The sequence below is a fragment of the Pseudomonas sp. Irchel 3F6 genome (assembly GCF_900187595.1).
In the GTDB taxonomy this organism is placed as follows: domain Bacteria; phylum Pseudomonadota; class Gammaproteobacteria; order Pseudomonadales; family Pseudomonadaceae; genus Aquipseudomonas; species Aquipseudomonas siliginis.
In genome coordinates, this window is the sequence record NZ_FYDP01000001.1 from 531,465 (window position 1) to 589,135 (window position 57,671).

Genomic DNA, 57,671 nt, shown 5'->3' on the forward strand with positions numbered 1-57,671 from the left:
CGAGCGCTGGCCCGATCAGCTCTCCGGGGGCATGCAGCAACGGGTAGAAATCGCCCGGGTGCTGGTCAATCGCCCGCGACTGTTGCTGATGGACGAACCGTTCGGCGCGCTGGATGCGCTGACCCGTCTGAACATGCAGGAACTGCTGCTGGACATCTGGACGCGCATCCTCACCACGGTGGTTTTCGTCACTCACGACATCGACGAGGCGCTGTTTCTCGCCGACCGCTTGCTGGTGATGAGCGCGCGACCGGGGCGAATCATCGAAGACTTGCCTCTGGACTTTCCACGCCCGCGTACCAGTGAACTGGTCACCAGCCCGGCATTCGTTCGCCTCAAGCGCCACTGCCTCGACCTGCTGCGCCACGACAACGACCGACCGCTGCCGCGCCTCAATCCGCTCGGCCTGCCTCCTGAAAACCCTTTGCCGCGATTTGCCTTATGACCTCTATTTTTGCTGTGACCGACAACGATGACATCCGCGCCCTGCAACCGCGCTTGACGGCGGAAGACCCCGGCGTGCGGCGCATTGCCCTGATCGATCTGGCCGATCTCGAAGAACCGGATGGCTTGCTCTGGCTGGTTGATCGACTTCGTCAGGATCCTGCCGAGGATGTTCGCGCTGAAGCTGCGCGATTGCTTGAAGCGTGGGAGGACGATGCGGTCGTGCAAGCCTTGTGCGAAGCGCTGACGGATCCGTCGCCCGCTGTGCAATCGGCAGCGGCGCAAAGCCTGAGCCTGCTCAAGACTGCAGCGGCGGGGCGCGTGATTCTGCCGTGGACCGAACATGCCGATGTCAGTGTGCGCATCGCCGCATTTCGGGCGTTGCGAGAATTGCGCTTTGCCGAGGCCGCGCCGGCTGCTGTCGCGGCATTGGAAGATGCCGATGCTCATGTTCGGCGCGAAGCGGTTGGCGTGCTCGGCTGGCTCAAACAGCTCGACGCGCTGCCAGCTCTGGCGCAACTGGCCAGCGACGACCCGGACACCGAAGTGCGCCGCGCCGCGACCGGTGCGCTGGGTCTGGCCAGTGGCGCCGAAGTATTGCCGGCGTTGCGCCAGGCTTTGCACGACCCCGCCTGGCAAGTGCGCGAAGAAGCCGCGACGACACTGGGCAAGGTTGGCCACAGCGACGCCGGCCCGACCTTGGTCGAAGCGCTGAGCGATGATTACTGGCAAGTGCGCCTGCGCGCCGCTCGCAGCCTCGGTCGTCTGCGTTTCGTCCCGGCGCTGGACGCGCTGATCGACACCCTCGGCCACCGCATCAGCAACCTGCGCAAGGAGGCCGCGCTGGCGCTTGGAGAGTTGAACGATCGCGGCGCCGTGGCCGCGTTGCAGGCAGCGCAGGACGACGGCGACCCGGAAGTGCGCAAAGCCGTGCGCATCGCGTTGAGTCAGCTGCAATGAATCCGCTGTCGGTGGGCAACTCGCAGAGTGAGCGCACGTTACACCTGAGCTGGCCGGACGGGCGCGAATCGCTGCTCAAGCATGCCGATCTGCGCCGGCAATGCCCTTGCTCGCAATGCCGCGCATTTCGCCTGCGCGGTGTCACGCCGCTGGTTGATGATCGCGTGCGCCTGATCGAACTCAACCCGCAGGGTTATGGTGTGCAACTGGTGTTCAGCGACGGGCATCAACGCGGGATTTATCCGTGGGAGTACCTGGCGCAACTGGCTTCCTGACCTTATCCGATGATCGTTCCCATGCTCCGCGTGGGAATGCAGCCCGTGACGCTCCGCGTCACTGGACGCGGAGCGTCCCTTGAGGCATTCCCACGCAGAGCGTGGGAACGATCAGATCGCAGCCTTCGGCAGCTCCCTGCGTCGGCATGCGCCGACTGGCGGTTCTTGTCAGGAAATTCCCACAGGAGTACAAATGTACTCCATGACTAATCTGACTCCCCGCCGTACCGCCATTCTGACCTTTATCCGCGATCGCATCGCTGAGCACGGTCAGCCCCCAAGCCTCGCTGAAATCAGCGAGGCTTTTGGTTTTGCCTCGCGCAGCGTGGCGCGCAAGCATGTGCTGGCGCTCACCGAAGCCGGTTTCATCGAGGTCAATCCGCATCAGGCCCGGGGCATTCGTTTGCTCGGCCAGCCATCGCGTCCGGAGCTGCTGGAGATCCCCGTACTCGGTCGTGTGGCCGCCGGCGCGCCGATTGGCGCCGATGCCGATATCCATAACCGTTTGCTGCTCGACCCGGCGCTGTTCTCCCGCACCCCGGATTACATGCTGCGGGTGCAGGGCGACTCGATGATCGAAGACGGCATTCTCGATGGCGATCTGGTCGGTGTGCGGCGCAATCCCGAGGCGCTGAACGGCCAGATCGTCGTTGCGCGTCTGGACGGTGAAGTCACCATCAAACGCTTCGAACGGGTCGGGGATGAAGTGCGCCTGCTGCCGCGCAACCCGGCGTACAAGCCGATTGTCGTGCGTGATGATCAGGATCTGGCCATTGAAGGCGTGTTCTGTGGTCTGGTGAGGCAAGGCTGATGGGCGCCGTCGTTGCGTTGGATACGCTGTTCAATGGCGGCCAGGTCTGGCGCGGCAGGCCTGCGCCACCGGCGGCGAGTCCGCAGCCGACCGGGCATGCGGGACTGGACGCAGCTCTGCCCAGCGGCGGCTGGCCGGAAGCGGCGCTGAGCGAAATCCTTCTCGCCGGCCCTGGTGTCGGCGAGCTGCAACTGGTCTGGCCAACCCTGGCGCGATTGTCCGCGGCCGGTGAGCGCATCGTGCTGGTGGCGCCGCCGTTCGTGCCGTACCCGCAGGCCTGGGCCAATGCCGGGGTCGATTTGCGCCAGTTGTCGGTGATTCAGGCCAGCGAACGCGATGCCTTGTGGGCGGCGGAGCAGTGTCTGCGCTCGGGCAGTTGCGGCGCGGTGCTGTGCTGGCCGAACAAGGCCGACGACCGGGCTTTGCGGCGTTTGCAGGTAGCGGCGGAAACCGGCCAGACCCTGGCCTTTGCCTGGCGCCCGTTGAGTGAGGCGGTTAACCCGTCACCGGCAGCGTTGCGCATAGCCATCGATGCCAAACCGGCGCAACTCCGCGTACTCAAATGCCGTGGCGGGCTGGCGCGTGCGGCGCCGATTGCCTTTGCCGTGGGGCACTGATCGTCATGCGCTGGGTATGTATTCTCTTTCCGCAACTGGCCCTCGACGCTGTGCTGCGTCAGCGGCCCGACCCTGAAGAGCCGCTGGTGCTGCTCAGCGGTCCGGCCCAACGCCGAGTGCTGCAAGCGGTAAATCCGGCGGCGCGCAAACTCGGCCTGCGCCCCGGCATGTCGATGACCGCCGCGCAAGCCATGAGCAAAGGCTTTGCCACCGCCGATTACGAGGTGGCCGAGGTCGAGCACTGGCAGCAGTTTCTCGCCGCGTGGGCCTATCGCTTCAGCGCGCAGGTCAGCGTGCATTACCCGCGTACCGTGGTGTTCGAGATCGAATCCAGCCTCGGACTGTTCGGTACCTGGCCGCAATTTGAAGCTCGCCTGCGCCAGGAATTGAAAGATCTGGGCTTTCGCCATCGCATCGTCGCCGCGCCGAACCCGGTGGCGGCGCGAGTGCTGGCCAATGCCTACGATGGCCTGGTGGTGCCGGACAGCGAAGCCTTGCAGCATCATCTCGGGCAATTGCCGGTTGATCGTGTGGGGCTGGAGCCGAATGTCGCCACGGCGTTGTCGCGCATGGGCCTGCGCAATCTCAGTCAGGTGCAAAGCCTGCCACGCCAGGCACTGGCCCGGCGTTTCGAAGCGCAGATGCTCAAGCACCTCGACACGCTGTTCGGCGCACGCCCGCTGGCGCTGGCGTTCTATCTGCCGCCAGACCGTTTCGATATCCGCATCGAACTGAATTTCGACGTGCAATCCCATCAAGCCTTGCTGTTCCCGTTACGGCGCTTGACCGGCGACCTGTCGGCGTTCCTCTGTGGGCGCGACAGTGGCGTGCAGCGTTTTGACCTGCATCTGGAACACGCAGGGCTGCCGGACACGGTGATCAAGGTCGGCCTGCTCAGTGCCGAGCGTGACGCGGCGATGCTGTTTGAACTGGCCCGTGGCCGGCTGGAGCAAGTCCAGGTCGAGGCGCCGGTGCGTGGTTTTCGCTTGCGCGCCGAAGACCTGCCGAGTTTCGTTCCGCAGTATCAGGAACTGTTCGACGACCGCCCGCAGCAGACCTTGCCCTGGGAGCAATTGCGCGAACGTCTGCGCGCACGGCTGGGTGATGACGCGGTGCAGGGCTTGCGCTTTCAGGCCGATCATCGCCCCGAGTGCGCGTGGCAGAATGGCGTCGACAAACAGCCTTGCACAGGTTTGCCCAGCGTGCAGCGCCCGGGCTGGCTGCTCAACGAACCGCAGAGCGTGCCGGAAGGTTCGGCGCGGATTCTCATGGGGCCGGAGCGCATCGAATCCGGTTGGTGGGACGGTGGCGACGTGCGGCGTGATTACTACCTGATCCAGAACCGCGCCGGTCAGCAGGGCTGGGCCTGGCGCGCTGTGGGTGAGGGCGGCCCGCTGTGGCTGCAAGGCTGGTTCGCATGAGTGCCGATTACGCCGAACTGCATTGCCTGTCGAATTTCAGTTTCCAGCGCGGTGCCTCCAGCGCGCTGGAGCTGTTTCAGCGGGCGAAAAAGCACGGCTATCAGGCGCTGGCGATCACCGACGAATGTACCCTGGCCGGCATCGTTCGTGCGTGGCAAGCGGCAAAGTCCGTCGAGTTGCCGCTGATCATCGGCAGCGAGGTGCGCATCGACAACGGCCCGAAACTGGTACTGCTGGTGGAAAACCTTGCTGGTTATCATGCCCTGTGCGGCTTGATCACCCAGGCCCGGCGGCGTACGCAGAAAGGGCAGTATCAGGTGCTGCGCGAAGACTTCGCCGAAGCGCTGCCGGGTTTGCTGGTGTTGTGGGTGCCGGATTCAGTGGATGACCGGGAAGAAGGGCGCTGGCTGAAACAAACCTTCGGCGACCGCCTGTGGCTCACGGTGCAACTGCATCGCGGGCAGAACGATCAGCAGCGGCTCGCGGCATTGTTGGCTCTGGCGGCTGAGCTGCAGACTCCAGCCGTGGCCAGCGGCGATGTGCACATGCATGCCCGGGGGCGCCGTGCTTTGCAGGACACCATGACCGCGATCCGTCATCACGTCCCCGTGGCCGAAGCGGGTCTGCGCCTGCATCCCAATGGCGAGCGGCATTTGCGTTGCCTTGATGTGCTGCGCGAATTGTATCCGCCGGCCTTGCTCGAGGAATCGGTCAACCTGGCCCAGCGCTGCACCTTCGATCTGAGCGAGCTGCGCTATCAATATCCGAAAGAGCTGGTGCCCAAGGGCCACAATGCCAGTTCCTGGTTGCGTCATCTGACCGAGGAGGGCATTGCCTGGCGCTGGCCGAAAGGGCCTCAGGCCAAGGTGCTCAAGCAGATCGATGACGAGCTGCAATTGATCGCTGAACTCGGCTACGAAAGCTACTTCCTCACCGTGCACGACGTGGTGCGCTTTGCCCGCACGCAGAACATCCTCTGTCAGGGCCGTGGTTCGGCCGCCAACTCGGCGGTGTGTTTTGCCCTGGGCATCACCGAGATCGATCCGGATCGTACTACGCTGCTGTTCGAACGCTTCATGTCCAAAGAGCGCAACGAGCCGCCGGACATCGATGTCGATTTCGAGCACGAGCGCCGCGAGGAAGTCCTGCAATACGTGTTCAACCGTTATGGCCGGCGGCGTGCGGCGCTGACCGCGGTGGTCAGCACCTATCACGCCACCGGTGCCGTGCGCGATGTGGCCAAGGCCCTCGGCCTGCCACCGGATCAGATCAACGCGCTGGCCGATTGCTGCGGGCGCTGGAGCGATGAAACGCCGCCGCTGGAACGTTTGCGCGAAGGTGGCTTCGACCCGGACAGTCCGGTGCTGCGTCGGGTACTGAGCCTGACCGGGCAACTGATCGGCTTCCCCCGGCACCTGTCGCAACATCCCGGTGGTTTCGTGATTTCCGAGCAACCGCTGGATACCCTGGTGCCAGTGGAAAACGCAGCCATGGCCGACCGCACCATCATCCAATGGGACAAGGACGACCTCGATGCGGTCGGCCTGCTCAAGGTGGATATTCTCGCCTTGGGTATGCTCAGTGCGATTCGCCGCTGCTTCGACCTGCTGCGCCGGCATCGTGATCTGAACCTGACACTCGCGACGATTCCACCTGAAGACAAACCGACCTACGAAATGATCAGTCGCGCCGATACCGTCGGCGTGTTCCAGATCGAGTCGCGGGCGCAGATGTCGATGCTGCCGCGCCTGAAGCCAAAGACTTTCTACGATCTGGTCATCGAAGTGGCGATTGTCCGTCCCGGGCCGATTCAGGGCGGGATGGTTCATCCGTATCTGCGCCGACGTAATAACGAAGAGGCGGAAACCTATCCGTCGCCGGCGCTCGAAGTCGTACTCAAAAGAACCCTGGGCGTGCCGCTGTTTCAGGAACAGGTCATGCAGATCGCCATCGTCGCTGCCGACTACAGCCCCGGTGAGGCCGATCAGTTGCGCCGCTCGATGGCGGCGTGGAAGCGCCATGGCGGACTGGAGCCGCACAAGGAGCGCCTCGCCGCCGGCATGAAAAAGAACGGCTACACACCGGAATTCGCTGCGCAGATCTTCGAGCAGATCAAAGGCTTCGGCAGTTATGGCTTCCCCGAATCCCACGCCGCCAGTTTCGCCTTGCTGACCTACGCCAGTTGCTGGCTGAAATGCCACGAGCCGGCGGCGTTCGCCTGTGCATTGATCAACAGTTGGCCGATGGGCTTTTACAGCCCGGACCAGATTCTGCAGGACGCGCGGCGGCACCAATTGCAGATCCGTCCGGTGGACGTGCGCGCCAGCGACTGGGATTGCAGCCTCGAACCGCTGAGTGCCGGGCAACCGGCGATTCGCATGGGCCTGCGCATGATCAAGGGATTTCGCGAAGAGGACGCACGGCGCATCGAAGCCGCGCGCCGACACGGGGCGTTTGCCGATGTCGCTGACCTGGGTGAGCGCGCCGCCCTCGACAGTCGTGCGCAGGCCTTGCTGGCAGACTCCGGCGCCTTGCGCGGTCTGGCCGGGCATCGTCATCGTGCGCGTTGGGAAGTAGCCGGGGTGCAGAAACAACTCGGCCTGTTCGCCGGCCTGCCCAACGAAGAAGAAGTCAAAATCGTCCTGCCCAAACCCAGCGTTGGCGAAGACCTGCATGCTGATTACGCCACGGTGGGGACGACGCTGGGGCCGCACCCGTTGGCATTGCTGCGTGGCGAGTTGCAGGCCCGGCGTTGCCGCAGCTCGCGGGAGTTGATGGATATCGAACATGGCCGGCCGGTCAGCGTGGCCGGTCTGGTCACCGGCCGACAGCGCCCCGGTACGGCCAGCGGCGTGACGTTCGTGACCCTGGAAGATGAGTTCGGCAACGTCAACGTGGTGGTCTGGCGTGACCTGGCCGAGCGGCAGCGCCAAGTGCTGGTGGGGTCGCAATTGCTCAAGGTCGACGGCCGCTGGGAACGCGAAGGCGATGTGCGCCACCTGATCGCCGGGCGCATGAGCGACCTTAGCCCGCTGCTCAACGGCATTCACGTGCAGAGCCGGGATTTCCACTGACCTTTGTGGGAACGAGCCTGCTCGCGAAAGCGCAGTCTGAGGCAATGACGATGTTGACTGTGCCGCCGCCTTCGCGAGCAGGCTCGCTCCCACAGGGAATTTGGTTGCGATGAAGATGGTGGATTTACCCCGTATGAGTGTGGGAACGAGCCTGCTCGCGAAAGCGCAGTCTGAGGCAATGACGATGTTGACTGTGCCGCCGCCTTCGCGAGCAAGCTCACTCCCACAGGGAATTTGGTTGCGATGAAGATGGTGGATTTACCCCGTATCAGTGTGGGAGCGAGCCTGCTCGCGAAAGCGGACTGTCAGGCAATGACGATATTGAATGTGCCGCCGCCTTCGCGAGCAGGCTCGCTCCCACAGGTTTTGGCTGTTTATCCAAAATCGAGATAAATCAAAAGGCTGCACCTTTGGGCCGAAGGCAGATATTCTGCGCTTCACACCGGTACGGGAACCCGATCAACTCCATGGCCAGCCACTGCCAGGATGAATTGCCCGACGCCAAAGGAGTGTTCGAATGAGCGAAAAGAAACTGGAAACCACGGTCGATCGCGTCTACCAAGGGGTTTACGCGGCGATCAGCAAGCGTTCGTTGCGCCCGGGCATGAAGCTGGGTGAGGCCTCGCTGGCCGAGTTGTTCAATGTCAGCCGCACGTCGGTGCGTGCTGCGCTCAAGCAATTGGAAGCCGATGGTCTGGTCACCACTGAGCCCAACAAAGGTGCATCGGTGTCGCTGCCCAGTGACGCAGAGCTGCGTTCGCTGTTCGAAACCCGGCGGTTGATCGAGATCGGCATCGTCACCGAACTGTGCCGGCGCAAAGACACCGTTGCCATGCAGGATCTGCGTGAGCACTTGTTACTGGAAGATGCCGCCCATGCGGCCGGCGACCATGAACGGCTGATCCATCTGCTCGGCGAATTCCACCTCAAACTGGCGCGCAGCCTGAACAATCCGGTGCTGCTCGACTGGTTCCAGAAGCTGATCTCGCGCGCTTCGCTGTATGCCGCCGCGCTCGATGACGACAGTCATCAAGCCTGCCGCGACGATGAACACCTGCGTTTGCTCGAGTACATCGAGGCCGGTAATCAGAGCGCCGCGATCGAGCTGACCTGCACGCACCTCAACGGAATCGAGAAGGCGATTCTCGACGTTGCTGCAAAAATGAAAACCGGCTATCACCCACTCAAACACTTGATTGGCGTCTGAATGGCTCTGTGTCGCAAATCGGCTATACCTCCAATGAAACCAATGCGTTTTCAGGGCCTCGAAACACACGGGCGTCGCGTCGTTGTAGGGTTGCGATAGATCGGAAAACCGCAAAAAAGGACACTGAGTCAGGCGATGCAGTTTTTATCCGAAAGCCATGGCTGTGAGGGCTGGAAAGGCGAAATGGCCGGACGCATCCGTGCGTTCGACTGGAGCCTCACCGAACTGGGTCCGCTCGCCGACTGGCCGGCCAGCCTGTGTAACACCGTGCAGCTGATGCTGGCTTCGCCGCTGCCGATGGTGATGCTCTGGGGCCATGCCGGCTACATGATCTACAACGACGCCTACTCCGAATTCGCCGGTGGCCGCCATCCCTATCTGCTTGGCGTGCCGGTAGAGCTGGGCTGGCCGGAAGTCGCCGAATTCAACCGCCACGTCGTTGACACTTGCCTGGCCGGCGGCACCTTGTCCTATCGCAACAAAGAGCTGGTATTGCTGCGCGACGGCGTGCCCGAAGACGTCTGGATGGACTTGTATTACAGCCCGGTGGCCAACGACGAAGGCGTGCCCGGCGGCGTCATGGCGATGGTGGTCGAAACCACCGAACTGGTGCATTCCGAGCGCCTGCGTCAGGCGGCCGAAGATGCCTATCGCGCCGACAACGAGCGCGTGCGTCTGGCGCTGAATGCCGGCGCACTGCTGGGCTCGTTTGTCTGGGACATCAAGAACAATCGCTTCTCTGCTGACGAACGTTTCGCCCGCACCTTTTCCTACCCGCCGGATCAGGACCTGAGCGATCTGCAACAAGACATCGCCGAATCGCGCATCCATCCCGAAGATCATCGGTGGGTGCAGGAGCGAGTTGCCCATAGCGTGCGCACTGGCGAGCCGTACAACGCTGAATACCGCGTGCAGCGGGCCGACGGCCAGTACCTGTGGGTGTTGGCCAGTGGTGCCTGCGAGTTCGATGAGCAAGGCAAGCCGTTTCGCTTTCCCGGTGTGCTGATCGACATCCATGAGCGCAAAAACGCCGAAGAATCACTGCTCAAATTCACCCGTAATCTCGAACAGCGCGTGGCCGCCGAAGTGAATGCGCGGCTGGCAGCCGAGGAACAACTTCGCCAATCGCAGAAGCTCGAAGCCATCGGCGGCCTGACCGGTGGCGTTGCCCACGACTTCAACAATCTGCTGCAAGTCATCGCTGGCAACCTGCATCTGCTCGCCCGGCATGAGCCCAACAATGCCAACGTACAACGCCGGGTCGTGGCTTCGCTGGCGGCGGTCGAACGCGGTGCCAAACTGTCTTCGCAACTGCTGGCCTTTGCCCGGCGGCAACCGCTGTCACCGGCCGTGTGCAATCCAGAACAAATTTTCGAAGGCGTGGGCGAATTACTCCAACGTGCATTGGGCGAAACCATTCAGATCGACGTGCAACTGCCGCCGCAGCCCTGGCACATCAACGTCGACCGCAACCAACTGGAAAACGCGATTCTCAACCTGGCCATCAACGCCCGCGACGCGATGAAGGGCGAGGGCGTTATCGGCCTCAGTGCCGCCAATGTCTGTCTGGACAGCGAATACTGCGTCGGCAAGGGCATCGCGTCCGGTGAGTATGTGCGCGTGGCGGTCACCGACACCGGCGTGGGCATTGCCCCACAAATGCTGGAACAGGTTTTCGAACCGTTTTTCACCACCAAGGCCGACGGCCAGGGCACCGGGCTCGGTTTGAGCATGGTCTTTGGCTTCGTCAAACAGAGTGGCGGCCACGTCGAGATCGACAGCAAGCTCGGCGAAGGCACGCGGGTGCAGTTGTATTTCCCGCGCAGTCTGCGTCCGGTTCGCGAAGAGACCGCCAGTGTCGGCGAACGCAAGAGCGGCGGCCACGAAACCATTCTGGTGGTGGAAGACAATGACGCGGTGCGCGCTTCGGCGGTGGAGTTGCTGCGCGAAGAAGGCTATCGGGTGATGACCGCCGGCAATGGCGACGTGGCCATGCAGATGTTGCTGGAAGGCATCGAGATCGATCTGATCTTCACCGACGTGGTCATGCCCGGCCTGATCAAGAGTTCCGATCTTGCTGCCTGGGCCAAGGTGCAGACACCGCCGGTGCCGGTGCTGTTCACTTCCGGGCATACCCGCGACATCATTTCCCGCGACCACCAGCTCAGCCCCGATACGCATCTGCTCGGCAAACCCTACAGCCCGCAAGCCTTACTGCAGATGATTTGCGAGGTGCTCGGCACCTGATGCCGAGCGCTGCCCAGTTTTTCAATCAAGGCAGGCCGATGATTTCCAAGCGCAATTCCAAAGCACCCGCCGGCATGGTTCGTGTGCGCGGCGCCCGCGAACATAACCTGAAGAACGTTGATGTCGATATTCCGCGCGATGCGCTGGTGGTGTTCACCGGTGTCTCCGGTTCGGGCAAGTCGTCGCTGGCGTTTTCCACTCTGTATGCCGAGGCCCAGCGGCGGTATTTCGAATCGGTGGCGCCGTACGCGCGGCGGCTGATCGATCAGGTCGGCGTGCCGGATGTCGATTCCATCGAAGGACTGCCGCCTGCCGTCGCTCTGCAACAACAGCGCGGCACGCCAAGCGCGCGTTCTTCGGTGGGCAGTGTGACGACGCTGTCGAGCCTGATCCGCATGCTCTATTCCCGGGCCGGGAGTTACCCGCCGGGGCAGCCAATGCTGTATGCCGAGGATTTTTCACCGAACACGCCGCAGGGCGCCTGTCCGGAGTGTCATGGACTTGGTCGCGTCTATGAAGTCACCGAAGCGCTGATGGTGCCGGACCCGAACCTGACCATCCGCCAGCGTGCAGTGGCGTCCTGGCCCTTGGCCTGGCAAGGGCAGAACCTGCGCGACATCCTCGTGACCATGGGCATTGATGTCGATATTCCCTGGAAGAAACTGCCGAAAAAGCAGCGCGACTGGATTCTCTTCACTGAAGAAACGCCGACGGTGCCGGTGTACGCCGGGTTGACCCCGGAGGAAACCCGCGTAGCCCTCAAACGCAAGATGGAACCGAGTTATCAGGGCACCTTCACCGGCGCCCGGCGCTACATCCTGCACACCTTCACTCACTCGCAAAGTGCGCTGATGAAGAAGCGTGTTTCACAGTTCATGCGCGGTAGCCCGTGCCCATTGTGCGAGGGCAAACGGCTCAAGCGCGAGGCGTTGTCGGTGACCTTTGCCGGCTACGACATTGGCGAGTTGTCGCAGATGCCGTTGCTGCAAGTGGCCGAAGTGCTGCGGCCTGTAGCAGCGGCAAATTATCTGGAACAGGCCGAGGAGAGCGGCGACACCCTCAGCCATGCGCAAACCCGCGAGGCGCGTCAGCAGCGGGTCGCCCATGGGGCCAGCGGGCATGCCAGCGCACCGGACGTGCGCCACACGCCGAATCTGTCGCTGGAGAAACGCTTGGCGGCGCAGCGCATCGCTGAGGATTTGCTGGAGCGGGTCAGCACCCTGACCGATCTCGGCCTGGGTTATCTGGCGCTGGAACGCAGTACGCCGACCTTGTCGTCTGGCGAGTTGCAGCGTTTGCGCCTGGCCACGCAATTGGGTTCGCAGCTGTTCGGAGTGATTTATGTTCTGGACGAACCGTCTGCCGGTCTGCATCCGGCGGATGGCGAGTCGTTGTTCGAGGCGTTGCAGCGGCTGAAGGCGGACGGCAACACATTGTTTGTGGTCGAACACGATGTCGAAACCATGCGCCGCGCCGACTGGCTGATTGACGTCGGTCCGGCGGCGGGCGAGAAGGGCGGGCGCGTGCTGTACAGCGGTCCGCCTGCGGGACTCGCTGATGTTGCAGATTCGCAGACCCGCGCCTATCTGTTTGCCGAAAACCAACGCCCTGAGCGCGCCGCGCGCAAGCCGAGCGGCTGGCTGAAGCTCGACGGCGTGACGCGCAATAACCTGAATAATCTTAGCGCCGAATTCCCTTTGGGCTGTTTCACCTCGGTGACCGGCGTATCGGGATCTGGCAAATCGAGTCTGGTCAGTCAGGCCTTGCTCGAACTGGTCGGCGCGCAGTTGGGCCGTCCGGTGGCCGAGGCCGAGTCAGAAGAGCCGAGCCTGGAAGATGACACTCCGCCGCCCAGCACCGGGCAGATCAGCGCCGGCCTGGAGTCGATCAAACGGCTGGTGCAGGTTGATCAGAAACCCATCGGACGCACGCCGCGCTCCAATCTGGCGACTTACACCGGGTTGTTCGACAACGTGCGCAAGCTGTTTGCCGCGACACCTGAGGCACAAGCGGCGGGCTATGATGCCGGGCAGTTTTCTTTCAACGTCGCCAAGGGCCGTTGCGCCACGTGTGAGGGCGAAGGTTTTGTCAGTGTGGAATTGCTGTTCATGCCCAGCGTGTATGCGCCGTGCCCAACTTGCCACGGAGCGCGGTATAACCCGCAGACATTGGCGATTCTCTGGCAGGGCTTGAGCATCGCCCAAGTCCTGCAACTGACAGTCGATGAAGCGGTAGCGGTGTTTGCCGAACAGGCGGGGATTCGTCGTTCGCTGGAAGTGCTGCGCGATATCGGCCTGGGTTATCTGCGCCTGGGGCAACCGGCCACGGAACTGTCCGGTGGTGAAGCGCAGCGGATCAAACTGGCGACCGAGTTGCAGCGCAGCCAGCGTGGCGCGACCTTGTATGTACTGGATGAACCGACCACGGGATTGCACCCGAGAGATGTCGATCGCTTGCTGGAACAACTCGATACGCTGGTAACGGCGGGGCACACGGTGATTGTGGTCGAACACGAAATGCGCGTGGTCGCGCAGAGTGACTGGGTGATCGACATCGGCCCCGGGGCCGGCGATCAGGGCGGCAGGATCGTCGCCGCCGGCACACCGCAGAAAGTCGCGGCGAGCAAGAAGAGCAAGACTGCGCCGTTTCTGGCTCGGGCTTTGAGCCGATAACTGCAGCGCCTTGCTGGCCGCCATCGCTGGCAAGCCAGCTCCCACAGAAATTCAAGTTGTTGCCGAAAATCTGCGCACACTGATGCCCCCTGTGGGAGCTGGCTTGCCAGCGATGGCGCCAGTTCAGGCGCCATCCAGCGTACGGCGGACCTTGTCGAGCAGTTCGCTGATCTGGAACGGTTTGACCAGCATGTCCATGCCGGTGCCGAGGAAGACCTGGCGGTTGAGCGCGGTTTCGGCGTAGCCGGTCATGAACAGGATCGGCAGCCCTTCGTGCCAGCCACGGGCAACATCCGCCAGTTCACGGCCGCTCATGCGCGGCAAGCCTACGTCGGTCAGCAGCAGGTCGATCGACGGGTCATTCTGCAAGCGCTCCAGCGCTGATTCGATATCCGCCGCTTGCGTGCAGCGATAGCCGGCGTCTTCCAGCACTTCGGTAACGAACAAGCGCACCGTGGCCATGTCCTCGACGATCAGCACATGCTCACCACTGCCTTTCGCGTCAGGCACGGGCACAGGCGCATCGGCCCCGGTCGGGTCGTTGGTGCCGGGCAGCATGATGGTCACTTCGGTGCCACGTCGGGCGACGCTGCGGATGTGCGCGTCACCGCCCGACTGACGGGCAAAACCGTAGATCGTCGACAGACCGAGCCCGGTGCCCTGGCCCAAAGGCTTGGTGGTGAAAAACGGTTCGAACACCTTGTCGATCACGTTGTGTTCGATGCCGGTGCCGTCGTCGCGTACCGACAGCGCCACGTACGCGCCATCGGCCAGATTCGGATCGCCATGGGAATAAGCGGCGTAAGTATTGACCCAGATATTGCCGCCCGAGGGCAGGGCATCACGGGCGTTGATCACCAGGTTGAGCACCGCGCTTTCCAGCTGCACCGGGTCGACCAGCGCAATCGCCGGTTTGTTGGTCAGTTCCAGCTTGAGGGTGATGCGCTCACCGATGGTACGCACCAGCAATTCTTCCAGCGAGCGGACGTGATCGTTGATGTCCACCGGCCGTGTATCGAGCGGCTGCTGACGGGCAAATGCCAGCAGACGATGGGTCAATGAGGCCGCGCTCATGGCTGAGTTCAGCGCTGCTTCGGTATAGAACTGCACCTTGTCCAGACGCTCATCGGCCACGCGTTTCTGGATCAGTTCCAGGCTGGTGATGATCCCGGTCAGCAGGTTGTTGAAGTCGTGGGCGATACCGCCGGTGAGCTTGCCCAGCGCATCCATTTTCTGCACTTGCAGCAATTGCGCTTCGGCATGCACGCGTTCGGCGACTTCCTTGGCCAGCTGCGTGGTGGTGTCATCCAGCCGCGCCAGATGCGAGCGCTCGCGATGGCGATGTTCGGTGACGTCCTCGACGAACACCAGACTCAGTTCCGGGGTGCGATACGGCGAAATCTGCCATTGCGTCTCGCGAATCTCGCCCTGCACACGCATGTTCAGCGTGCCTTTCCAGCGCTCGCCGTCGACCAGACGCAGACGCAGTTCGTCGAGGATCGAGCATTGATCTTCGGCAAAGCATTCACGCAGCGCCTGCGCGTCGCGGTTGTCGACGATCAACTGGGCAAAGGCGTGGTTGCATTCATGCACTTTCAGATTGGCATCGAGCACGGCGATCGGTGCCGAGACGTTGGCAAAAATCTCGCGGAAACGCGCCTCGCTTTCGCGCAGGGCATTTTCCGTGTCGCGCACCCGCAGCAGGGTACGCAGGGTCGCCAAGAGCACATCGGGGTCGACCGGGTGAATCAGATAGGCATCGGCACCCGCGTTGAGACCAGTGATGATATCGCCGGTCTGGATCGACGCCGCTGACACATGAATCACTGGCAGCAGCGCGGTGCCCGGGTCGGCGCGCAGCAGGCGGACGATGTCGAAACCGCTCATGTCCGGCAGGTTGACGTCGAGGATCAACGCATCGAGGGCTTCGCTCTCGATCAGGGCCAGTCCGTCGCTGCCGGTGCCGGCTTCGAGCACCGTGTAGCCATGGTTCTCCAGGCGCCGGCGCAGGGCGTAACGGGTGGCGACGTTGTCATCGACGATCAACAGGCGGATGTCACGATTCATCGACGTTCTCCAGAGCGATTGCCAGCGGGATGATGACAAAGAACGTCGAGCCGACGCCCGGCGTACTGTCTACCCCGACTTCACCGCCGAGCAGGGCGGCGAAACGCTTGCACAGTGACAGACCCAGACCGGTGCCGCGCAGACGTTTCTGCAATGGCGAATCGACTTGGGAGAAGTCTTCGAACAGCGTGTCATGCAGTTCGGCCGCGATGCCGATGCCGGTGTCGCTGACGGCAAAGCGCACTTTGTCTTCACCTTCCATTCGCGCCGATACCCGCACTTCGCCACGGGTGGTGAATTTCAGTGAGTTGGAAATGAAGTTGCGCAGGATCTGCCCGAGCTTCTTGTCATCGGTATACAGGCGCGGCAGGCCCAGTGGCTCTTCGAAGATCAGATCCACCGCCGAGGCGTCGACGATTGGCCGGAACATCCCGCGCAGGGCGGAGAACAGGTCGAACATGTCGAACCAGGCCGGGGAAATGCTGATGCGCCCGGCTTCGATCTTCGCCAGATCGAGCAGGTCATCAACCATGTCGCTGAGCTCGCGGGCAGCGGTGCTGACGAAGGCTACCTGCTTGTGCTGTTCAGGGCTGAGCGGACCGTCGAGTTCGTCAGCGAGCAGACTGTTGATGCTCAGTATCGAGCCCAGCGGCGTGCGGAATTCATGGCTCATGTACGACAGGAAACGGCTCTTGAGATCCGATGCCTGACGCAGTTCTTCGGCCTGATTGTCGAGCTCGGCGTACAGCGCCAGAACACCCTGGTTGGTTTCATCGAGTTCTTCGCGCAGGGCAGTGGTTTCGCGCTGCAACTGAGCGATGAGCGCCGCCTGTTCGGCGTGGCTCAAGTGAGTCGATTCAGCCATGGGCGGCCTCCAGAGCCACGACCAGCACCGTCACGTCATCGCGACCACGGCAAAAGTCGCGGTGCAGGACGCTGGCTATCACGGCAGGATGGCGATGCACCAGGCCGGGGTAGTCTGCAAGATTCCAACGGGACTGTAGGCCGTCGCTGTACATGATCAATAAATGTCCGTTCACGTGAGCATAGTCAAAGGGTTTGGCTTTACGGTACTGGCCACCAACGATACCGGGGTGTGAGGCCAGACCGCGGGATTTGCCAGGCTCCAGCAGACTGGCGCCGATGTTACCGACACCGGCGAACGTCAGACCATCGCGCTGGCTGTCGAACTGCGCGAAAGCGACGGCGCCGCCACGGGTGCCGAGCATTTCCTGATGCAGGTCTTCCATCAATACCACTGGATCGGCAAACGGTGCCCGGGCGAATGCCCGGGCACCGGCCAGGCCTGCGCGCTCGGCGTCTTCGCCATGACCGAGGCCATCGACCACCAGCGCGCTGATCCGCGAGCCTTCATACGCCAGATGCCAGACATCGCCGCAGGCTGGATCGGCATGCAGCGAATGCTGGCTGACGCCGAAGCGGATATCGGCCTGACGATCGTTGCGCGGAAAAATTCGCGCCAGCAACACCGCGCCACGGTGGTCGGCGTAGACATCGAACACATTGGTCTGCCGCGATACGGCGCCGAGGCCGATGCCCTGCGTTCCGCCAGTGGAAAAGCCATCCGCCAGACAGGCATCCAGATCAAAGCCCTGCGCCCGATCCACGGTCTGCATTTCGATGCCGAAACCGCTATCCGGCCGAGCCAGTACACGCAGGTGAAATTCACCACGCTGGGCATGCTTGAGCACGTTGCTCGCCAGTTCGGTCGCGACCAGCGCCACGCGGCCGGCATCGTTTTCGTCGAAGCCATGCTGCTCGGCGAGTTTCTGCGCGGTGCGCCGCGCGTGGCCGATCTGGCTGCTGTCCTCGATCGGCAGAACCTGGGTCAACGACCCGGTGATATTCATGTCCATCGTGTGATCGTAATGCGCGTGCCTTTGCCGGGCTCAGTGTCGAGTTCGAATTCATTGACCAGGCGCTTGGCGCCAGTCAGGCCAAGGCCCAACCCGCTGCCGGAGGTCCAGCCGTCGGTCATCGCCAGTTTGATGTCGGGGATGCCAGGGCCTTCGTCGCGGAAGGTGATGCGCAAACCGACCCGGCCGTTTTCCTCGAGAATCTGCCAGTCCATGTCGCCGCCGCCGCCATAGACCATGGTGTTACGCGCCAGCTCACTGACAGCGGTCACCAGTTTGGTCAGGTCGATCAGGCGCATGCCACATTCGGTGGCGAGTTTGCGCGTGGTCTGGCGGGCCAGCACTACGTCCTGTTCAATGAGAATGGGTTGCGTACCGCTACTGCGCACGGTCATTGTGCAAGTACTCGTTCCCGCAGCAGTTTCATCCCGCGTTCGACGTTCAGGGCGGTGCTCACGTCTGGCAAAGTCATGCCCAGCTCAACGAGCGTGATCGCCACTGCCGGCTGCATGCCGACCAGCACGGTTTTGGCGTCCATGATTTTCGACAGCCCGGAAATGTCGCCGATCATGCGCCCGATGAACGAATCGACCATGTCCAGCGCCGTGATGTCGATCAGCACGCCCCGGGCGGATGTCCGGCTGATGCGCTCGGACAGATCGTCCTGCAGGGTCAGGGCGAGTTGGTCATGCATGTCGACCTGAATGGTCACCAGCAAGATATCGCCCATTTGAAGAATCGGAATACGTTCCATGGTCAAGCCGTCTTGACGAGGCTGACACCCAAGCGGGTCAGGGCCAGTTTCAATGCGTCGGCCAGATTGGCCTTGGTCACTACGCCTTGCAGATCCAGACCCAGGTGCACGATGGTTTGCGCAATCTGCGGACGCACGCCGCTGATGATGCAGTCAGCGCCCATCAGGCGGATTGCGGTCACGGTTTTCAGCAGGTGCTGGGCGACCAGGGTGTCAACGGTCGGCACGCCGGTGATGTCGATGATGGCGATTTCCGAACCGGTGTCGACGATGCGTTGCAGCAGCGATTCCATGACTACTTGGGTGCGCTGCGAATCGAGGGTGCCGATCATTGGCAGGGCGAGGACGCCATCCCACAGCTTGACCACCGGAGTCGACAGTTCCAGCAGCTCTTCCTGCTGACGCTTGATCACCGCTTCACGGGATTTCTGGAAGGTGCCGATGGTGTGCATACCGACGGTGTCGAGCAATTCGGAGACTTCCAGCAATTGCTCGGCAAGCAGTGCCGGCTGGTCCTGATAATGGTTTTGCAGCAGGGCGAACAACGGGCCTTTCAGGGCAAAGATGAAATTGGCGGTTTGCTGGGAATCCTGGCCGAGCAGGGCGCGGCTCTGCGACAGTTTTTCAAGGAACTGACGGGTATCCTCCCAACCCGCAGCGGCAATCTTGCTGCCGTTGCCGTTTTCCAGACCCGCCAAGAGCAGGCCCAGCAAGTCGCGGGTTTGCTGAGCGAGGTCGTGTTCCTTGAGGTTGCGTGTGGCGCCGCTGGCTTCGAGGCGTTTGGTCCACTCGCTCAACAGCTGAGTCTGGTTGTTCTTGATTGCTTCAACTGTGCTGTTCTGCAGTGCTGCCATGTGCGTGTCGCTCCGTTACGTATATGGGCCGGCTCGGCGAAATGACCGGCGCGATTTGACTGACATTTACCGCTTGAAATAGTTGTTCAGCTAGCGATGAATTTTTCTGCCTGCCGCGTCGAACGCCCCGGTAACTCTAGTCGGCGTGGCGGCAGGCAACGATCTTTTGAACGAATCTACGGCGTCAGGCTTCGAATCTGCATGCCCGACGTTTTCCAGTCGTGCTGGAAGAAGGAGGCAGGACTATGAATGAGGTGGATATGAACGAGCAAGCGCCGCAACAGCAAAATCAGTCCTCAGAGTCAATTAACCGCAACGACCCGGCCATCGACCCGCAAACGCCGGGGCAAAATAATCCCGCGCCGGCTGAAGAAGGGCAGGCGGACAGCGCGGCTGCCGAGGTCGATCAGAAGCAGCATCACAACGACAACAGCAACGACTTCAGCCCCGGCTTCAAGCCTGACCCGGACCGTCCTGAACCGGGCGAAAGCACTGACGCCGATATCGACACCGATGGTGGTTGATCGCTGAAACGCAAAAAGGCCGCATCGAAGGATGCGGCCTTTTTATTGCCGGCCGGTTACTTGCTCGGATGTTTGGCTTGCAGCTCTTTGGCGTGGGCCAGGTGTTTTTCCAGCGCTGGCAGCATCTTCTGCGCGAACGCTTTCAGCTCAGTAGCGCCCTTGGCCTTGTCATCGGTCACGGTGTTCGCCTGCTTCTTGAACAGCTCGATGGTCTCTTCGTGAGCCTTGACCTGGTTGTTGGCGTAGGCCGCATCGAAGGATTCATCGCGCATGTCGAGAATTTTTTCCTTGGCCTGCTTGACCAGGGTGGTGTCGTCAGGGACTTCGATGTCATTGGTGGTCGCGATCTTCTTCAGCTCTTCATTGGCCTTGGTGTGATCAGTGATCATTTGGTTAGCGAAGGCTTTGATGTCGGCTGACTGGCTTTTTTCCAGTGCCAGCTTGCTGGTTTCGATTTCGGCGATGCCACCAGCGGCGGCGTTATCGACAAAGTCATTGTCGGTCGCGGCAAAGGCGCTGCCCATGCCGGCAGACAGTGCAACAGCCAGAGCGAGATGACGCAGGTTGAATCCGTCCATTGGGTATCTCCACGCAGGTTTTTGTGAGCGTTATCCAATGGAGCGAGCGCAGACGCCAAAGGTTTTATCGCATTTACGACAGGGCGACGAACGGCAACCGCTGGTCTGACAGGGAGTCGACAGAAGTCATCGGGCAAGGCCATGCTGATAATGAGTCAGCGCATCGGTCGCGCTGGTTGTCGATCAAATTGATGGAGGTGTTTCATGCCGGTTTCACATGATCTGTATCAGGACCTGGGCTGCAAGAAGGAAGAGATCGAGCAAAAACGCTCCGAGGATCCGAAGCTGGATTCGCTGCTCAACAAGTACTTCGACGTGGATAAAGCCGTGGTCGAAGCCGAGAACGCCCAGTCAGACGCCCCCACTGACGACGAATTGAAAAAGCTCAAAGAGAAGCGCGTGATCGTCAAGGAACAGATCGTTGCTCAACTCGCCGGGCAGCCGCTGACGGGACAGTAGTCCCCCGACCCGTGGTCATTTTCTGAAGGGAACGGCTACGGCCAATGGCACCTCCAATGTGCAGAGTCTGCAAACCATCGACTCTTTGCGAGGTGCCTTATGAACGACCCCAAATTCCCCAGTGAAGAGCAGGGTGGTTTCGACCCGATTCCTACCCGTCCTGAACCGAACAGCCCGGCGCATACCACAGCGCATCCGGAAAAAACCGTGAAAGAACTGCCGGAGGATGAAGATCCGGAGAAGTTCGACCGGTCCGGCAACTGACAGACCGCTATCGCTGGCAAGCCAGCTCTCACAGGTTCATCTGGTGAACACATATTTCGAGTTCACACGGACACTGTGGGAGCTGGCTTGCCAGCGATATCGTCGGTCCATACGGTGAAAATTTTTCTGTTTTACTTAAGCGCCGCATCCAACCCCATTCGCCCCATATGCATGGCCTTCAACGAGCCGAAATACAACCACTGCCCATACTCGCGCACCGTGGTAATCGGCGAATAATTGCCTTCGCTCGCGTCCTGCAGATTGGCAATCACCTTGCCGTCCAGATCCAGTCCCAGCACAAACCCACGCTTTTCGACAGGCTTGGGTAAAACCGTCAACGCCCGCACGATCATCTTGCGCACGAACGGGTGTTCAGCGGTGCCATCGAGCAAGGCATTGCGCGGCGCATACAGCGCTACCCAAAAGCGATTGCTGCCATTGAACGAGAGGTTGTCCGGAAGCCCCGGCAAGTTGTCGATGAACAAATCATGGGTACCGGCCTTCGGCCCGCTCAGCCAGTAGCGACTGATGCGGTAAGCACCGGTCTCGTTGACCAGCACATAGGCCTCGTCCGGACCAAGAGTGACGCCATTGGCAAACTGCAACTTGTCGAGCAAGACGCTGGTCTTGCCGGTTTGAAAGTCGTAGCGCAGCAGACGTCCGTCGGCGCCGTGCTCAATGATCGCCTCGCCGTCATGACCATAGCCCCAACGGCTCGAGGCATCGCTGAAGTAGGCGTAGTGGCCTGACTTGTCGACTGCCACATCATCAGTGAAGCCAAATGGCACACCGTTGGCCTCGGTGGTCAAGGGGATCACGCGGCCCTGCGCATCCAGCGACAGCAAGCCTTTGACCGCATCGGCAACTACCAGCATGCCGTTCGGATGACGGGCCAGGCCCAGTGGACGGCCACCGGTGTCGGCCAGGACCTTGCGCTGCGTGCCGTCGAGGCTGCTACGGATGAGCCTGCCGTCATGCAATCCGGTGATGAGGAATTCGTCTTCCAGTAGCAACGCCTCAGGCCCTTCGATGTCGCTCGGCCCGACCTTCGCCACAGCTTTGAGGCGCTGGTTGTCCGCGTAGATGCCGTCTTCCAATGACGGCGCCAGTGGCGGCGTCCAGGCGACCGGTTCGACCTTGGTCGGCAGCAACAACAAGAAGGCGATGACGAGAACGATCAGCAGGCACAGCACATAACGTAATTTCACGCGCTGGCCCTCGCCGCGCCGATAAATTGCGCAGCCATGTCGCGCAGGGCGAGCATGGACGCGGCAGATTCCCGCTCGATGCGCCGCTTGAGCAACAGGCGATTGGCAAGACGCATGAGCAAACCGTCAAAGCGATATTCCAGCGTGCGCGAGAAACGCGTGCCGCCAGCCTCCACTGAGCACTCGTAAGTCAACCGCAGGGACAAGCCCTGATCACTTTGCGCGCGTGCGCACCAGCGCCGGCCCGGCAGATATTCAGTAACCTCCCAGCGCAAGTGACCGGCACGTCCGCCGGCATGGATGTCCTCTTCGAAACGTGCACCGGCATGCAGTGGACCTTGCGGACCGTCAATCTTCAATGAGGAGGGATGCCAGTCCGGCCAGTGACTGACGCTGGCGGCATAAGCCAGCACGGCGACCGGTTCGCCGGCGATATCGATCTGGTGCTGCATGCGCGTCATGGGCATTTTTGAATAACTCAAAGGGGCGGGTTCCGGCTCGCGGTACAGCGTGCCGAACAGGTAGTCCATCAAGGGCAGAACGATGTTGAAATTGCGCTCCTGCATGCGCTCGCGGCGGTGATGCAGTTCGTGCAGACCGCGCATCTGGCGAATCCACGGCAAACGAGTCAACGGATTTTGCGGTGGCAGATGTTCACAGGCATGGAATACCTCATAGAGCAGATAACCGAGCACCATGCACCCGGCAAACAGCCCGGCGACATTGGCGTTGACCTGCGCGAGCAGCCACCAGAGGGGCAGGGTGATCAATAGCGTATGAATGACGATCAGCCAGGCTGGAAACAGAATCACTCGCCAGTCCCGCGCGCTGTCGTAGGTCATATGGCCGGGGGTGAAAAAGCTGTGATGGTCGCCGGCATGTCGTGCGTAGAACATCTTTGCGAAAGCTTTTTTGTGATGGCCTAAATGACGATGGACCATGTACACGCCGAAGTTGAACAACAACAGGCTCAGCGGCACTGTCAGCCATTCCAGCCAGCTCACTGAATGCACCGTGCGCCAGAACGCAGCGACGGTGAAAATGCCGAACAGCAACACGAACGCGCCATGCAACCACGGGTTGTATAAAGGATGAATGGCCGCACGGTAGCGGCTGCGGAATGCCTCGGTGGTCTGCCTCAACGCTTTCACCTGCGGGTATTGTTGTTATACCCGGCAGATTAGCCGATCCGCTGACTTGTGCAGGGCGAACCTTGCGGCCTTAAGCGCCATGCTCTGGACTGAAGCCGCCCGTCAGCTCAACGGGTTCCAGCGCTGCGACCAGTCATCATCGGTGCGGATCACCTCGCGCAACAGATCGAAGGCCTGTTGCAGCACTGCCGAGTCGCGATCGCGGGAATACACCAGATAGGTCGGATAACCGAATTCCGGGGCTTTGGTGACGGCTTCCAGCGCGCCGGTCTCCAGATAAGTGCGCACGACCCGGGTACGGAAATAACCGCTGCCACCATGTTCGAGGATGTATTGCAGGGCCAGTGGGCCAAGGTTGAAGCTCAGCGCGGCTTTGGCTTTTTCCGGCAGGGCGGCGTCGTGCTGACGACGAAAGTCCGGTCCCCAATCGATGTAGACGTAAGGCTCCGGACGCTCGGGCGCGCGCACCAGAATCAGTTTTTCCTCCAGCACTTGCTCGACCTGCAATCCCGGCCAGTATTCCGGTTGATAAACCAGCGCCGCATCGAGCACACCGAGTTCGAGCTGACGCAAAAGATTTTCGCCGTCGCGAATTTCCATGCGCAGTGCGTGGCCGGGGATTTTCTCCCGAAGTTCCGCCGCCCAACTGAGCATCAGCGGGTTGCACAGGCTGACCTCACCGCCAATGTGCAGAACGTTGTGATAACCCTCGGGCAGCGGCAAGTCGCGGCGCGCGGCTTCCCAGGTCTGCACCAGTTGATTGGCGTAGACCACGAATGCTTCGCCATTGGCCGTCAACTTCGCCCCGGCGCGATTGCGCACGAACAGCGTGCTGCCCAACTGGCCCTCGAGTTTCTGCACCCGTGCGGTGATCGCCGTTTGCGTGACGAACAGCTTCTGCGCGGCGGCGGCAAGACTGCCGTGGCGGACGATTTCGAGGAAAGTGCGGGCGAGGTCGATGTCCATGGGGCAGGGCCGATATCTGAAGGTGGGGCGCATTGTAAGTCAAAAGTCCCTCTCCCCAACTTGAAAGCAGCAATGGACTGAACCGCTGAAAATTGCGTTTCAGTCCTACGGAAACAGGAGCGTTTTGATCAGATGAGGGGATATTTCTGACGACTTTTTCAGGTTGGTCGTCGGACGCCGGATCTATAGGATCAGTCCTGACATTGAAGTCATCGAGCGCACAGATCGCTCTGGACCTGGACAAAGGATGGACTATGCGAATCCCACTGATTGAAAGCCATACGCCTGCTTACTCGCCTCGCCATTACTGGCGCGACGACCGCGCGAGATGCCCCTAGGAGGACGTTGCCATGCCGAGCGCCAAAGTGCCCCGGCTCACGGGCTTGAAGAGGCTTGAGGGCAAGCCTCTGGAATTGCTGTTGCGAGGGCAGGACACCGGCGACGATCCGATGCTCATCCTGCGCTGCACAAGCGAAGGATTTGAGCTGCTCGATGTGGTGAACATGATCGCAACCTCCGAGCTGTACCAACAGGGAGAGATGGTCAAACGTATCACCGGCAAATCTGTGAGAACCGTGCGACGCCTGCTCAAGGAAGGTGCGTCGGTGCGCCTGGACACGCCGCAGAGCATCATCGCCTACCAATATGCGGCAGCGCTGGAACTGGCCATCGAGGTGTTCGGGCGACAGGCCAAGGCCGAATCTTGGCTGGAGCAACGCGCCACTTACTTCTACGGTTATGTGCCGCTCGATCTGGTTGGAAATGCGTTGGGCTTCAGGATGGTGGAGGAGTATCTGAACCAGATCAAATACGGGGTTTATCAATGAATCCCTTGCCCCGGGATGATCGCTGGTACGCGTGGCGGCTGGATCGCGAGGTGTACAGCGAGACCTGGGACAGTGGCCTGGGGTCGAAACGGGACGGCGGTCGCTGGAATACGCCCGGCCGCAGAGTCGTTTATGCGTCGGTCGACCCATCCACGGCAATTCTGGAGGTAGCCGCCCACGGCAGCTTCGATGCACTTGATCAGGAGCCCTATGTATTGACCTGTTTTGAAATCACCCACGACGCCAGCGTCAGAATCGTGCAACCGGAAGATGTGCCCAATCCGCATTGGCTCACGCCGATCAAAACCTCGCCCAACCAGCGAAAGTTTGCCGACGCACTGCTGGCTGAACATCCATTTGTTCTGGTGCCTTCGGTGGCCACCCGACACTCGTGGAATTTGCTGGTGAGTTGCGATCTGGCGGAAGGTCAGTTCAGGATGGTTTCGCAAGAGCGGTTTGGGCTGGATACGCGGTTGTTGCAGGAGGGTTGATCGGATTTGTGTGGGCCTGCGAATCCGACACGACAATTTCCAGGTTTCGGGAGCGATCAAGGGCCGATGAGTCGCTGCCAGCTACATTCGCGGCGGCTCGCATTCTACGTCTGGATTGAAGCTTTCAACCAATATAAAGATCCGGTACATTTCGCGCCCACGCTTACTACAAGGAAGTTAAAGATGGCAAAGCCTGCCGCTCGACTCAGCGATCTTAATGCATGCCCGATCACAGGCCATGGCACCAATCCCAGTAACAGCGGTTCCGGTGATGTAAACATCAATGGAATGCCAGTTTTGCGTGTCGGAGACACCACAGCGTGCGGAGACACTGTCACCGAAGGCATCAGCAATATTTTGATCAATGGCAAGCCTATTGCTTTCTTGGGCAGTGCGACGGCCCACGGAGGCATGATAATCACGGGCTCTGGCGACGTTTTTGTCGGCACCCAGGTCGGTTCCGCACCTTTCTCCCCGATTATCACTGTTCCTAAACACAGCGAGCGCTTCCAACTGGTTGATGAGGCCACTGGCGAAGCTATTCCCGACATGCTCTATTGCATCGAAACGGGTGACGGGCAGCGTCTCGTAGGCCATACCGACAGTCATGGTAACGCCGCGCGAGTGTTTACGGCCAACCCGACTTCGATAGTTGTGCAGTGGGGTAAGGAAGCCGCCGCCCATCTCGATGCGCTCGGCCTAGATTACTAAGGGAGGTGGCAGGTGGCAGCCCCCAAAAAGAATCAAGCTCGAACAAGCGATCAACATACAACGACCCAAGTGAAAGGTACGCTGGCACAGGATTACGTAACGGTTGTGGGTGCGTCTTACATGTCCCTTTATGAAAAGGTTCGTGGCCAGAAGGGCAACAAGATGCGCTTTATCAATCAGGGTATCCGCCAACTCACAAAGTATCCAATCGGCACTCCAAACTTCACAATCCAGCGTGTATTTCTGATTTTCAAAAATGACTATCCGGAGAACTTGCTGGCGGCTTTGAAGGACGTTGTCGAAAATCAGCACGGAGCACAGTACCGGGAGATGGACTCGATATCCGGTCTTGTGGATTTCATCGCAGCTCGGCAACGCCCCGGGCGCGAGATCAAACAGCTCGACTTTTTTTCCCATGGTGTGGTGGGCAGTATCGAGTTGGGCTACGAGCTGGATAAAAACGATAGCTACCGTCTGCGTGATGCACAAGCGAGTATGTTCAAGCCCGAAGCGTTTGCCTATGGTGCGAAAATTCACTCCTACGCTTGTCGCACAGGTTTGGGTATCGATGCCGACTTCAAGGTCAATGAAACAGAAGATCCTCATTACGAGCGCAGCCTGGCGCAGATTCTTGCTAATGCTACCCGGACCACCGTGTGGGCATTTCCAAGACGCAGCAACTACGACACGACTTATGGTACTGCCGCGGAACGGGGATCTGTGCCGGGCATTCGTGAAAGAGAAGCAGCTGATGGGCGAGCGATGCGGAATTATTTGAGTCGAAAAACCGCTTATGAACGAAAGCTGATCGAACATCGCAAGACCCTCAAAGACCCAACGGCGCAATTACCTGATGAACAGGCGCCGCAGGCGCCGACGCCAACAGTCTCTGAAGAAGAGCGCAATTTGCTGGCGCACGATGACAGCCGAGCATTGTATGAACGAAAGATTGGATTTCCGCTGGATGCCTTAGGCGCACATCGTGACGTTCGATCAGGTGATACACCGGACGGCGTACCCAAACACCTGCTTGCCTATAAACCGCTATGACGCTCCTGAAGTTTATAGGCAAACGTCACGTCTTCTGTGTCTTGTTGATTGCTGCCAGCTTTGCAGGACTATTTATTTACGCCAAGGAAGCCCAGATGCCAGCCAAAGCAATGATGTATTACGGCCCGTGGAGTCCGGAAGAAAACCGTTTCGATGCCAGCCGGTGGTTCAGTTCAGGTATGTATCGCCCGCGTCTCATGGGTACTCCGCCTGAAGAGAGCCCAGTGACCATGCTGCGCAATAAGCCTGAAAGTTTGCGACATATTGAGAATGATGTTCTCTTGACCGAAGCGTTATTCGCTGTAGGGCGACAGTTTCCGAAGTTGGACACCGAAGACCTCATTCTGAATACGCCGGACCTGCACCGCCAGATACGGTATGCCTATAGTTCATTTGCCGAGCCTGACAGGCCGGTGGATTCCTATTGGCTTTTCATCACGTTTGCAAACAAGACCGTGGTCGTTACGATCGATTGGGACGTGACAGAAAAGAAACTCCTGCCCCGCTCGATGGCTTCGAATCTGATCGAAAAAAGTGATGAAGAGGCGGCATACCTCCAGGTAAAAAAAGAGCTTGATAGGACGGCTTCAGCCAAGCGTTAACTCACGTTGCCATGTCTTCAATGGTTGAAACGACAAATCCCGCCAATAAGCGGGATTTGTGTTTTACCAAGAAGCTTCTTACGAAGGGAACAGCTCGGACAGTTTCATCGACAGCATCATGTCGCCTTCAACGCGCAGCTTGCCGCTCATGAAGGCCTGCATGCCGTCGGTCTCGCCGCTGACGATACCTTTCAGGGTTTCGCTATCCAGCACCAGCGTGCAGTTGGCGTCCGGGTTTTCGCCTTCCTGAATGTTGCAGGTGCCGTCTTTGACGATCAGTGCGTATTGCTTGTCTTCGTCGGTGATTTTGAAACCGAAGACCAGATCCAGACCGGCAGCGGCGGCTGGGTTGAACTTGGCTTGCATTGCTTTTACGGCATCAGCTACGGAGGTCATGGTTCGATCCTTTCTTGGTCATGGGAGCTGGGTGGTTACAGCCAGGGTCACAGTAAGCCGGACTCAGCGAAAAGTGATGAGTTCCGGGGCCTTCAGCAGTTGCAGGTGTGCGTGACTGTTGAAGGAAGCCAGAGCCACCTCGCGACCACGAAACTTCAGTTGGTTGAGCGAGGTGTTGACGATTTGCCAGTTCAATTCAAAGGCCTGCCTGGCAGGCATTTGCGTAATCAGATGGAGCAGGGCAGTGATGGTGCCGCCGGAGGTAAACACGGCGATTTTCTGGTTCTTTTCTGCCAGATCGAGGATGCGGTGCAGCCCGGCCTGAACCCGTTCGACGAAACCCAGCCAGCTTTCCAGTCCGGGTGTGTCGTAGGTGCCGGCAAGCCAGCGCTCGACGATCAGGGCGAAGATGCGCTGGAATTCACCACGGTTCTGCGCGGCGTTGCGCAGGATGTCGATGGCTTCCGGCTCTTCCGGCAGCATGGCCGGGAGCAGGGCGCGGATCACCGCGTCGGCATCGAATTCGTTGAAAGCGGAATCGGTTTCAAGGACTGGAACCGGCAGGCCTCTGGCGCTGAATTGCTCCAGTGCACTGGTGGCCGTGTGCTGTTGGCGACGCAGGTCACCGGCAAGGCAACGATCGAAGCTGATACCGAGGTCGGCGAGGTGCTGGCCGAGAATTTCTGCCTGACGCACACCGGTCGGCGACAGGACATCGTAATCGTCTGCACCAAAGGAGGCCTGGCCATGTCGTATCAAGTAGATGCTGCCCACGTCCGCGTCGTCCCGGTACGTTGAAGGTCAGGCGAGGTTATGAGGATGGCGTAAGGCTGTCAATGAAAAAACATACGCTTGTTTGAAATGCCCGTTACAGGCGTGTTGCCAGAGGTTTCACGGCTGGCCGACGAGCCGACGCATGGGTATGCTGGAGCCATTCCGCGTGTGATACACCGTCACGCATTGCTTTGAGGAGTCTCTGTGGATTTTTTCACCGAATACGCCAGCTTCCTGGCCAAGACCGTCACACTGGTGATCGCCATTCTGGTGGTGCTCGCCAGTTTCGCCGCGTTGCGCAGCAAAGGCCGGCGCAAATCGGCAGGGCAGTTGCAGGTCAGCAAGCTCAACGATTTCTACAAGGGGCTGCGTGAACGCCTGGAGCAGACCTTGCTCGACAAGGATCAGCTCAAGGCATTGCGCAAGGGCGAGGCAAAAACGGAAAAAAGCGCGAAAAAGCAGAAGAACAAGCCTGAGACCAAATCCCGGGTGTTCGTGCTCGACTTCGACGGCGATATCAAGGCTTCCGCCACCGAGAGCCTGCGCCACGAGATCACCGCACTGCTGACCCTGGCCACGCCGAAGGACGAAGTAGTCCTGCGTCTGGAAAGTGGCGGCGGCATGGTGCACAGCTACGGTCTGGCGTCGTCTCAACTGGCGCGAATCCGTGATGCGGGCGTGCCACTGACCGTTTGTATCGACAAGGTCGCAGCCAGTGGCGGTTACATGATGGCCTGCATCGGCGACAAGATCATCAGTGCACCGTTCGCCATCCTCGGTTCGATCGGCGTGGTCGCGCAATTGCCTAACGTCAATCGCCTTTTGAAGAAGCATGACATCGACTTTGAAGTGCTGACCGCAGGTGAATACAAACGCACCCTGACCGTGTTTGGCGAAAACACCGAAAAGGGCCGCGAGAAGTTCCAGGAAGACCTCGACATCACTCATCGGTTGTTCAAAAACTTCGTGGCGCGGTACCGCCCGCAACTGGCGATCGATGAGGTGGCGACCGGTGAAGTGTGGCTCGGTATCGCTGCGCTGGAAAACCAACTGGTGGATGAGCTCAAGACCAGCGATGAATACCTGGCGCAGAAAGCCAAACAGGCTGAGGTTTATCACCTGCACTACGCCGAGCGTAAAAGCCTGCAGGAACGCATCGGCATGGCCGCCAGCGGTTCGGTAGACCGCGTGCTGTTGAGCTGGTGGAGTCGTCTTACTCAGCAACGTTTCTGGTAAACACCAGGCATAAAAAAACGCCGGTCAATGACCGGCGTTTTTGTGTCCGCAATAAACCCGCTGGCTTAGCGCCGACGGAACAGCGGCAGCGGTTCGTCACTGGCGGCCTGGTAGGTCACCGAGAAGTCCTTGAGACCTTCCAGTGCTTCGTACGGGTCTTTATCCGCGCGAATGGCAAAGGCGTCGAAGCCACAGCGGTGCATGTAGAACAGCTGGTCCCGCAGCACGTCGCCAATCGCGCGCAGCTCGCCTTTGAAACCATAACGGTCACGCAGCAGACGGGCATTGGAGTAACTGCGGCCATCGGTGAACGCCGGGAAATTCAGCGCGATTACCTGGAACTCACCGACGTCTTCACCGATTTCTTCGGCTTCCTCGTCAGCATCCAGCCACACGCCCAGACCGCCGTCGCGGGCCTTGAGCATGCGGCTGTGCTCGCGCCACAACTGCAGAGGAACGATCAGATCGTCGCAGTTGCTGATCTCATCGATGTTGAAATCCTTCGGCAACAGGTGCCAGGTTTCGTCGACGACTTCGTTGTTCTTAATGATTCGCTGCATAGACGCGTTCCTTGAAGAGGTCGATGCCAATACGCTGATAAGTGTCGATGAAGCGCTCGTCTTCGGTACGTTGTTCAACGTACACGTCGATCAGCTTCGAGATCACGTCAGGCATGGCTTCCTGTGCGAAGGACGGGCCGAGGATCTTGCCCAGGCTCGCATCACGGCTGGCGCTGCCGCCGAGGGAAACCTGGTAGAACTCTTCGCCTTTCTTGTCCACACCGAGGATGCCGATGTGGCCAACGTGGTGGTGACCGCAGGCGTTCATGCAGCCGGAGATGTTCAGGTCCAGTTCGCCAATGTCGAACAGGTAATCCAGGTCATCGAAACGGCGCTGGATCGATTCGGCAATCGGAATCGATTTGGCGTTGGCCAGCGAGCAGAAGTCACCACCGGGGCAGCAGATGATGTCAGTCAGCAGGCCGATGTTCGGCGTGGCGAAACCGCTTTCACGCAACTCACCCCACAGGGTGAACAACTGGCTCTGCTCGACATCGGCGAGAATGATGTTCTGCTCGTGGGAGGTGCGCAGTTGACCGAAGCTGTAGCGCTCGGCCAGATCGGCGACGGCGTCGAGCTGCTTGTCGGTAATGTCGCCCGGGGCAACGCCGGTCGGCTTCAACGACAGCGTCACAGCGACATAGCCCGGTTTTTTGTGCGCCAGGGTGTTGCGGCTGCGCCAGCGGGCGAAACCCGGATGCTCTTTGTCCAGATCGGCCAGTTGCGCGGTCTGGTTGTCGAGGGTCTTGTAGTCCGGATCGACGAAGTGCTTGGCGACGCGATGCAGTTCGGCCTCGGTCAGCGTGGTCTGGCCACCGCGCAGGTGCTCCATTTCCGCGTCGACTTTCTGCGCGAACACCTCAGGCGTGAGCGCCTTGACGAGGATCTTGATCCGCGCCTTGTATTTGTTGTCGCGACGGCCGTAGCGGTTGTACACCCGCAGGATGGCGTCGAGATAGCTCAGCAGGTCTTGCCACGGCAGGAATTCATTGATGAATGCGCCAACCACCGGCGTACGACCGAGGCCACCGCCGACCAGCACTCGGAAGCCCAGCTCGCCGGCAGCGTTATAGACAGGTTCCAGACCGATATCGTGGACTTCAATGGCTGCGCGGTCACTGGTCGAACCGTTGACGGCGATCTTGAATTTGCGCGGCAGGTAGGCGAATTCCGGGTGGAACGTGGTCCACTGACGGACGATTTCGCACCATGGACGCGGGTCGATCACTTCATCGGCGGCGACGCCGGCAAACTGGTCGGTGGTGACGTTGCGCAGGCAGTTGCCGCTGGTCTGGATGGCGTGCATCTGCACGGTCGCGAGTTCAGCAAGGATGTCCGGGATGTCTTCAACCGCCGGCCAGTTGAACTGCACGTTCTGCCGCGTACTGATGTGGGCATAGCCCTTGTCGTAGTCGCGGGCGATCTTCGCCATCATGCGCACCTGACGCGAAGTCAGCTGGCCGTAAGGCACGGCCACGCGCAACATCGGCGCGAAACGCTGGATATACAGGCCATTTTGCAGGCGCAGGGGGCGGAATTCTTCTTCGCTCAGCTCACCTGCCAGATAGCGTCGGGTCTGATCACGGAACTGCTTGACGCGGTCCTCGATGATCCGCTGATCGTACTCGTCGTATACGTACATATAAGTCCTGTTCTCAGGCTTGGGCTTCTCGGAAAACGCTGCGTTTTCGCTTGCTGGAGTCCGATGTTGCCTCTGCAATTCTGCGCGCACGGCCGCGCACTCCGTCACGGAGCCGGGGCAATATACCCGTTTGCAGTTATGCGCAAAAGTGATGTTTGAGTATATGTAAAGAACCAAATCGCCTAACGCGAATGCCGGTCATCTAATCCACATTTGTCGTGCGGACAATCATCGTCTTAACTGTGATCGAGTCTTTGTGCAATCACCGATAAAACCGACAAGAGGCGATGCAATGAGCAACCCGACCAAAGCCAGAAAAAGCGACAGCAGTGTCGACGCGTGGGCCATTTTGTTTCTGATCATTCTTGTAGTAGGAACAGCGGTCTTCTGGGTCGGTCACCAGTAACATCCGCGCTCCGGGCCGTTCTCCCAAGGCCCGGATAACCTGTGGCAGATGCCTGTTCAGTGCCATCACACCCCGGCCAGATACAGCACCAGCTTGACGATGGCAAACAGCGTCAGGCCGAACACCGCCGTGAACAAAACTCCCAGAATCACAAAGTGACTGGGTTTGCCGTGGGTAAAATCCCTTTCCCGGTTCTTGCCGCTCTGCACCCCGAACGCCGCCGCCATGACGCTGTGCAGCATCTGCCAGAAACTCGGCGGTTTGTTGTCGATTGGATCGTCCATAAATCCCTCTGCGAAAAGTCATCCTCCTGAAGCATAGCCAATCCGCTGGGTCCGGGATGCCATCGAAGCAGCCCGGACAAGTTTGAGCGATACCCGAATAACGCAGAAGCGATAACGCGACATGGTTTGCTGACCGCTCCATGAAAAAGGAGTGACCATGAACGTTATCCCCCCCAAACCAGTGTCGGCGCTGCCTGCGTCGACCGCTCAGCCGGCAGACCCCGGTCGGTCAGTAAAGCTCATTGCAACGCAAAGCCTGCATGGCGAGTTTCTCGAGACATCGATCCCGCAATGGTTGACCAGCGCTTTGCCGCATCGGCGCGAGGCGCTCAAGGCGGTTCCGACCGCGTTACCAGCCTGGTATCAGCATGCGACGCCGGCCCAGCGCAAAACCCTCGACGAGACTTTCAAGGCCAGCGTCATTGCCCAGAACAGTCTCGACAAAAGCATGGCGAAATTCGTCGATGTCGAATCATTCGCCAGGCCGTTATTGATCAAAGCCTTGAAGGACCAATACGCGCTGGAAATCGATGTAGACAAAACCCTGTTATGTCTGCGGCGCCCGGTCGAAATGGGTATTCAGAGAACCGTATTGGCCTCGTTCGAGGTTCTCAAGATCACGCTGCTGGAAGCCTCGCTGCACAACTTCGAAGCTGACGAATGTGAAGATACTTATCATTCGAGCTCCGGTTTTGTTGTGGCGACGCCTGCTGCGGACACATTCAAGCACGTCGACACAGGCCTCACGGTCAGCCAGTTTTTGCACCTTTGCCGCAATCTGGATATCGGCCAGCAATACCAGACATACCTGCAGGGATTTTTCCATCCGGGGGAAGCGGTGGCAGCGGCGGTGCTCAGCGAACGCTTCATCGCCAGCCAGAAGGCAGCGATGCGCGCCGCAGCCGAACAGGCGCTATTGCGCAATGACATCGAGGCGGCAGATCACGCGATGATCCTCTCGGTCATCGACGGCGAAATGCACCCGTGGATGGGGCGCAAGCAAGTCTGGTTCCAGGACCTCGGCCTGATGAAAAAAAGGCTGACCGGGTGCGTGGCTTTCGTCATCTGCGAAAAATATCGTTACACCGATGAACTGATCCTTTACATCCCCAACGACCCGGAACATCCGCTCAAGCGCTACACGTTCGAGCAAATGCGCGAAGAGCTCGAGCGCTTGCTCACCGCACGTGATGCTTCGCAACAGACCAACGCAGAGCCCACCGCCTACCAGCGTTTTTTCAGTCAGTTCCTGCCCTATGATCAGCGCCCCTATTATTTCAGCCAGTTCAGGCAAAAGGCAGCCGACTCAGCGGGCGATGCTTGGGATCTGCTGCGCTCGCCATGGCTGTCGGTGCTTCAGGGCTTGGCCGGCGGTTCAGCCTTTACCCGGATTCAGCAGGTACCACCCGAACGCCAGGTCAAATGGGAGCCAGTGGCGGATCCTTACATCGCGCCGTCAACCGTTGGACGCAAGGGGCGAGGGCTTTGGGCGGCGAACGAGGACTTGTGGCAATACCTTTATGCGCAGAATCGCGCCAAGGTGTTGGCCGACGCGAAAAGTCACGCGGTACCCACTGCCGATGTCGATGCGAAAGCACGAGACGTCAAACTGGCCCATCTGATGCAGCTCGGCATGCTTGGTCTGAACATGGTTTCGATGTTCGTGCCTGTGTTGGGTGAAGTGATGATGGTGGTGATGGCCGGGCAATTGCTCTCTGAAACGCTCGAGGGCGCAATTGAATGGGCCGAGGGCGACCGTCGTGCGGCCAAGGATCATTTGATCGATGTGGCAGAAAACCTCGCGCAGATTGCGCTGATGGCAGGTGTGGGCGCGGGAGTGCGGAAAATCGCCAGCGCCCAAGCCGTGCCGGTCATTGAAAGGCTGCATCCGGTGAAGTTGGCCAACGGCGAAACCCGACTGTGGAAACCCGACCTGAATGCTTACGAGTCCGCTGTCGCGCTGCCAGTCAGTCCCGGCCCGAACAGTGCCGGCCAGCATGTGCTTGACGGCAAAACCTATATTCGCCAGAGCGGCAAGGTCTACGAGCAGTTTTTCGATGAATCGATCGGCAAATGGCGGCTCAGGCATCCGACCGACATCAACGCCTGGCAGCCGGTGCTCGACAGCAATGGACGCGGTGCCTGGCGTCATTCGCTGGAGCGTCCGCAGGATTGGGATCGTCTGACCCTGCTGCGACGTATCGGCCATGCAACCGATGCCTTCTCCGATGAACAGCTGATCAAGGCTGCCGATATCAGCGGTGTCAGTGACGCCGCCCTGCGCAAGATGCACATCGATTCTGCGCTACCGCCACCGGAACTGACCCAGGCCATGCGCATGATGCAAGCAGGCGGCAACGCGGCACTGGTTGTCGAGCAGTTGCGCGGGACAAAACCGATCGATGAACTGTACCTCTATGCATTGCCGCTGATCACCGAAATGCCGCGATGGCCGGAGAACCGGGTGCTGGAAGTCTTCGACGGCGAGCAATTGTCCGGCAAGTCCGTCAGGTATGGCTCCGCGCGGCGGTTTCGCGACGTCGGCGTCAAGCCACCCATTCAGATATCGCGGGCCGATATCTTCAGCGGTGAACTGCCAGCACGTATTCTCGCAGCGCTGGACGAGGCAGAAATCACTCGGCTTCTCGGCGAGCAGGGCGCACGCGTGGGCGATGCCCGACCTGCAGAGTTTGGCAAGCAGATCGCCGAATACGCAGACACCCGCCAGCCGGCGATTTACGACAGCATTTATCTGGGGACCGACCCCGTTGATCCGCAGGTTGTGCGTTTGCAGAAGGCCTGCCCCGGACTCAGTGAGCCGGCGGCGCAAACGGTGCTGGCCCATGGTCGCCCCGATGATCTTGAGCGGCTCGGCTCAGGGCAACGAGTACCTTTGCGCCTGCTGGAGGAAGCCCGCTGGTACGCGCATCAGAGTCGACAGGTAGCGGCATATGCCGGTCTGCGTAGCGAAAACGTCGCTTCTGCGGACAGCCGGCGTCTGGCGTTGCACACGCTCGAGCAATTGGCGGGGTGGCCCGACAGTATTCGCATTGAGGTTCGCGAAGGCCATGGCGCCGGCATGCTGCTTGACAGCATCGGCAGTGAAACAGCCGGCGAGAAAAAATACCTGATCAAAAAAGGCGTTCAGTTTCAAGCATTCAACGAACGCGGCGAGGCACTCAACAGCCTGCCTCGCAACGGCGACAACTTTTACTCGTCGATCATGCATGCCCTGCCTGATCACGCGCGCCGCAGCCTCGGTGTGCCTGAGGTCGGGCAGTCTGCCGGGTTGCAAGCAAAGATCATCGATTACGCCGACCAGCACCAGGCGGACGCACCCGCGCTGCTGGCGCCGCAGGTCAAGTGGATAAAGCCGCCGGTGCGGGTGAACGCTACCTTGATCGGTTATCCCGCCAGTGGACGCGGCGCGGGATCGGCACCGAACCTGCTGGCTCATGTGCAGGATCTCTACCCGCAACTGAGCGACGAACTGGCTCACGGTTTCCTACTTGACCAATACCGGGCAGGAAAAGACAACCGCGCCATTTTCGAGCTGTTGCAATCACGTCGGCGTGAGTGGGAACAACTGAAGGCGACGCTGGATGAATGGGCAGGCACAGCGGCTGCGGCGCCCTGGGAACGCTCCGGAACAAATTACAGGTTTCTCGCCGCGCAAGCGCTGAAAGCCTGCTGGCGCAACGCTTTGTCCACTGGGCTCGCGGGTGCCGATCAGCTGTCGATTCTCACCTACGATCCTCTGCCAGAGCTGACCGCCGACTTTGCTCATGTGCGTGAACTTTCGATTGGCGGTGGGGGCCTGACCGACGCCAATGCTGACGCTTTCCTGGCGCGATTTGCCAACGTCGAAAAGTTATCGCTGGGAGAGCGAGGCAGTCTGTTTGGCGCGTACATGGAGCAGGAGCAGTCATTGACGACCTTGCCCCTGAGCGTGACGCGCATGTCTGGGTTGAAGAAGCTCAAGTTACGAACCCCAGCCAGGGTGATGGCTGCCGATCTGGCGACAAGATTGCGCAGCTTGACCGCCGTTGAGGAGCTTCATCTTGATTTTCCCGGCGGCGCAGGCAGCCCGCTTGACCTGGATCTGGCTCCCCTTGAACGACTGAAGAAACTCAAGATTGAAGCGCCGGGCCTGACGCAGTGGCCGGCTTATGTGGAACGACTGCCTGAGCTGGAACGTCTGGATCTGACGCAGACCGCTATCGCGTCCCTTCCACAGACCCTCTATGTCGGGCACGAGAAACTCTGGGCCGGTTTGTCCCTGGATTGGTCGAAGTTTTCCCATGAAGCGTTCAAACCTGCTTACGACTACGTGAAAAGCTACATGGGGGAGTGGGGGCATCTGGTTGATCTGGACTCGATGGTCCGCCGCTACTGCGCCGGGGAACTGCAGTTCCTCACAGGCGAGGCCGGCCGTCTCAATCCATTACCTCAGCGCATCATGAGCCTTTGGAATACTCCGGAAACCCGGCTCAAAGCCGTGGAGATTCTGCGAGTGGAGCACAGCGCAATTTTCCGCCAGTTCTACGAGGCCACCGCATCCAGAGGATTGCGTAATGCGACGCCGGCAGCACGCTGGCAGACGCCACCCAATGCCCGGGTGGTTCGTGCCCTGGAAAAAAACTGGCGCGCCGCCATACGCAGGCGTTATCGCTTGAATGACGATGTTCGTCCGTTCAATGCGATGGACTGGACATCCGGCAGCGATCTCGACGACGCAAGTGTGTTTGAGCTGGTCGACACCGCTTGGGCGCAGGGCGCGGAGTCGGTCAGTGAGCTGCCGCAATTGCCGGCCGGTACGTTTGCTCATGTGCAAAACGTTCGGCTGGACCGGTTGACTGTGCCGATCGAACAGATTCGCGGTTTTCTCCAGGCATTCAGTGGCGTCACAAGCCTGGAAATCACCTCCTGCGGATTGAGCGAAGTGCCGGTCCGGCCAGCCGATTTGCCGCAGCTCGCACAGCTGGACCTGTCTTTCAACCGTATTGTCGTGACCCCTGAGGTTCAAGACCAATTCGACGCGCTGAGCAGTCTGGAACATCTCAATGCCCGGCTCAATCGGCTCGACACACTGGACGTTTCTCGCCTGACCGGGCTGAAGACACTGAATCTTAGCTCAAGCGGGCTCAATGAATGGCCCAAGGGGGCGGAGAACCTGGCGCATTTGCAGGCACTGGATTTGCGTCATAACACCATCGGTTCGCTCCCCGAACACGTGCTGGCCAACGACGCGGTGCTGCTCAAGACCCGCCTGTTGAACAACCTCTTCAGTGGCAACGGCGAAGCGAGCTTAAGGGCGGCGCAGAAACGTATTGAAAAGGCCCTGGGTTTGCCCGACAGCGCTTTGCAACGGTTCGAATCGCAATCGGCATCGTTACTCGCCAGTTCCAGCAGTGCGACGCCTGACACGGCACTGAATCGCGCCGCTCATCTATTGCCGCTGCCATCTGCCACGGCCATTACGCAAGGCGCCGACATGAGCCGTACCGTGGTGGAAATCTTTCCGTCACTTTCACTTGAAAATGCCCAGGCCAGCGTTGAGCGTTTACGCAATGAGGGTCTGTCCAATGAGCAGATGGTGGGCAGACTGACCCAGTGGCGAGCGAGTAACGAGACGTTGACGCGTGAGTTGAACGGCTGGATCTTCAATCCGGCGCAAGGGTCTGGTGAAAGGGCATCGCCATCTGCAAGGTTCTTCGACGCGACCAGGATCCGCGCTTGCTGGCGGGACGGGCTTACTGGCCATACCGAATCCGCCGGGCGGACGCTGAGCCTTTCTGCGAGCGGCATGGGTGATTTACCCGTGTTGTCAAACGTGTTTTCCCATGTGCGAACGCTGGACCTGACCGGGGCAAAATTTTCCGTCGAGAGTTTCAACCTCTTCTGCCCGGCGTTTCCGGAGTTGACCACTCTGATGCTCAATGGCAATGGACTGGTACATCTGCCGGAAGCTGTCGGCAGTCTGAACCGGCTCGAGCGGCTGGAATTGAGTGGTAACCGCCTGGCCGTGGCGCAAAGCGTGTATCAGCACGCGAGCGGGGCGCGGCTGCGCTGGCTCGACCTCAGCCACAATCAGCTGGAAGAGTTCAGCGCCAGAACCTTCAGCCGTCTGGAAACCCTCAACCTCGCCCAGAACGGTCTGGATTTCTGGCCTGAAGGTGTACTTGAATTGGCCCCTCTGCAAAGGCTGGACCTGTCGGGCAACAACATCATGGTCTTCCCGGACCGGCTGTTGGGCGGCAATCACGAGGCGCTTGTGGCGGGCACCGATCTGTCGGAAAACTCGCTGTCACTTAACGCATTTGAGCAGATCAGGGACTACAGCTTCGCGCATGGCGCAGGTGATGTGCTCGGCTACACGCCCGAGTCATTGCAGCGTTTGATCGCCGAGCGTATGAGCGACTCGGAAAGCGATACCAGTTCCGAATCGGATTCGGATTCGGACTCGGGCTCAAGCTCGGGCTCAGGGTCCGATAGCGACGACGGCGATGATCCGCGTGGCGGAGGTGGTGGGGCTAGCAGGTCCGTGGATGCGCATGCCGCTGTGGAAGCAGCGGAGGTGATTGCCAATCCGGCGCAGGATGTGGCGGCGCCGGCGATGGAAACCTGGATGACCTATACCCATGCAGATGCGCGTGCAGCGCGGCAAGCGCTATGGCTGCAATTGGCTCGACAGGCCAACCATGAGGCGTTCTTTCATTTGCTCTCGACTCTGCCCTACACCCTGGAATTCAGGTTTGCCGGCGCCGAACTGACCCATCGGGTCTGGCAGGTGATCCAGGCTGCCACGCAAAACGCTGAACTGCGCGAGCTGTTGTTCCTCAACGCCGAAACCCACGGCACGTGCCCCGATGGCCGGATCCTGTCTTTCAGCGAACTGGAAACCCGCGTCTATGAGTTCAACGCCCTGCGCGACATTCCGCGGCATCGTCCGCTGCAACGCGGCAGAGCGTTGCTAGACCTGACTCGACGGCTGTTCCGCCTGGAAAGGGTGGATCGATTGGCCGAAGCCGCCGCCAGGAACAAGGATCGCGCGGAAGTCCGCCTGCAATACCGCATCGGCCTGACACGCGGCTGGCCGGACGACCTTGAGTTGCCGGCGCAACCCGAACACATGTTGTACGCCTCACCGATTCGCGGGCAGCGATTGCTCGACGCGCGAGCCTCGGTTCTCGCGGACGAGGCATCACCGCTGTTTCTGGAAGATCTGATTGCGCGGGACTACTGGATCCGCTATCTGCAGGATCGCCACGTCGCGGCGTTCGAGGCACTCGAGCGCGACGCCACCCAGCGGCACGAAGCGGTCGAGGATGCCTACCCCGATAAAGAAAACAGCAATTATCTGGACGCGATGAGAGTGCTTGAAATCGAAAGGGCGGAGGCGCGTATCGAGAAGCTCAAGGCTTTGACTCGCACAGAACTGGAGAGCCTGGCGTCGCAGGATGCGGGAGCGTCGCCATCGGCCCCGTCTTCACCGAAACCCGGGCCTTCGTGGCGCCGCGACTGAGTGATCGAGCAGACCTGGGAGCAGGGCGCTCCCAGGTCCGCGGCCCGATCAGCTGTCGTAACCCAGATTCGGCGCCAGCCAACGCTCGGTCACGCTCAGATCCTGTCCCTTGCGTGCGGTGTAGCTTTGCACCTGATCCTTGTCGATCTTGCCCACCGCAAAGTATTGCGCTTGCGGATGGGCGAAGTACCAGCCGCTGACCGCTGCGGCGGGGAACATTGCGTAGTGTTCGGTGAGGAACACGCCACTGCGCCCGGCGCGCATTTCCGCAGCCTCTGGATCGAGCAGGGTGAACAGTGCCGCTTTCTCGGTGTGATCCGGGCAGGCCGGGTAGCCGGGAGCGGGGCGGATGCCACGGTATTGCTCTTTGATCAGTGCATCGTTGTCGAGGGTTTCATCCTTGGCGTAACCCCAATGTTCTTTACGCACTTGCTGGTGCAGCCATTCGGCGCAGGCCTCGGCCAAGCGGTCGGCGAGGGCCTTGACCATGATCGAGTTGTAGTCGTCGCCAGCGTCCTGATAAGCCTTGGCCACTTCTTCGGCGCCGATGCCGGCGGTGGTAATGAAGCCGCCGACGTAGTCGGTGACTTCGCTGTCTTTGGGCGCAACGAAGTCGGCGAGGCAGAAGTTCGGCTTGCCGTCGGTCTTGATGATCTGCTGGCGCAAGTGATGCAGCTTGGCCAGCGGCTTGCCGTTGTCGTCGTACAGCTCGATGTCGTCTTCGTTGACCTGATTGGCTGGCCAGAAACCGAACACCGCACGGGCGCTGATCAGCTTTTCGTCGATCAGTTTGGTGAGCATTTCCCGGGCGTCCTTGTACAGCGCAGTGGCGGCCTCACCGACCACTTCATCTTCAAGGATGCGCGGGAACTTGCCGGCCAGGTCCCAGGAAATGAAGAAAGGCGTCCAGTCGATGTACTCGGCCAGCACGTTCAAATCGATATTGTCGAGCACCTTGCTGCCGGTGAAGGTCGGTACCACTGGCTGATAATTGGCCCAGTCGAATTGCGGCTTCTTGGCGATGGCGGCGGCATAGCTCAGGCGTTCGGTGCGGGCGCTGCGATTGGAAGTGCGCTCGCGCACGTCGATGTATTCCAGGCGGGTCTTCTCGACGAAACCGGCCTTGAGCTCCTTGGACAACAACTGTGTCGCCACGCCGACGGCGCGCGAGGCGTCGGTCACGTAGACCACGGCATCGTTGCTGTACTTCGGCTCGATCTTCACCGCAGTGTGCGCCTTGGAGGTGGTCGCGCCACCGATCATCAGTGGCAGATGGAAGTCCTGACGCTGCATTTCGCGGGCAACGTGAACCATCTCGTCCAGCGACGGCGTGATCAGGCCGGAAAGGCCGATGATGTCGCATTTTTCTTCTTTGGCGACCTGCAGGATCTTCTCGGCCGGGACCATCACGCCGAGGTCGACGATGTCATAGCCGTTGCAACCAAGCACCACGCCAACGATGTTCTTGCCGATGTCGTGCACGTCGCCCTTGACCGTGGCCATGAGGATCTTGCCCTTGGCTTCCGGCTTGTCGCCTTTCTCCAGTTCGATGAACGGGATCAAGTGCGCCACGGCCTGCTTCATCACGCGGGCGGATTTCACCACTTGCGGGAGGAACATTTTGCCGGCGCCGAACAGGTCGCCGACGATGTTCATGCCGGACATCAGCGGGCCTTCGATCACTTCGATCGGCCGCGCAAACGACTGGCGGGATTCTTCGGTGTCTTCGACGATGTGCGTCGTAATGCCCTTGACCAGCGCATGTTCCAGACGTTTGTTGACGTCCCAGTTACGCCACTCTTCGGTCTCGGCTTCCTTGACGCTACCGTCGCCCTTGTACTTGTCAGCGATGGCGAGGAGGGCGTCGGTGCCGTCCGGGGTGCGATTGAGGATCACGTCTTCGACCGCGTCGCGCAGCTCCACCGGGATCTGATCGTAGATCTCCAGTTGACCGGCGTTGACGATGCCCATGGTCAGCCCGGCGCGGATCGCGTAGAGCAGGAACACCGAGTGAATCGCCTCACGCACCGGGTTGTTGCCACGGAACGAGAACGACACGTTGGACACGCCGCCGGAGCTCAGCGCATACGGCAGTTCGTCGCGGATGTAGGCGCAGGCGTTGATGAAATCGACTGCGTAGTTGTTGTGTTCTTCGATGCCGGTGGCGACGGCGAAGATGTTCGGGTCGAAGATGATGTCTTCCGGCGGGAAGCCGACTTCGTTGACCAGAATGTCGTAGGAGCGTTTGCAGATTTCCTTTTTGCGCGCTTCGGTGTCGGCCTGGCCGGCTTCGTCGAAGGCCATCACCACCACCGCAGCGCCGTAGCGCTTGCACAGCTTGGCGTGATGGATGAACTGCTCGACGCCTTCTTTCATGCTGATCGAGTTGACGATGCCCTTGCCCTGAATGCACTTGAGGCCGGCTTCGATGACTTCCCATTTCGACGAGTCGATCATGATCGGCACGCGCGAGATATCCGGTTCGCCGGCGATCAGATTGAGGAAGGTGACCATGGCCTTCTTCGAATCGAGCATGCCCTCGTCCATGTTGATGTCGATGATCTGCGCGCCGGCCTCGACCTGCTGCAGCGCGACTTCGAGGGCTTCGGTGTAGTTGTCTTCACGGATCAGGCGGGCGAATTTTGCCGAACCGGTGATGTTGGTGCGCTCGCCGACGTTGACGAACAGCGAGCTGCGATCAATGGTGAACGGCTCCAGACCCGAAAGGCGGCAGGCCTCGGGAATGTCCGGAATCTGCCGCGGCGCATAACCGGCCACAGCTTTGGCAATCGCTTCGATGTGCCCCGGCGTGGTGCCGCAGCAACCGCCGACGATGTTGAGGAAACCGCTCTGGGCGAACTCTTCGATGACTTTCGCGGTTTGCGAGGGCAGTTCATCGTACTCGCCGAATTCATTGGGCAGGCCGGCGTTCGGGTGCGCCGAAACGTGGGTGCTGGCCTTGTTCGACAGCTCTTCCAGGTACGGGCGCAGTTCGCTGGCGCCGAGGGCGCAGTTCAAACCCACGGAGATCGGCTTGGCGTGGGCCACCGAGTTCCAGAACGCCTCGGTGGTCTGGCCGGACAGGGTTCGACCGGAGGCGTCGGTGATGGTCCCGGAAATCATGATCGGCAATTCGAGGTGCAGCTCTTCGAACACACCTTGTACGGCGAAGATCGCCGCCTTGGCGTTGAGGGTGTCGAAAATGGTTTCGATCAGAATCAGGTCGGCGCCGCCCTCGATCAGGCCTTTGGTGGCTTCGGTGTAGTTTTCCACCAGCTCATCGAAGGTGACGTTGCGGTAGCCGGGGTTGTTGACGTCGGGCGACAGTGAGCAGGTGCGGCTGGTCGGGCCGAGCACGCCGGCCACGAAGCGCGGCTTGGCCGGGTTTTCGGCGGTCTTGGCGTCGGCAATCTTGCGCGCCAGACGTGCGCCTTCTACGTTTAACTCGTACGCCAGCTCTTCCATACCGTAATCGGCCATGGAAATGCGCGTGGCGTTGAAGGTGTTGGTTTCGAGAATGTCGGCGCCGGCGTCCAGATAGGCTTTTTCGATACCGCCGATCACGTCCGGACGGGTGATCACCAGCAGGTCGTTGTTGCCCTTGACGTCACTCGGCCAGTCCGCGAAGCGCTTGCCGCGATAATCCTGTTCTTCGAGCTTGTAGCTCTGGATCATCGTGCCCATCCCGCCGTCGAGAATCAGGATGCGCTCTTTGAGGGCTTGCTTGAGAGCTTGAAGGCGGACGCTGCGATCGGACATGTGGACTACTCGGAAAGACCATTACGAAGGAGCGCGATCATAGCAAACCTGTGCGCTTTTGGAGCATGTGCAGCTTTTGCATGAATATCGCTCATGTTGGTACGAGCGTCATAACGGTAGAATCGCAGCCTTTTTTTATCATCGAGATCAGCAGCATGCCGCACCGCTTCATCAGTTTATGGTTGCTGGTCCTGAGCGGGAGCGTTGCGGCGCAAGATCCCGCCATTTCTTCTTCCATCTCCTACAGCCGAGACATCCAACCGATCTTCACCGAGAAGTGCGTAGCCTGCCATGCGTGCTATGACTCGGCCTGTCAGCTCAATCTCGGCAGCGGCGAAGGCGCCGCCCGTGGCGCGAGCAAGATGCCGGTATATGACGGCGAACGTACCCAGGCTGCACCGACCACGCGATTGTTTTACGACGCCTTCGGCAAGCGCGCCTGGCAACAGAAAGACTTCTATTCGGTGCTCGACGCCCAGGGCAGTCAGGCCGCGCTGATGGCACGGATGCTTGAACTCGGCCACAAGACACCGCTGACGCCGAACGCCAAACTGCCAGAAGAGATTGTTCTTGGGCTCAATCGCAACAATCTATGCGCAATGCCTGCGGAGTTCGACGGATATGCCGGCGCGCACCCGAAAGAGGGTATGCCGCTGGCCGTCACCGGTCTGACCGACCAGCAATACCAGACCTTGCAGCGCTGGCTGGCGTCTGGCGCGCCGATTGATGAGCAGAGCCTGGCGCCGACTGCCAAAGAGGCCATGCAGATCCTGCAGTGGGAGAACCTGCTCAATGCTCCCGGAGCTCGGCAAAGTCTGGTCGGGCGCTGGCTGTTCGAGCACTGGTATCTGGCGCACATCTATTTCAAGGACGGCGAGCCGGGGCATTATTTCCAGTGGGTGCGTTCGCGCACGCCGAGCGGCCAGCCGATTGATCTGATCGCCACGCGCCGCCCCAACGACGACCCGGGCACGCAGGTGTATTACCGCTTGTGGCCGGTGCAAGGGGTGATCGTGCACAAGACGCACATCACTTATCCGCTGAGCGCGGCGAAAATGGCCCGGATCAAGAGCCTGTTCTACAGCGGCAACTGGCAGGTCAACGCGTTACCGGGTTACGGGCCGCAAAGCCGCGCCAATCCGTTTGCCACCTTCGAGGCGATTCCGGCGCAGGCGCGCTATCAGTTCATGCTCGATAACGCTGAATACTTCGTCCGCACCTTCATTCGCGGGCCGGTGTGCCGTGGGCAGATCGCGACCGACGTGATCCGCGACAACTTCTGGGCGCTGTTCCAGGCGCCGGAACATGATCTCTATATCACCGACCCGAACTACCGCGGCCAGGCCACGCCGCTGCTGGCGATGCCGGGGCAGAACGACGATGTCGGCAGCGTGCTGAGCCTGTGGCGCAACTATCGCGACAAGCGCAACGAATACGAGGCACTGCGCCGTGACAGCTATGCCGATCTGCCGGCGCCGAGCTGGTCGACGCTGTGGGCCGGCAACGACAACGCCTTGCTGAGCATTTTCCGCCACTTCGACAGTGCTTCGGTGACCAAGGGGCTTATCGGTGAGGTGCCGCAAACCATGTGGCTGTTCGACTATCCGCTGCTGGAGCGCACCTATTATCAGCTCGCGGTTAACTTCGACGTGTTCGGCAACGTCTCCCATCAAGCGCAGACTCGCCTGTATTTCGACCTGATCCGTAACGGCGCCGAGCAGAACTTCCTGCGCCTGATGCCCGCCGACTCGCGCGAGGATTACCTCAACGATTGGTATCAGGATGGCGGTCAGTTCAAGATGTGGCTCGATTACGAGGCGATCGATGACGACAAACCGACCGCGCTGAAACTCGACGAAAAAGACCCGAAACACGATTTCGCCATGCAGTTGCTGGCGCGCTACGGCGATCTGAATGCACGGCCGGACCCGATCAATCGCTGCGACGGCGCTTATTGCTCGCGACCGAATATCGATCCGGCGTTGCAGAACGCCGAGCAGGCCCTGAGCCGTCTGGCCTCGCGACCGGCCGCAGGGTTGAAAGTCATCGACCAGTTGCCCGAAGCGACCTTGCTGCGCGTTGAAACCGCCAGTGGCAAGCGCGAGGTCTACAGCGTGCTGCGCAACCGCGCCCACAGCAACGTGGCGTTTTTGCTCGGTGAGTCGCTGCGCTATCAGCCGGGGCTCGACACGTTGACTGTCTATCCGGGCGTACTCACCAGTTACCCGAATTTCATGTTCAACGTCCCGGCCGAGCAGGTGCCGGCGTTTGTCGATGCGATGGAGAATGCCAAGGATGCCAATCGGTTCGAAAAGATCGTCGAACGCTGGGGCATTCGGCGCAGTCACCCGCAGTTCTGGCTGTATTTCCACGATCTGAGCCAATACATCCACGAAACCGACCCGGTGGAAGAGGGCGTGCTGGATATGAACCGGTACGAGAATCTTTGAGTATTCGCAGGCGTGTGCCCGGGATTCTTTCCCGACAAAAATACTAGGACTTTGTCAGCCGCGCCGATTGGCGTAAACTGCGCCCACGCCTGCGAGGAGTTTTTATGACCGCTATTACCATTACTGACGCCGCCCATGATTACCTGGCCGATCTGCTCTCCAAGCAGAACACCCCGGGCATCGGCATCCGCGTTTTCATTACCCAGCCTGGTACCCAGTACGCCGAAACCTGCATTGCCTACTGCAAGCCGGGCGAAGAGAAGCCTGAAGACACCGCGCTGGGGCTGAAAAGCTTCACCGCCTACATCGATTCGTTCAGCGAAGCGTTTCTCGATGACGCCGTTGTCGACTATGCCACCGACCGCATGGGCGGCCAGTTGACCATCAAGGCGCCAAACGCCAAGGTGCCGATGGTCAACGCCGACAGCCCGGTCAACGAGCGCATCAACTACTACCTGCAAACAGAGATCAACCCGGGGCTGGCCAGCCACGGCGGTCAGGTCAGCCTGATCGATGTGGTCGAGGACGGCATCGCCGTATTGCAGTTCGGTGGCGGTTGCCAGGGCTGCGGCCAGGCTGACGTAACCTTGAAGGAAGGCATCGAGCGCACTCTGCTCGAGCGCATTCCTGAGCTCAAGGGCGTTCGCGACGTGACCGACCACACGCAGAAAGAAAACGCCTACTACTAAGGTGTTCGCTGCGAGCATGAAAAACGGCGCCCCGTGAGCGCCGTTTTTTTATGGGCAACTTTTGCCGCCCCATTCGCGAGCAGGCTCGCTGCCACATTGAAATGCAATGACCTGTGGGAGCGAGCCTGCTCGCGAAGGCGTCTTCAAGGGCGATAAAGATGCGCATGCCCGGCGCGATACAACGATGATTCGCCAAACACCTCGCTGCCCAGCACCCTGCCAACCAGAATCAGCGCCGTACGCCGAAAGCCTTTGGCCTCGACCTTGTCGGCAATGTCCGCCAATGTACCTACCACCCAGTCCTGATCCGGCCATGTCGCGCGGTGAATAACGGCAATCGGGCAGTCCGCGCCGTAATGCGGCAGCAGTTCGACCAGTATCTTTTCCAGATGATTGACCCCCAGATGAATGGCCATGGTCGCGCCGTGCTGCGCCAGGCTCGCCAGTTCTTCGCCGGCGGGCATCGCGGTCTTGTCGGCGTAACGGGTCAGGATCACGCTTTGCGAAATGTCCGGCAAGGTCAACTCGGCGCCCAGCAGCGCTGCGCATGCCGCTGTGGCGGTTACGCCCGGAATGATCTCGAAAGGAATGCCCAGTTCACGCAAGTAGCGAATCTGCTCACCAATCGCGCCGTACAGACCTGGATCCCCCGAATGCACACGGGCCACATCCTGGCCTTGGGCATGGGCAGTCTTGATCTGATCGATGATCTGCTCCAGGTGCAGTTCAGCGCTATTGACCACGATTTCGGCCTGATGACCTTCCAGCACCGCCGCGGGTACCAGCGAACCGGCGTAGATAATCACCGGGCAGCTGCGAATCAGCCGTTGGCCTTTGACGGTGATGAGTTCCGGGTCGCCGGGGCCGGCGCCGATGAAGTAGACGGTCATCGTTGAATCCTTGTGAAGAGGCGCAGGCACACTGCAGATGAAGCGTGCTCATGATCGATGGCGGGGATTATCGGGATTTTATGCAGCGCCGGCCAATGCCAGCGTGGCCTGCGCATATTTCTGCCGGTGGATCAGCAGTTTCGCCGGCGCCTGAATCAACTGCTCGGCCAGCGCCAGCGCGGCGCTTTCCGCCACGCCGTAGCAGCCGGTGCGCTCAAAGGCGATCTGCGATTGATGGCTGAGATGCTGTTGATAGGGCGCCAGTTCGGCGCTGTTGAAATACTGCAGCGGCAGATTCAACTGTGTGGCCAGTTCCAGCAACCCCGGTTCGTCGCGCTTGAGATCGATACTCGCCAGAGCCTTGACCGCTCGCAGTTCGATGCGGTGTGCCTGCAAAGCCTGGTCGAGTAATGCGCGCAGCGTACTGGCCGGACAGCCGCGCTGGCAGCCGAGGCCGACCACGAAGGTCGGCGCTGCGCGGTCATTGGTCATGCCTGATATTGCCCTGCGCTTTTGCGGCGGAACAACCAGGCACTGATCAGGCCCAGAGCCAGCCAGAACGCGACGTTGGTCAGCTGCGAAGCGATTTTGAACTGGGTTTCCAGTGCCTCTGGAGCGAGCATCGAATGCACCTGCGGTTGCGGCGCGCCGATCACATGCGGCACGGCGAGAATCGCTACACCAAGAAGCTTCATCAGCCAGTGACGACTGAAGGCGATCAGTGCCAGGCCGACGGCGGTCGAAGCGGCAGTGCCGATCCACCAGATCTGCCGCGAAGCCAGATCGGCAGCCGCAGTGCCCGGCAATTCAGGTGGCAGGCCCAGGGTCGGCGCAAGAACGAACGTGGCGTAACCGGCCAGACCCCAGAGCAGCCCTTGCGAGGTCTTGGTCGGCGCGCGCAAGGTGTACAGGCCGGCGAGCATCAAGGCGAAACCCACTGCCACCACCAGATTACCGCCAGTGGTCGAGACCACACGCTGCCAGCCGTCTTCCGGCTCCCAGGCTTCGCCATCATGGCTGTGGGCGGCGGTGCCGGCGGCGTGTTCGTGGACTTGCGCGACCGGTTCGGATTTCTCGAAAGTTTCGGCCTGCAGAATCAACGGTGATACCCAGAAACTCTGCAGCAGGGTCAGCAGCAGGGCGGCCAGCAAGCCGGTGAAGCCTGCGGTTTGCGCGATACGCTTGATCATTTCGGCAGGCCTCAGTGGCACGGGAACGCGGCGCTGTGGCGGGTATCGTGGGCGGCGTTGTGCACCGCTTCGATGTGCGAGAAACCGGCGAACCAGACCAGGCTGGCACCGAGGATCGAGGCGAAGAGGGCGGCGGCGACGCGTTGGCCGAGTGTGGTGCTGCTGGAGATGTGGTCAGTGTGGCTGACGGTGTTACTGATGATCGACATAGCGCTTCCCTCTGAAATGTCAGCGGGTAAACAGAGCGCATGAAAATCCCTGCGGGCCGGGCACGCAGGGATTTCGAACAGCGCCCGCCCACCGCGGGTTTGTTTGTGTTCAGCGGCGCTTGCGCGCGCTGGGTGTTGCGGGCCGGTCTCCGGGCTCGCGAGGGGTTGGCTGGTCGCCGACCTGCAAGCATCACCTTCCCATGCCGGGGCACAGTGGATCTGACGCTTCGCTCGCTTACCGTTGCGGGGGCAGCACCGGACTGACATGGCTTTGAGTAAAGCACATGATTCACCGGTTTCCCGTTTCACCCTGTGAAGGGCACCCGTAACAAGGTGTGCAGGAGAACATGGGTTTGGGTTTTTAGTCAATTTCCGGGAGTTTTCGGTACTGCGATGTGGGCATTTTTCTGATGTTTTTGTGTGTATATCCGTTGCTGCGGGTGTTGCTGATTACGGTTTCGCCCTTACGGCGAGGCACTTTTTCCAAACGCCGAAAAAGTACCCAAAAAGGCTTGCTCCTACGTTCGGCCCTCGCAGGCTCGGGTTCCTTCGCTCCGGGACTGATCCGGGCGCAGCGGCTCCGGTTTGCTTCGCTGCACCTACACTCGCTGTGTACGACTGCGTCGTACGGTCGCTGCGCTCCCACGCCCGGATCAATCCCTCCACTCAGCCTTCCGACGTCGCCGGTGGATCAAGATCAAGAGCACTCGAGCTAACGCTCATTGTTGAGTGGGGCGGCTGCGCCGCGGGCAGCTGCGCTGCTTTGCTTTTGCTTTTGTGGGAGCGAGCCTGCTCGCGAAGGCGGCCTGACATCCGACCTGTTCTTGAGCTGGTGCGCGATCCAACTGTAGGAGCTGCCGAAGGCTGCGATCTTTTGCTTTTGCCTTTGCTTTTGCTCTGGCTTTTGATCTTTTGCCCCTTCGGCAGGCTTCGTTACGGGATCGATCCGGGGGTGGGAGCGCAGCGACCGTACGACGCAGTCGTACACAGCGGAAGGAGCTGCAGCGAAGCAAACCGTAGCCGCTGCGCCCGGATCGGTCCCGTAACGAAGGTACCCCGAGCCCCAGCGAGCGGGCCGTACGCCGGGGCAAAGCCTTTTGGTTCCTTTTTGGCGTTTGAAAAAGGGACTCGCTGTAAGAGCGAAACCATAAGAAGCCGTTACCGCAGCAACGGATATACCCCCAGTTTCAGACTCACCGACCATTGACCCACGACGGACCCATGCGTAGCCTTGCGCTTTCGAGGTTCTTCGGCACTCGCCGAAGCTAAGAAGGGAACGCGGTCAAAGCCGCGGCTGCCCCCGCAACTGTGAACGGTGATGTTCGTTGCCACGCCACTGCCAGCTCAACCGATGAGCCAGCGGGAAGGCGCAATGGACGCCAGGCCCAACGCCTGAACGCCGTCAGCCAGGAGACCTGCCTCGTTACAGATTCTCACTACAACCGGGCGGGGTGATCCGGTGGCGAATGCTTCCGGCGTGCATGCGCGCTGCCGGTTCTCGTCCCGTATGCCCGCCGCTTGCCAAAGGGCATACCGATGAAAACACTGGCCAAACTCCCCGTCACCATCGTCACCGGTTTCCTCGGTTCGGGCAAAACCACGCTGCTGCGGCACATGCTCGACAACGCTCAGGGCCGGCGCATTGCGGTGATCGTCAACGAGTTTGGCGAGTTGGGCATCGACGGTGAAATCCTCAAGCAATGCACCATCGGCTGCACCGAAGAAGAGGCCAGCGGCCGCGTTTATGAGCTGGCCAACGGCTGCCTGTGCTGCACCGTGCAGGAAGAATTCTTCCCGGTGATGCGCGAGCTGGTTGCCCGTCGCGGCGATCTCGACCACATCCTTATTGAAACCTCGGGCCTAGCCCTGCCAAAACCGCTGGTGCAAGCCTTCCAGTGGCCGGAAATTCGCAGTGCCTGCACCGTCGACGCAGTCATCACCGTGGTCGATAGCCCGGCGGTCGCCGCAGGCACATTCGCTGCGTTCCCGGATCAGGTCGATGCCCAGCGCAAACTCGATCCGAACCTTGATCACGAGTCGCCGCTGCACGAATTGTTCGCCGATCAACTGGCCAGCGCTGACCTGGTCATCCTCAACAAAGCCGACCAGACCAGCCCGGAAGATCTGGCTCGCGTACGCGCTGAAGTCGCCGAAGAGCTGCCGCCAGCAGTGAAAATCATCGAAGCCAGCAACGGCCGCCTGCCGCTGGACGTGCTGATCGGTCTCGGTGCCGGCTCTGAAGAACATATCGACAGCCGCCACAGCCACCACGATCATCACCATGACGGTGATGACGACGACCACGATCACGACGCCTTCGATTCGATCTCCATCGAATTGCCGCAAGCCGACGAAAGCTTGCTGCTCGACGCGCTGACGCAACTGGTGGTGCAGCACGGCATCCTGCGCGTCAAAGGTTTCGCGGCCATCCCGAACAAACCAATGCGTCTGCTGATCCAGGGCGTGGGCACGCGTTTCGACAAGCATTTCGACCGCCAGTGGGGCGCCGACGAAGCGCGCGTCACGCGTCTGGTGCTCATCGGTCAGGAGCTTGATGCGGCACAACTCGAAGCGCAATTGCGCGCTGCGCTCAGCGTTTAGCCATGCACCTGCTCAGGACCCAGCCCGGCGGATTCGTCTCGGACGACAACATTGCCGATCTCGGACAAACCCCCGCCGAGCTGGTGATCCTGTGCAGCGGCGATTCCAGCCTGGCGCTGCTCGCGGAGGCTGCGCAGCAACTGCCCGATGACTATCCGAGCCTGCGTCTGGCCAACCCGATGCAGGTGCAGAATCATGCCTCGGTCGATCTGTATGTCGACGAAGTGCTGCGCCACGCCAAGGTCATTCTGATCTCACTGCACGGCGGCATCGCCTATTGGCGCTACGGTGTCGAGCGGCTGGTCGAGTTGTCCGAACGCGGCGTGCAACTGATTCTGGTGCCTGGCGATGACCGCCCGGATCCCGAACTCAGTGACTTGAGCACGGTCAGCGCCGACGTGCGCGATCGACTCTGGCAATTCCTGCGTCAGGGCGGCATGGGCAATGCGCTGGATTTCTTCCGTTGCCTGGGCGACCAGTGGTTTGCCCGGGATTATTCGTGGGGCGAGCCGCAAACCCTGCCGCGCACGGCGATTTATCACCCACAGAAAAACAGCGCTGCCCTGAGTGACTGGCAAGCCGAATGGCTGCCCGGTCAACCGGTGGCGGCGTTGTTGTTTTATCGCTCGCATTTGCAGGCGGCGAACACGGCGTTCATCGATGTGTTCTGTCAGCGTTTGCAGGCAGCCGGGCTCAATCCGCTGCCGATCGCGGTGGCCAGTCTGAAAGAACCCGGTTGCTTGTCGGTGGTCGAGGACTGGCTGGATGAAGTCGAGGCGGGGGTGATTCTCAACACCACCGGTTTTGCCCAATCGAGTCCCGAGGCGCCGCATCTGCGCCCGTTTCGCCGCAACATCCCGGTGATTCAAGCGATCTGCGCCCAGGACAACGAGCCTGGCTGGCGCGACAGCGAACAGGGCCTCGGGCCGCGCGATCTGGCGATGCACATTGCTTTGCCGGAACTCGACGGGCGCATCATCAGCCGCCCCATCAGCTTCAAGGATCTGGCCTGGCGCAGCGAGCGCAGCCAGTCCGATGTGGTCTGCTATCGCGCCCAGCCCGAACGCATGGATTTCGTCGCCGAACTGGCGCGGCGCTGGGTCGCTTTGGCACGCGTGCCGAACGGCGAAAAACGTATCGCGCTGATCCTCGCCAACTACCCGACCCGCGACGGCCGCATTGGCAACGGTGTCGGCCTCGATACGCCAGCGGCGGCGCTGAACATCCTGCGCGCTTTGCGCGAAGAGGGTTATCCGGTCACGGCCGAGTTGCCCGATAGTGGCACCGAGCTGATCCAGCAATTGCTCGGTGGTGTCAGCAACGACCTCGACAGTCTCGACCTGCGCCCGTGCCAGCAGAGCCTGGCGATGGACGATTACCTGGCAATGTTCAATGCACTGCCGCAGGCGAATCGCGCCGCGGTACTCGAGCGTTGGGGATCGCCACACAACGATCCGATGTGTCGCGACGGTCGGCTGATGATCGCCGGTCTGCGTTTCGGTCTGACCTTTGTCGGCATCCAGCCGGCCCGCGGTTATCAGGTCGATCCGAGCGCGGTGTATCACGACCCGGATCTGGTCCCGCCGCACGGCTATCTGGCGTTCTATTTCTGGTTGCGCAACACCTACGGCGCCCACGGCGTGATCCACGTCGGCAAGCACGGCAATCTCGAATGGCTGCCGGGCAAAGGTGTTGGGCTGTCGGAAAACTGCTGGCCCGACGCATTGCTCGGGCCGTTGCCGAATATCTATCCGTTTATCGTCAACGATCCGGGCGAGGGCGCCCAGGCCAAGCGGCGCACGCAGGCGGTGATCATCGACCACCTGATGCCACCGCTGACCCGCGCCGAAACCTATGGGCCGCTACGCAATCTGGAGTTGCTGGCCGACGAATATTACGAGGCGCAACTGCTCGATCCGCGCCGTGCCCGCGAGTTGCAGCGCGACATTCTGCAATTGGTGCGGGACACGCAGATCGACCGCGAGCTGCAACTGGATGCAGCGCTGGACAGCGATGCCGATGCGGCGATCTGGTTGCCGCGTCTCGACACTTATCTGTGCGATCTGAAGGAATCGCAGATTCGCGATGGGTTGCACATTTTTGGTGAATCGCCGAGCGGGCGCTTGCGTATCGACACCTTGCTGGCGTTGCTGCGCATCCCGCGCGGTGACGGTAAAGGCGCGCAGTCGAGCTTGTTGCGAGCGTTGGCCAAGGCGTTTGAGTTGGGCTTCGACCCCTTGGATTGTGCATTGGCCGATCCTTGGAATGGCCCGTGTCCGATCGAGTTGCAGGCCATCAGCGAAGAAGTCTGGCGCACCGCCGGCGACACCCGCGAACGCCTCGAACTCTTCGCCGCAGACCTGATCTTCCAAGCACTGAATGTCCCCTGTGGGAGCGAGCCTGCTCGCGAAAGCGGTGCGTCAGGTAAATCATTGTTGAATGACACACCGAGTTCGCGAGCAGGCTCGCTCCCACAAGGGGCGGGTTGGGCTGAGGTTGATTCGATACTCGACCATCTGCGCGAAGTCGTCGCCCCGCGCCTCGACGCTTGCGGCCCCGCCGAAATGCGCGGTCTGCTCGACGCCCTCAGCGGTCGTTTCGTCCCGGCCGGCCCCAGCGGTGCGCCCAGCCGTGGCCGCCTCGACGTGCTGCCGACCGGGCGCAACTTCTATTCGGTGGACGTGCGCAATCTGCCGACCACCACCGCGTGGCGCATCGGATTCCAGTCGGCAACGCTGATTCTCGAACGGCATCTGCAGGACCACGGCGATCACTTGCGCCAGCTCGGCCTGTCGGTCTGGGGCACCGCGACCATGCGCACCGGCGGCGACGACATCGCTCAGGCCATGGCTTTGATGGGCGTGCGTCCGGTCTGGGCCACGGGCAGTCAGCGCGTGGATGATTTCGAGATTCTGCCGCTGAGCCTGCTCGATCGTCCGCGAGTCGATGTGACGCTGCGGGTTTCGGGGTTTTTCCGTGATGCGTTTGCCAATCTCATCCGCCTGTTCGACGCCGCCGTACAAGCGGTGGCCGCACTGGACGAGCCGGATGACTTGAACCCACTCGCCGCCAAGGTGCGTGCCGAACGCGAGGCGTTAGTGCAATCGGGCGTCGATGAGGATACCGCGCGGCGTCAGGCCGGTTGGCGCATCTTCGGCGCGAAACCGGGGGCGTATGGCGCCGGTGTGCAAGGCGCTATCGACGGACGTCTGTGGCAGTCGCGCGAAGACCTCGCCGAGGTCTACCTGAACTGGGGCGCCTATGCTTACGGCGGTGCCGACGAGGGCACGGCCGCCCGTGCGCAATTCAGCCAGCGCCTGAGCCAGGTGCAAGCGGTGCTGCAAAACCAGGACAACCGCGAGCATGACCTGCTCGATTCCAACGATTACTACCAGTTCCAGGGCGGCATGCTCGCTGCGGTGGAAACGCTGCGTGGCGAAGCGGCGGCCAGTTATCACGGCGATCACAGCCAGCCGGATCTGCCGAAGATTCGTACCTTAAAGGAAGAATTGAACCGCGTGGTGCGCTCGCGCGCGGCGAATCCGAAGTGGATCGACGGGGTCAAGCGTCACGGCTACAAAGGCGCGTTCGAACTGGCGGCGACGGTTGATAATCTGTTCGCCTTCGATGCGACTACGCAATTGATCGACGACCATCAATATGCGTTGCTGGCGGAGGCATATTTGCTCGATCCGGCGACCCGGGATTTTGTTCGTGAGCATAATCCCCATGCGCTGCGCGACATGACCGAACGCATGCTCGAAGCGCAGCAGCGCGGGATGTGGCAGGAGCCGGGGGCTTATAAAGAAGCGCTGGAGAATTTGCTGTTGGATATCGAGGAAGATATGTAGCCGCTAAAAAGCTACCCTCACCCCAGCCCTCTCCCGGAGGGAGAGGGGGCCGATCTTTAGCGCTGTCGAAGTTTGCGTCGACCCGATGCATCACGTCGACAGAACTCGAGAGGCCATCACGGTCTGTTCCCTCTCCCTCTGGGAGAGGGCTAGGGTGAGGGCAACAACTGACACACCACAACGTCACGACCATCCACGACCACGAAAGAGAAACCCATGACCGACACCCCGCATTTCCCGCTCTCCGCCGTGGTCGGCGCCGATGACTTGAAGCTCGCCCTGTGCCTGACCGCCATCGACCCGAAAATCGGCGGCGTACTCATCGAAGGCCCGCGCGGCATGGCCAAGTCGACGCTGGCGAGGGGCCTGGCGGATCTGCTCGCCAGCGGCCAGTTCGTCACCTTGCCGCTGGGCGCCACGGAAGAGCGCCTGGTCGGCACCCTCGATCTCGACGCTGCCCTGAGCGACGGTCGCGCGCAGTTTTCGCCCGGTGTCCTGGCCAAGGCTGACGGTGGCGTGCTGTACGTCGATGAAGTCAATCTGCTGCCCGATCATCTGGTCGACCTGCTGCTCGATGTCGCCGCCAGCGGTACCAACCTGATCGAGCGTGACGGCATTTCCCATCGGCATTCGGCGAAATTCGTCCTGATCGGCACCATGAACCCGGAAGAGGGCGAACTGCGGCCACAACTGCTTGACCGCTTCGGCTTGAACGTTGCCCTCAGCGGCCACACCGCGCCCGCCGAACGTGGACAGATCATTCGCCGGCGGCTGGATTTCGACAGCGATCCACAAGGGTTCTGCGCGCAGTGGGCGAGCGAGCAACACATCCTGCGTTCGCGCTGTGAAAGCGCCCGCGAGCGCCTGGCAGCCATTCCACTGGATGACGCGGCATTGGCGTTGATTACCGAGCGCTGTTTCGCTGCTGGCGTCGATGGCTTGCGCGCCGATCTGGTCTGGTTGCGCGCGGCCCGCGCCCATGCCGCGTGGCGTGGGGCGGATGCGATTGCTGAAGAGGACATCGACGCGGTGGCCGAATTTTCCCTGCGCCATCGCCGTCGCGAACAACCTTCATCCAGCGCCCAATCACAAGCGCAA

Annotated in this window: 45 protein-coding genes and 2 riboswitches (2 of these 47 cut by a window edge); of the genes, 25 read left to right on the forward strand and 20 right to left on the reverse strand. The window is 60.6% G+C overall.

Annotated elements, in window-relative coordinates; all coding sequences use genetic code 11:
* The 10 genes from CKW30_RS02355 to CKW30_RS02400 form a co-directional block, all read left to right on the forward strand.
* Positions 1-445: the 3' portion of an ABC transporter ATP-binding protein gene (locus CKW30_RS02355; protein WP_095179717.1), read on the forward strand. Its footprint begins 404 nt before the window's first position; the window shows 445 of its 849 coding nt (coding positions 405-849); its start codon lies beyond the left edge, outside the window; the stop codon is at positions 443-445.
* Complete coding sequence (locus CKW30_RS02360) at positions 442-1,404, forward strand: HEAT repeat domain-containing protein (RefSeq protein WP_095179718.1); 963 nt, start codon at positions 442-444, stop codon at positions 1,402-1,404. Before CKW30_RS02355 ends, CKW30_RS02360 begins: the two co-directional genes overlap by 4 nt.
* Positions 1,401-1,679 carry a DUF971 domain-containing protein gene (locus tag CKW30_RS02365; protein ID WP_095179719.1) on the forward strand — a complete coding sequence of 93 codons (279 nt, stop codon included), beginning with the start codon at positions 1,401-1,403 and terminating at the stop codon, positions 1,677-1,679. The genes CKW30_RS02360 and CKW30_RS02365 overlap by 4 nt, the downstream gene beginning before the upstream one ends.
* Positions 1,680-1,872: 193 nt before the next feature.
* Entirely contained in the window at positions 1,873-2,490 is a 618-nt protein-coding gene (lexA, locus tag CKW30_RS02370; protein WP_041478675.1) for a transcriptional repressor LexA, read from the forward strand.
* A complete protein-coding gene (gene imuA / locus CKW30_RS02375; RefSeq protein WP_041478676.1) occupies positions 2,490-3,107 on the forward strand; it encodes a translesion DNA synthesis-associated protein ImuA in 618 nt (205 codons plus the stop codon). Before lexA ends, imuA begins: the two co-directional genes overlap by 1 nt.
* A gap of 5 nt (positions 3,108-3,112) precedes the next feature.
* Positions 3,113-4,528, forward strand: coding sequence for a DNA polymerase Y family protein (locus CKW30_RS02380; RefSeq protein ID WP_095179720.1), 1,416 nt, complete (start codon positions 3,113-3,115; stop codon positions 4,526-4,528).
* Complete coding sequence (locus CKW30_RS02385) at positions 4,525-7,602, forward strand: error-prone DNA polymerase (RefSeq protein WP_095179721.1); 3,078 nt, start codon at positions 4,525-4,527, stop codon at positions 7,600-7,602. Before CKW30_RS02380 ends, CKW30_RS02385 begins: the two co-directional genes overlap by 4 nt.
* A 517-nt stretch (positions 7,603-8,119) precedes the next feature.
* Positions 8,120-8,809 (forward strand): GntR family transcriptional regulator, encoded by a 690-nt coding sequence (locus CKW30_RS02390; protein WP_076563214.1) that lies wholly within the window; start codon positions 8,120-8,122, stop codon positions 8,807-8,809.
* A gap of 135 nt (positions 8,810-8,944) precedes the next feature.
* Positions 8,945-11,056 (forward strand): PAS domain-containing hybrid sensor histidine kinase/response regulator, encoded by a 2,112-nt coding sequence (locus tag CKW30_RS02395; protein ID WP_095179722.1) that lies wholly within the window; start codon positions 8,945-8,947, stop codon positions 11,054-11,056.
* Between the two features lie 38 nt (positions 11,057-11,094).
* A complete protein-coding gene (locus CKW30_RS02400; protein WP_095180291.1) occupies positions 11,095-13,728 on the forward strand; it encodes an excinuclease ABC subunit UvrA in 2,634 nt (877 codons plus the stop codon).
* A gap of 123 nt (positions 13,729-13,851) precedes the next feature.
* On the opposite strand, the gene CKW30_RS02405 is transcribed toward CKW30_RS02400, so the two are convergent.
* Genes CKW30_RS02405 through CKW30_RS02430 form a run of 6 tightly spaced genes read right to left on the reverse strand, consistent with a single transcriptional unit; the run spans position 13,852 to position 19,280 of the window.
* A complete protein-coding gene (locus tag CKW30_RS02405; protein ID WP_095179723.1) occupies positions 13,852-15,795 on the reverse strand; it encodes a response regulator in 1,944 nt (647 codons plus the stop codon).
* Entirely contained in the window at positions 15,785-16,660 is an 876-nt protein-coding gene (locus CKW30_RS02410; RefSeq protein ID WP_041478682.1) for a sensor histidine kinase KdpD, read from the reverse strand. The genes CKW30_RS02405 and CKW30_RS02410 overlap by 11 nt, the downstream gene beginning before the upstream one ends.
* Positions 16,653-17,666, reverse strand: a complete 1,014-nt coding sequence (locus CKW30_RS02415; RefSeq protein ID WP_095180292.1) for an ATP-binding protein — start codon at positions 17,664-17,666, stop codon at positions 16,653-16,655. The genes CKW30_RS02410 and CKW30_RS02415 overlap by 8 nt, the downstream gene beginning before the upstream one ends.
* Positions 17,663-18,067: an anti-sigma regulatory factor gene (locus CKW30_RS02420; protein ID WP_016774465.1), complete on the reverse strand. Its 405-nt coding sequence runs from the start codon at positions 18,065-18,067 to the stop codon at positions 17,663-17,665. Before CKW30_RS02420 ends, CKW30_RS02415 begins: the two co-directional genes overlap by 4 nt.
* Entirely contained in the window at positions 18,064-18,426 is a 363-nt protein-coding gene (locus CKW30_RS02425; RefSeq protein ID WP_056785183.1) for an STAS domain-containing protein, read from the reverse strand. The genes CKW30_RS02420 and CKW30_RS02425 overlap by 4 nt, the downstream gene beginning before the upstream one ends.
* Positions 18,427-18,428: 2 nt before the next feature.
* Positions 18,429-19,280, reverse strand: a complete 852-nt coding sequence (locus CKW30_RS02430) for an STAS domain-containing protein (protein ID WP_041478684.1) — start codon at positions 19,278-19,280, stop codon at positions 18,429-18,431.
* 260 nt (positions 19,281-19,540) lie between these two features.
* On the opposite strand from CKW30_RS02430, the gene CKW30_RS02435 reads away from it, so the two are divergent.
* The gene (locus tag CKW30_RS02435) at positions 19,541-19,804 is read left to right on the forward strand and encodes a hypothetical protein (protein WP_056786835.1); all 264 of its coding nucleotides are present in this window, start codon (positions 19,541-19,543) and stop codon (positions 19,802-19,804) included.
* A 56-nt stretch (positions 19,805-19,860) separates the two neighbouring features.
* On the opposite strand, the gene CKW30_RS02440 is transcribed toward CKW30_RS02435, so the two are convergent.
* Positions 19,861-20,382 carry a DUF4142 domain-containing protein gene (locus CKW30_RS02440; protein WP_095179724.1) on the reverse strand — a complete coding sequence of 174 codons (522 nt, stop codon included), beginning with the start codon at positions 20,380-20,382 and terminating at the stop codon, positions 19,861-19,863.
* Positions 20,383-20,586: 204 nt separating this feature from the next.
* Here CKW30_RS02440 and CKW30_RS02445 point away from each other — a divergent pair, with 204 nt between their 5' ends.
* Positions 20,587-20,841, forward strand: coding sequence for a DUF465 domain-containing protein (locus tag CKW30_RS02445; protein ID WP_041478686.1), 255 nt, complete (start codon positions 20,587-20,589; stop codon positions 20,839-20,841).
* 99 nt (positions 20,842-20,940) lie between these two features.
* Entirely contained in the window at positions 20,941-21,105 is a 165-nt protein-coding gene (locus tag CKW30_RS27250; RefSeq protein ID WP_016774471.1) for a hypothetical protein, read from the forward strand.
* 131 nt (positions 21,106-21,236) lie between these two features.
* Here the strand turns inward: CKW30_RS27250 and CKW30_RS02450 are convergent, their stop codons facing one another.
* The 3 genes from CKW30_RS02450 to CKW30_RS02460 all read right to left on the reverse strand — a co-directional run bounded on the left by CKW30_RS02450 (position 21,237) and on the right by CKW30_RS02460 (position 24,430).
* Positions 21,237-22,313, reverse strand: coding sequence for an SMP-30/gluconolactonase/LRE family protein (locus tag CKW30_RS02450; RefSeq protein ID WP_095179725.1), 1,077 nt, complete (start codon positions 22,311-22,313; stop codon positions 21,237-21,239).
* A complete protein-coding gene (locus CKW30_RS02455) occupies positions 22,310-23,455 on the reverse strand; it encodes an SRPBCC family protein (protein WP_095179726.1) in 1,146 nt (381 codons plus the stop codon). Before CKW30_RS02455 ends, CKW30_RS02450 begins: the two co-directional genes overlap by 4 nt.
* A 111-nt stretch (positions 23,456-23,566) precedes the next feature.
* Complete coding sequence (locus CKW30_RS02460; RefSeq protein WP_056785192.1) at positions 23,567-24,430, reverse strand: LysR family transcriptional regulator; 864 nt, start codon at positions 24,428-24,430, stop codon at positions 23,567-23,569.
* A 350-nt stretch (positions 24,431-24,780) separates the two neighbouring features.
* Here CKW30_RS02460 and CKW30_RS02465 point away from each other — a divergent pair, with 350 nt between their 5' ends.
* The 5 genes from CKW30_RS02465 (at position 24,781) to CKW30_RS02485 (ending at position 28,111) form a co-directional block, all read left to right on the forward strand.
* On the forward strand, positions 24,781-25,257 hold the full coding sequence (locus CKW30_RS02465) for an MbcA/ParS/Xre antitoxin family protein (RefSeq protein ID WP_041478690.1): 477 nt from the start codon (positions 24,781-24,783) through the stop codon (positions 25,255-25,257).
* On the forward strand, positions 25,254-25,748 hold the full coding sequence (locus CKW30_RS02470; RefSeq protein ID WP_095179727.1) for an RES family NAD+ phosphorylase: 495 nt from the start codon (positions 25,254-25,256) through the stop codon (positions 25,746-25,748). The genes CKW30_RS02465 and CKW30_RS02470 overlap by 4 nt, the downstream gene beginning before the upstream one ends.
* A gap of 183 nt (positions 25,749-25,931) precedes the next feature.
* A complete protein-coding gene (locus tag CKW30_RS02475; protein WP_041478692.1) occupies positions 25,932-26,459 on the forward strand; it encodes a PAAR domain-containing protein in 528 nt (175 codons plus the stop codon).
* Positions 26,460-26,471: 12 nt separating this feature from the next.
* Positions 26,472-27,509, forward strand: coding sequence for a hypothetical protein (locus CKW30_RS02480; protein WP_143497850.1), 1,038 nt, complete (start codon positions 26,472-26,474; stop codon positions 27,507-27,509).
* Positions 27,506-28,111, forward strand: coding sequence for a hypothetical protein (locus CKW30_RS02485; protein WP_095179729.1), 606 nt, complete (start codon positions 27,506-27,508; stop codon positions 28,109-28,111). Before CKW30_RS02480 ends, CKW30_RS02485 begins: the two co-directional genes overlap by 4 nt.
* 78 nt (positions 28,112-28,189) lie before the next feature.
* Here the strand turns inward: CKW30_RS02485 and CKW30_RS02490 are convergent, their stop codons facing one another.
* Positions 28,190-28,507, reverse strand: a complete 318-nt coding sequence (locus tag CKW30_RS02490) for an SCP2 sterol-binding domain-containing protein (RefSeq protein ID WP_095179730.1) — start codon at positions 28,505-28,507, stop codon at positions 28,190-28,192.
* Positions 28,508-28,570: 63 nt separating this feature from the next.
* Positions 28,571-29,281: a histidine phosphatase family protein gene (locus CKW30_RS02495; protein ID WP_095179731.1), complete on the reverse strand. Its 711-nt coding sequence runs from the start codon at positions 29,279-29,281 to the stop codon at positions 28,571-28,573.
* Positions 29,282-29,485: 204 nt separating this feature from the next.
* Between CKW30_RS02495 and sohB the strand changes: the two genes are divergently transcribed.
* Positions 29,486-30,517, forward strand: coding sequence for a protease SohB (gene sohB / locus CKW30_RS02500; RefSeq protein ID WP_016774479.1), 1,032 nt, complete (start codon positions 29,486-29,488; stop codon positions 30,515-30,517).
* Between the two features lie 65 nt (positions 30,518-30,582).
* On the opposite strand, the gene CKW30_RS02505 is transcribed toward sohB, so the two are convergent.
* The 3 genes from CKW30_RS02505 to CKW30_RS02515 all read right to left on the reverse strand — a co-directional run bounded on the left by CKW30_RS02505 (position 30,583) and on the right by CKW30_RS02515 (position 33,409).
* Positions 30,583-31,077: a DUF934 domain-containing protein gene (locus CKW30_RS02505; protein WP_041478697.1), complete on the reverse strand. Its 495-nt coding sequence runs from the start codon at positions 31,075-31,077 to the stop codon at positions 30,583-30,585.
* Positions 31,061-32,719 (reverse strand): nitrite/sulfite reductase, encoded by a 1,659-nt coding sequence (locus tag CKW30_RS02510; RefSeq protein WP_056785207.1) that lies wholly within the window; start codon positions 32,717-32,719, stop codon positions 31,061-31,063. The genes CKW30_RS02505 and CKW30_RS02510 overlap by 17 nt, the downstream gene beginning before the upstream one ends.
* Positions 32,720-33,190: 471 nt before the next feature.
* On the reverse strand, positions 33,191-33,409 hold the full coding sequence (locus tag CKW30_RS02515) for a DUF2970 domain-containing protein (protein ID WP_041478699.1): 219 nt from the start codon (positions 33,407-33,409) through the stop codon (positions 33,191-33,193).
* A 157-nt stretch (positions 33,410-33,566) separates the two neighbouring features.
* On the opposite strand from CKW30_RS02515, the gene CKW30_RS02520 reads away from it, so the two are divergent.
* A complete protein-coding gene (locus CKW30_RS02520) occupies positions 33,567-40,934 on the forward strand; it encodes a dermonecrotic toxin domain-containing protein (protein ID WP_095179732.1) in 7,368 nt (2,455 codons plus the stop codon).
* 48 nt (positions 40,935-40,982) lie between these two features.
* Here CKW30_RS02520 and metH read toward each other — a convergent pair whose 3' ends face one another.
* Complete coding sequence (gene metH / locus CKW30_RS02525; protein WP_095179733.1) at positions 40,983-44,693, reverse strand: methionine synthase; 3,711 nt, start codon at positions 44,691-44,693, stop codon at positions 40,983-40,985.
* A gap of 155 nt (positions 44,694-44,848) precedes the next feature.
* On the opposite strand from metH, the gene CKW30_RS02530 reads away from it, so the two are divergent.
* Both CKW30_RS02530 and nfuA read left to right on the forward strand, forming a co-directional pair.
* A complete protein-coding gene (locus CKW30_RS02530; RefSeq protein WP_095180293.1) occupies positions 44,849-47,143 on the forward strand; it encodes a fatty acid cis/trans isomerase in 2,295 nt (764 codons plus the stop codon).
* Between the two features lie 104 nt (positions 47,144-47,247).
* Positions 47,248-47,832 carry a Fe-S biogenesis protein NfuA gene (nfuA, locus tag CKW30_RS02535; protein WP_003225494.1) on the forward strand — a complete coding sequence of 195 codons (585 nt, stop codon included), beginning with the start codon at positions 47,248-47,250 and terminating at the stop codon, positions 47,830-47,832.
* 143 nt (positions 47,833-47,975) lie between these two features.
* On the opposite strand, the gene cobM is transcribed toward nfuA, so the two are convergent.
* From cobM to CKW30_RS02555, 4 genes are all read right to left on the reverse strand, one after another.
* Positions 47,976-48,722 (reverse strand): precorrin-4 C(11)-methyltransferase, encoded by a 747-nt coding sequence (gene cobM / locus CKW30_RS02540; protein ID WP_095179735.1) that lies wholly within the window; start codon positions 48,720-48,722, stop codon positions 47,976-47,978.
* Positions 48,723-48,800: 78 nt separating this feature from the next.
* Entirely contained in the window at positions 48,801-49,214 is a 414-nt protein-coding gene (locus CKW30_RS02545) for a cobalamin biosynthesis protein (RefSeq protein WP_095179737.1), read from the reverse strand.
* Positions 49,211-49,912, reverse strand: coding sequence for a CbtA family protein (locus CKW30_RS02550; RefSeq protein WP_095179739.1), 702 nt, complete (start codon positions 49,910-49,912; stop codon positions 49,211-49,213). Before CKW30_RS02550 ends, CKW30_RS02545 begins: the two co-directional genes overlap by 4 nt.
* Before the next feature lie 11 nt (positions 49,913-49,923).
* Complete coding sequence (locus CKW30_RS02555) at positions 49,924-50,121, reverse strand: CbtB domain-containing protein (protein WP_016774486.1); 198 nt, start codon at positions 50,119-50,121, stop codon at positions 49,924-49,926.
* Between the two features lie 122 nt (positions 50,122-50,243).
* Positions 50,244-50,463: riboswitch (cobalamin riboswitch) on the reverse strand.
* Between the two features lie 883 nt (positions 50,464-51,346).
* A riboswitch (cobalamin riboswitch) is annotated at positions 51,347-51,559 on the forward strand.
* A gap of 98 nt (positions 51,560-51,657) precedes the next feature.
* On the opposite strand from CKW30_RS02555, the gene cobW reads away from it, so the two are divergent.
* The 3 genes from cobW to CKW30_RS02570 form a co-directional block, all read left to right on the forward strand.
* A complete protein-coding gene (cobW, locus tag CKW30_RS02560; RefSeq protein WP_095179740.1) occupies positions 51,658-52,722 on the forward strand; it encodes a cobalamin biosynthesis protein CobW in 1,065 nt (354 codons plus the stop codon).
* A gap of 2 nt (positions 52,723-52,724) precedes the next feature.
* On the forward strand, positions 52,725-56,573 hold the full coding sequence (cobN, locus tag CKW30_RS02565) for a cobaltochelatase subunit CobN (protein WP_095179742.1): 3,849 nt from the start codon (positions 52,725-52,727) through the stop codon (positions 56,571-56,573).
* Positions 56,574-56,789: 216 nt separating this feature from the next.
* A protein-coding gene (locus CKW30_RS02570) for an ATP-binding protein (RefSeq protein ID WP_095179744.1) crosses the window boundary here: on the forward strand, positions 56,790-57,671 show its 5' portion. Its footprint extends 129 nt past the window's final position; the window shows 882 of its 1,011 coding nt (coding positions 1-882); it begins with the start codon at positions 56,790-56,792; its stop codon lies off the right edge, out of view.

Coding starts and splice junctions, on each gene's coding strand:
- CKW30_RS02385 (WP_095179721.1), top strand. CDS start 4,525: ATGAGTGCCGATTACGCCGAACTGCATTGCCTGTCGAATTTCAGTTTC.
- CKW30_RS02530 (WP_095180293.1), top strand. CDS start 44,849: ATGCCGCACCGCTTCATCAGTTTATGGTTGCTGGTCCTGAGCGGGAGC.
- CKW30_RS02475 (WP_041478692.1), top strand. CDS start 25,932: ATGGCAAAGCCTGCCGCTCGACTCAGCGATCTTAATGCATGCCCGATC.
- CKW30_RS02435 (WP_056786835.1), top strand. CDS start 19,541: ATGAACGAGCAAGCGCCGCAACAGCAAAATCAGTCCTCAGAGTCAATT.
- CKW30_RS02465 (WP_041478690.1), top strand. CDS start 24,781: ATGCCGAGCGCCAAAGTGCCCCGGCTCACGGGCTTGAAGAGGCTTGAG.
- CKW30_RS02485 (WP_095179729.1), top strand. CDS start 27,506: ATGACGCTCCTGAAGTTTATAGGCAAACGTCACGTCTTCTGTGTCTTG.
- CKW30_RS02365 (WP_095179719.1), top strand. CDS start 1,401: ATGAATCCGCTGTCGGTGGGCAACTCGCAGAGTGAGCGCACGTTACAC.
- CKW30_RS02395 (WP_095179722.1), top strand. CDS start 8,945: ATGCAGTTTTTATCCGAAAGCCATGGCTGTGAGGGCTGGAAAGGCGAA.
- nfuA (WP_003225494.1), top strand. CDS start 47,248: ATGACCGCTATTACCATTACTGACGCCGCCCATGATTACCTGGCCGAT.
- CKW30_RS02440 (WP_095179724.1), bottom strand. CDS start 20,382: ATGGACGGATTCAACCTGCGTCATCTCGCTCTGGCTGTTGCACTGTCT.
- CKW30_RS02470 (WP_095179727.1), top strand. CDS start 25,254: ATGAATCCCTTGCCCCGGGATGATCGCTGGTACGCGTGGCGGCTGGAT.
- CKW30_RS02555 (WP_016774486.1), bottom strand. CDS start 50,121: ATGTCGATCATCAGTAACACCGTCAGCCACACTGACCACATCTCCAGC.
- CKW30_RS02550 (WP_095179739.1), bottom strand. CDS start 49,912: ATGATCAAGCGTATCGCGCAAACCGCAGGCTTCACCGGCTTGCTGGCC.
- CKW30_RS02420 (WP_016774465.1), bottom strand. CDS start 18,067: ATGACCGTGCGCAGTAGCGGTACGCAACCCATTCTCATTGAACAGGAC.
- CKW30_RS02410 (WP_041478682.1), bottom strand. CDS start 16,660: ATGGCTGAATCGACTCACTTGAGCCACGCCGAACAGGCGGCGCTCATC.
- CKW30_RS02445 (WP_041478686.1), top strand. CDS start 20,587: ATGCCGGTTTCACATGATCTGTATCAGGACCTGGGCTGCAAGAAGGAA.
- CKW30_RS02405 (WP_095179723.1), bottom strand. CDS start 15,795: ATGAATCGTGACATCCGCCTGTTGATCGTCGATGACAACGTCGCCACC.
- CKW30_RS02515 (WP_041478699.1), bottom strand. CDS start 33,409: ATGGACGATCCAATCGACAACAAACCGCCGAGTTTCTGGCAGATGCTG.
- CKW30_RS02390 (WP_076563214.1), top strand. CDS start 8,120: ATGAGCGAAAAGAAACTGGAAACCACGGTCGATCGCGTCTACCAAGGG.
- CKW30_RS02505 (WP_041478697.1), bottom strand. CDS start 31,077: ATGCAGCGAATCATTAAGAACAACGAAGTCGTCGACGAAACCTGGCAC.
- CKW30_RS02490 (WP_095179730.1), bottom strand. CDS start 28,507: ATGACCTCCGTAGCTGATGCCGTAAAAGCAATGCAAGCCAAGTTCAAC.
- cobN (WP_095179742.1), top strand. CDS start 52,725: ATGCACCTGCTCAGGACCCAGCCCGGCGGATTCGTCTCGGACGACAAC.
- imuA (WP_041478676.1), top strand. CDS start 2,490: ATGGGCGCCGTCGTTGCGTTGGATACGCTGTTCAATGGCGGCCAGGTC.
- lexA (WP_041478675.1), top strand. CDS start 1,873: ATGTACTCCATGACTAATCTGACTCCCCGCCGTACCGCCATTCTGACC.
- cobW (WP_095179740.1), top strand. CDS start 51,658: ATGAAAACACTGGCCAAACTCCCCGTCACCATCGTCACCGGTTTCCTC.
- CKW30_RS02460 (WP_056785192.1), bottom strand. CDS start 24,430: ATGGACATCGACCTCGCCCGCACTTTCCTCGAAATCGTCCGCCACGGC.
- metH (WP_095179733.1), bottom strand. CDS start 44,693: ATGTCCGATCGCAGCGTCCGCCTTCAAGCTCTCAAGCAAGCCCTCAAA.
- CKW30_RS02415 (WP_095180292.1), bottom strand. CDS start 17,666: ATGAATATCACCGGGTCGTTGACCCAGGTTCTGCCGATCGAGGACAGC.
- CKW30_RS02510 (WP_056785207.1), bottom strand. CDS start 32,719: ATGTACGTATACGACGAGTACGATCAGCGGATCATCGAGGACCGCGTC.
- CKW30_RS02380 (WP_095179720.1), top strand. CDS start 3,113: ATGCGCTGGGTATGTATTCTCTTTCCGCAACTGGCCCTCGACGCTGTG.
- CKW30_RS02545 (WP_095179737.1), bottom strand. CDS start 49,214: ATGACCAATGACCGCGCAGCGCCGACCTTCGTGGTCGGCCTCGGCTGC.
- CKW30_RS02400 (WP_095180291.1), top strand. CDS start 11,095: ATGATTTCCAAGCGCAATTCCAAAGCACCCGCCGGCATGGTTCGTGTG.
- CKW30_RS02430 (WP_041478684.1), bottom strand. CDS start 19,280: ATGGCAGCACTGCAGAACAGCACAGTTGAAGCAATCAAGAACAACCAG.
- CKW30_RS02360 (WP_095179718.1), top strand. CDS start 442: ATGACCTCTATTTTTGCTGTGACCGACAACGATGACATCCGCGCCCTG.
- CKW30_RS02425 (WP_056785183.1), bottom strand. CDS start 18,426: ATGGAACGTATTCCGATTCTTCAAATGGGCGATATCTTGCTGGTGACC.
- cobM (WP_095179735.1), bottom strand. CDS start 48,722: ATGACCGTCTACTTCATCGGCGCCGGCCCCGGCGACCCGGAACTCATC.
- CKW30_RS02520 (WP_095179732.1), top strand. CDS start 33,567: ATGAACGTTATCCCCCCCAAACCAGTGTCGGCGCTGCCTGCGTCGACC.
- CKW30_RS27250 (WP_016774471.1), top strand. CDS start 20,941: ATGAACGACCCCAAATTCCCCAGTGAAGAGCAGGGTGGTTTCGACCCG.